The sequence below is a fragment of the Pseudanabaena mucicola FACHB-723 genome, from assembly GCF_014696385.1.
Classification (GTDB): Bacteria; Cyanobacteriota; Cyanobacteriia; order Pseudanabaenales; family Pseudanabaenaceae; genus Pseudanabaena.
The window spans coordinates 230,687-288,357 of record NZ_JACJQB010000001.1 but is presented as its reverse complement, the minus strand read 5'-3'; the positions used below and the strand labels follow the sequence as shown (position 1 = coordinate 288,357).

Here is a 57,671-nt window from a genome sequence, read left to right as displayed (position 1 = left end):
TTTGCAGCTACTAGCAGGGCGATGCTGCGAAGGTTTTTGGGATGCGGAGGCTGTACCTTTTTTATTGACTGCGATCGCAAATCTGACGGATATCCAAATTACTTAATTAGTAAAAAAACAAGGGTGCGAATATCGCACCCTATTTCTATTCCATCGATTTTCTGGCTAGGCTGACTGCTTTGACAAAGCTATAGACACCCACTGGCACACTGGCGATCAAAATTGCCCAAGTGGCGGCAAAGCCAAAGTCGGGTGCGCCATAGGATAGTTCGTAAATGCAGCCGACAAAAGCAATACCCGCAACGATGGAAATCAAGAGAATTAACTGGGCTTTTATATAATCGGGTGACATGATTGATGTTTTGAATAAATTTATTGTTCTTTCTGTAGCTATCGTCACTCGTCTTCTAGTTTTGGATTCTAGCAAGAATGACGATAGCTATAGAAAAGTATTAACCTAACTGATTTATTGTAAAGACTTTCTGCGTTTGGTTTACCTTTGCATATATATCAACTGATCTCTTTTTCCTAAAAGCGCCGCAATTGTAAAGATGTCAGTTAGGAGCCAACTCAACAATACCAACGCTACAGAAAGAGGCGTAATCACGAAGCTTACTTATATTCCTGTCTGAATCTCTGCAACGGCAGAAAATCACAACTTTTTTGTCACCCTGATCTTGTCATATCGTAAATCTGTGTATACTGTATACATAGATAAATGTACATTCTAAAATTTTAGAAAGTTTATTCACTCAGTTACTGAGTCTTAAGAGTTCTATGGTTATTCCTATTCCACAGCCCTTGCAGCCGATTGTGACATTTATCCATCCAGTATTGATGACTGTCACCTTTGCCACCGCCATTTATGCAGCCTACTTAGGACTGCAATATCGCAAGGCGCGGAGATCTGAAGGCGAAATCAAGAAAGCATTAATATCTAAGCGTTACAACCTTCAGCATTACAAAATCGGAGCAGTCTTTTTGGTGCTAATGGTCGGAGGTGCAATTGGAGGAATGGCAGTCACCTATAACAGCAGTGGCAAACTTGCAATCGGGGCACACTTATTTGCAGGCTTAGGGTTAGCATTTTTAGCCGCGACATCAGCTTCTCTCGCACCATTAATGCAACAGGGAAAAGAATGGGCAAGAGTTTCCCATATCTCAATTAACGCAATAATTATTGGAATTTTCTCGTGGCAAATGCTTACGGGTTTAAATATTGTGCAGCGAATTTTAGAACAAATGGCAAAAGCATCTTAATAGATTTTATGCACTCATAAAACAAGCTCAGGCTTACCAGTTTTAATGATGCTATATATAGTTGCCAATATTTCAGACATCATCAACAATAATGATTGTATTTTATTGATTTTTTAAAGATAAAAGTAATAAGTTAAATGCTTATTAATTTAGATATTATATGATTTTAAAAACTTATTCAAAAAATCGTTTTAAGCAAAGACAATCAAAAACAAAGTGTAATTAAAAATCAGAGTTAAAATGCATACTGTATAAGCATTATATAGTATGCATTTTTATTTTTTATGCTCAATTAAATATATATTTACTATCTATTTTAAAAGCTTTTCATGAAAAAATATTAAATAAATTTAAATAGATAAGCTGTTTAAATTCAATACTGTCAAAAAAAGTAACTTAGAATACTATTGTTTTGTAAGGATTCTGTTGTAATGAAGTTTATATGTCAAACTAATTTGTTGATTTAACAAGTAAACTAAGCAGCTTAATTAATCTTTTACTGATATTGCAACAATATTTGCTAGTGATATCAAATCTCTTGAGTAAAGTATTGATTACTATATTTAGATTGGATTTACTAATTAGTTTTGGCAATCAAAAACCAGAGTTGTAAAAGTATGCGTAGGAATAAGTTCGGCTGTATGTTCAAATCCCCTAGTTCTAAATTACTTACTAAAGTCAGTAGCCTTTGCTTAGCCCTAGTAATTATGCTGGGTGTCTTCTTAGGCAATCCAATCAATGCACAGGCAAATATCATCACCTCTAATTTTGATGGCTCTATTGCTGAGATGCGATCGCAAATTGATGGTAAAACGGTTCCCTTACTATTGGCTGATGCAGTGGTAGAAAATGAAGCCACCGCAGAAACTCCCGAAGCAAAAGCCGCCGCCAAACTCGAAGCAAAAAAAGCAAAAGCTGCCGCCAAACTCGAAGCCAAGAAGCTAAAGGAAGCTGCCGAGGCTGAAGCTGCTGAAGCGAAAGCTGCGGAAAAAGCTGCTAAAAAAGCTGCTAAACTCGAAGCAAAAAAAGCTAAGGAAGCCGCTAAACTCGAAGCCAAGAAAGCTAAGGAAGCGGAAAAAGCTGCTGTGATTGAAGAAGAGAAATTGTCAGAATCTCCAGAAGCAACACCTTCAGAGCCAGCCGCCGAAACAGCAGTAGAAACTGAAACTACTCCTTAGTCAGAAGTTAGAGAGATTTAGAGTTTGTCGTAGGCAAGATGAAAACTCAAAACCTTTACTGTGATTGTCTTTGGTTTTGCAAATGGGTATGCACTCATTTGCAAAACTCTATACCAATAAATAATCCATGATCTAATTCAAGGCAAGAAAATGACTTCGGCAATTCCGCGATCGCAATCTAAATTCAGCCTGAGTGCCTACCTAATTAGCGATAAACCAGCAGGATTCTTATTAAGTTGGGTGGCAGGATTTGTGGATACTTCTGCATTTATTATTCTATTTGGACTATTCACCGCCCATGTAACTGGAAACATTGCTTTAGCAGGTTCCTCCTTTGTTAGCGCAGACCCTGAGACAACGATCACCCGATTACTGATGTTACCAACATTTGTTGTAACTGTTGCTTTGACTTCTCTGCTTGCTCGTTATGCTCGTAGTCAAAAGTGGTGTGTATTTGGAGTGTTATTGACTGCTGAAGCGATCGCCTTAGCCATCTTTCTATCATTGGGAATGACCCTTTCGCCAGAATTGCTCTTTGATGTTCAAGAGGAGCTGATTCTACCCATTGGCATCTCTGGTGTAATTGCCATGGCAATTCAGAATGCTTTGATGAAAGAAGCGAAAGGAGTATTTAAAAGCTATATTCCCACGACAGTCATGACGGGAAATACCACCCAACTAACCATTGATGTAGTACAGTTTTTGAGTGCAAAGCTTGCCAAAAATCAGACTGAACTAACGCAAACTGAAGCTGAAGAATCCTTAGAACGCATCAGCAGGTTTGTACCCACGATCGTAGGTTTTGCCCTTGGTGGATTGTTAGCAGCTTACTTTGTTTTAGTCTCTGAGTCTTGGTGGAGTCTGTCTTTACCTTTGATAATCATCTCAGTTTTGGCGATCGCTGCCTACGTTGAACATGGTCAGAAATCTGTTGATTAAGCTTTTAAAGTTTTCAAATATTCAAGGAAAATCCAATGAAACAACGTTTACTATGCCTTTTTATCAGTGCTGTAATTTTTGTGGGGTTACTCACAGGTAATGCAGTGCAAGCAAAAATGATTCCTGCACCGATGACACTAATTGCGGCAACCGAGATATCAGAACCATCTGAAACTTCTGGAATAGTTACCACTGAATCCGCCGCAGCACCTACTGATAAAGCATCTGACCTTCTCAAACAATTAGAGACTGAAATCTTGCCACAAATTGAGAGTGTTTTAACTCCAGAACAGCAAGCCGAATTTGCAACTAAAGTTGCATCAGGGACTAGTTTTCGTAAAGCCTTTAAAGCCGTGACACTCACTCCAGCCCAAAAAAGCAAACTGAGTAATGTATTTAAAGCTATTCCTAAAAAAGATATCTTTGCTACACTTACACCTGCTCAAAAGAAGTCATTATTCTTAAAAAATAAGCAACTATTTATTCCGACTTCTGAAGAAATTGGCGCAAAAATCACTGCTGGTATGCAAATGGCAAAAGATAAGTCTCCCTTAGTCCCATCTGTAGAATCAATTGTCGAAAAAATCACTGCCAAAAGGAAAAATATTGAGATAGAGGAATAAAAATGGACAGTATTATGTCAGGTCGTTTTGAAGATTGGTTGCTTTTAGTAGCAGCAATTATTGTTGCAATGATCATATTTGCATCCTTAGAAAAGATTGCAAAATCTCTTCTCATACCATTAGCAGTTGTGGCGATCGCCTTAATCGTAGCAAAAGTTGGCTTTGGCATTACTCCCAACTATCTCTGGCATGAATCAATTCATATTTTACGGCGACTTAGCTCAAGATTTCTCTAAAGAAAAAAGAGGTGCAAAGCACCTCTTTTTTCTTTAGAGAAATCTTTTTAACACAAGAAGAGAAGGGATTTCTGATTTTGTAGTGATTCTAGCGGAATCATTCAGCTTTTTTGTATACAGTATACAGAGTCCACATTTCAAATCACGTAAGCAAGACATTATGGATGCAGAAAAGGCTCTCGCCCTAGATGATGAATATGACAACAACATCGCAGAGACTCCAGTAGTCAGTAAATCTGGACTAATTTACGGGCTTAATGATAAACCCCCTGTTATAGAAGCAATTTTTGTGGCTTTTCAGCATGTTCTGGCAGCCTTTGTTGGCATCATTACGCCGCCAATTATTATCTGTACTAGCTTGGGATTAGACGCAGCGAATACTAGCTATTTGATTAGTATGTCGCTCTTTGCCTCTGGAATTTGTACTTATATTCAATGTAAAAGAATTGGCCCTGTTGGCTCAGGTTTACTAAGTTTACAAGGAACCAGTTTTGCTTTCCTAGGACCGATTTTAGGTGTAGGAACTGTTGCGATCCAAAAAGGTAGTTCTCCAGAACAAGCTCTAGCTCTGATCTTTGGAGTTTGCTTGTTTGGGGCTTTTGTCGAAATTATTTTGAGTCAGTTTTTACATCTCTTAAATAAAATCATCACTCCCGTTGTTTCTGGAACGGTGGTAATGATTATTGGTTTAGGACTGATTAAAACTGGGATGATTAGCTTAGCTGGTGGTGCGGTCGCTTTAGCTAAAAAAGATGGTTCCTTTGGCAGCCTTCAAAACCTTGCTCTGGGTGCAACAGTTCTGCTAATCGTGGTGATTTTGACCCTTTCTAGTAACCGCTTTTTGAGAATGGGTGCGATCGCCATCGGGCTAGTAGTTGGCTTTATTATCTCTCTGTTCCTTGGTATTGTTAACTTTAGCTCACTAAGTCAACTTCCCTTCTTCAGAATTCCAATCCCTCTTCGTTATGGCATCAGTTTTGACTTTGGAGCCTTCTTGCCCTTCATTCTGCTCTATATTTTGACAGCGATCGAAACTGTTGGCGATTTAACAGCAACTTCAGCAGTGTCTGGAGAACCAGTCAAAGGTGGAGTATATATTCGTCGTATTAAGGGTGGAGTTCTGGGAGATGGAATTAATTCATTAATTGCTGCGGTTCTCAACACATTTCCTAACACTACCTTTAGCCAAAATAATGGTGTGATTCAGATGACGGGCGTAGGTAGTCGTTATGTTGGTTTTTTTGTAGCTGGCATTTTTGCAATCCTAGGGTTGTTACCTGTGATTGGTGGTGTATTTCAAGCTCTGCCACAGCCTGTTTTGGGGGGTGCAACTCTAGTTATGTTTGGTTCGATCGCTGTAGCGGGTTTAAATATCGTCGTATCCGCAGGACTGGATCGCCGTTCAATGATTATTGTTGCAGTATCCCTTGGTTTAGGCTTAGGAGTAGTATTTGTGCCTGATATTTTCGTAGGTAAACCACCGATTTTCAGTAACCTCTTTGGTTCTGCTATCTCTACAGGTGGTTTGACCGCTATTTTACTTAGTTGGCTATTGCCTCGTTTTGAGGATGAAGTTCTTGTAACCCAAGAAAATACTGCTTAGTTTTTCTCAATACCGCAATAAAAAAGCCTCGATTAGCGAGGCTTTTTTATTGCGGTATGAGTGCTAACGCCAAATTAAATATGATTACCATTAACCCCAAGCTAACAAAGACAATAATTGTACCGATTAAATTAGCTCTACGGGATATCGGTAGATAGGCTGGGCGCAACCAAAAACTTAACCGCTTTGATACAAAAGGCATTACTGCGAAGCTCAATATTGTGGAAGTAATTAGGTTGTTCACAATCATTGAGTTTGCTAATGACCAAGATTGCATCAGTTTTAAAATTGAAAAGGCGATCGCTTGGATCATCACCACAGGATACAGCCCTAAAACGACTGCTAAAATCTGCTTCCATCGCGAAGGACCTAATCCTTTATATTCTGAATTACCTGACTGCATTGAGAACCAGCCTTCTAAGCCAGTTGTAAAAGACTTAAATCGATAAGCAGAAAATACTTCTCGTCCAGATTCTAATAACTGTTTGCGCTCACTTGATTCCATCCATTCATTCAGATGCTCAGGCGAATCAAAATGTGTAATGTAATACCACTTGACAATTTGATCTTTACATCTAAGCGGTGGGGAGAGATCGCATCGTAAAAAGCCGTCATATTGCTTTGCAGATTCAACTAATTTGTTATGCCATCTTTTAAAAGCAAAATCTCTGCCTTTGGGGACAATATGTTCAGTGACCAGACTGGAGTAAAAAAGTTGATCTAAGGAATTACTTTTCATAGCTAATAACATTTATAAAATTCAATATAAAAAAAGGGGTGGGGGATCAAGGGGGAATAATAAGAATCTTAGATTGGATGAGAGTATTGTAGTGATTGACAAAAAAACAAATCATGATTGCCAAATAAACCATCTTGAAAGCGGCATTATCCGAGGAAAAAATCTGTTGAGATTTAAGTTGCTTTTGTGTAAGCACTGAGGCTTTGTAACTTGATATACAATGGTTAGAAATAACTATGTATACAGTATACATTTTGTGCAGGAATGAGTTAGTGTACGGTTTAAAAGCAATCATAATCGGTGCGGGTATTGGCGGTCTGACGGCAGGAATTGCGCTGCGACAGGCGGGCTATGAAGTAGAGATTTACGATCGCGTAAGAGACTTACGTCCTACGGGTGCAGGGATTTCGCTCTGGTCAAATGGAGTGAAAGTTCTCAATCGACTTGGGCTAGGGGACAAAATGGCAGCGATCGGCGGACAGATGAATCGGATGGAGTACCGCCATTTGTCGGGGAGCTTACTCAACGAAATTCCGCTTCAACCTTTAATCGATGAAGTCGGTCAACGCCCTTACCCTGTAGCAAGACGAGATTTACAAAATCTTCTCTTATCATCATTTGAGTCCCTCGGCGGCACAATAACTCTGGGTACTAAATGTATTGATTGCGTAGAAAGCGATCGCGATGTTAGTGCTAAGTTTGAAGATGGAAGCTCTGCCACAGGCGATGTATTAATTGCTGCTGACGGAGTGCGTTCCTTGTTGCGAAAATATGTTCTCAATAAAACAATTGAACCAACCTATCGGGGTTATGTGAATTGGAATGGATTAGTTCCAATTAGTGGAGATCTTGCACCTGCGGATATGTGGTCGATCTATGTGGGAGAACACAAACGCGCCTCATTGATGCCTGTTGCTGGCGATCGCTTTTATTTCTTTTTTGATGTGCCACTACCTACAGGCACAACCAATGATCGTACTAACTATCGTCATGAACTCAAGGAACATTTTCACAATTGGGCAAAGCCTGTGCAGCTATTAATCGATCGCCTCGATCCTGAGAATGTTGCAAGGGTGGAAATTCATGACGTAGGACCTATTGAAAAAATGGTCAAAGGTCGGGTGGCTCTGTTGGGTGATGCGGCTCATGCGACTTGTCCAGATTTAGGACAGGGAGGATGTCAAGCCCTCGAAGATGGCTTTGTCATCGCCAACTATCTATTATCAACTAATGTAAGTGTCACCGATGCCCTGATGCGTTACGAGAAAGAACGCAAGGTGAGAACTACAGAAATCGTAAATAAAGCGCGTAATCGTGCAGAAGCTATTCATGGCAAAGATCCTGAAGTTACCCAAAAGTGGTATGACCAACTCTCACAGGAAAGCCCCTCAGATGTCACCAGTGCGATCGCCAAAATTATTAGTGGAGGTCCATTACATTGAGTTATCCGATCAACACTCTCAATCAAATGAGTCAAGCAGAATTTACCGAAGCGCTCGGTTCGATCTTTGAACATACACCCGAAATAGCTGCCGAAGCATGGCGATCGTGTCCTTTTGCTGATGTCCAGAATTTACATCAAGTCATGGCAGCGATCGTGATGGCAATGAACGACGCGGAGAAATTAAAGTTAATTTGCGCTCATCCCGATCTGGGTAGTAAATTCAAAATGGCAGAAGCCTCAGTACAGGAGCAATCCACCGTCGGACTCGATCAACTCTCCGCTATAGAATACGATCGCTTTCAAAATCTTAATCAAGCCTACAAAGATAAGTTCTCATTCCCTTTTATCATCGCCGTTCGCAACCATACCAAAGATAGTATTCTCGCCGCTTTTGAGCAGAGACTTAAGAACAATTTAGAAGTAGAAAAAAATCAGGCGATCGCTGAAATTATCGAAATTGCCAGATGGCGGTTAGTTTTAGCAGTTAAAAATTAGTAGGGGCAATTCATGAATTGCCCCTACTAATTTTTAATTGAGTAGTGGTTCTATTAATCCTTTAAAAATCCTATGACCTACCCCAGAGACATGATTGGCTACGGGAGATTTACTCCTGATGCAAAATGGAAAGACAATGCTCGTGTGGCTGTCCAGTTTGTGATTAATTATGAAGAAGGCGGCGAAACTTGTATCCTACATGGAGACAGTGCCTCTGAAACTTTTTTGTCAGAAATTGTGGGCGCAGTTCCTTTTAATGGATTGCGTCACATGAATATGGAATCTTGCTATGAATATGGCAGTCGTGCAGGATTTTGGCGCTTATATCGGATGTTTTGCGATCGCAATATTCCTGTAACTATTTACGGTATTGCGATGGCACTCGCTCGTAATCCTGAAGCAGTTACCGCCATGCTAGAAGCCGATTGGGAAATCGCTAGTCATGGCTATCGTTGGATTGATTACAAATATTTTTCGCCCGAACAAGAGCGCGAACATCTGCAAAAGGCGATCGCTATTCATACAGAGATTACAGGAACACGCCCCCTCGGATGGTATACGGGGCGCACTAGCGAGCATACCCGCCGCTTAGTTGTAGAAGAAGGAGGTTTTCTCTACGATTCCGATAGCTATGCCGACGATCTTCCCTATTGGAACTATGAATATGGCAAGCCTCACCTAATTATTCCCTATACCCTCGACAACAACGATATGCGCTTTGCCACACCCCAAGGCTTTAATTCGGGCGATCAGTTTTTTGCCTATTTGCGTGATGCCTTTGATGTTCTCTACGACGAAGGCGACACTTCTCCCAAAATGATGAGTATTGGTTTGCATTGTCGGTTAGTGGGTAGAGCAGGACGAGCAGCAGCTTTGGCAAGATTTTTAGACTATATACAGAGTCGCGATCGCGTCTGGATTTGTCGCCGTATTGACATTGCTCGTCATTGGCACAAGCACCACAAACCAGCCTAACGCACAGCGACACAAAACCCTATCTCAAATAAAAAACAATGAAAGTTGATGTATATAAGCTTCCGCAAAATAGTCCTGATGATCTCACGTCTCTAGAGGCGGCGATCGCTTCAGGTAAAATTAATCCCCAGCACATTGTCGCGATTATGGGAAAGACCGAAGGAAATGGCTGTGTTAATGATTTTACGCGCGGCTTTGCGGTGCAAACTTTAAAGCACTACCTTGCAAATTTTGTAGGTCAGGACAAATCGGCAGAGATCGTCTATGTCATGTCTGGGGGGACTGAGGGAGCCTTAAGCCCCCATTTAACAATTTTTACAAGTCAAGCTTCATTGCCAGACACCCCAACTCGTATGGCTTTAACCCTAGGAGTGATTCATACCCGTGATTTTACTCCTGCGGAAATTGGTTCGTTAACGATGGTCAAAGAAGTCGCTCTAGCCGTGAATCAAGCGATCGCTACCGCAGGAATCGCTAAAGAGGATGTGCATTTTGTCCAGATTAAATGTCCCCTTGTCACCAGTCGCGATCGCTTGCTCGATGAAGATCGTGATGCGAAATCAGTGAGTAAATCGGTAAGCAGCTATCAGTCAATGGGTTACTCGCGCGGAGCCTCAGCGCTAGGCGTAGCGGTTGCCCTAGGTGAAGTTCAATTAGAAGATCTCACCGCCGCCGATATTTGCCAAAATTATGCTTTGTATTCCAGCGTTGCCTCCACATCCGCAGGGGTGGAGTTACGCAACTGCGAGATTTTGGTATTAGGGAATGCACCAACATCCACTAGCAATTTTGTGATTGGTCATAGTGTGATGCAACACGCTCTAGATGCTGAGGCAGTTACTAAAGCGATCGCCTCCACAGGTCAAACCAGCGATCGGGTCGTAAATATATTTGCCAAAGCTGAAGCTGACCCAACGGGACAGCTTTTAGGCAGAAGACATACGATGATGGATGACTCCGATATTAACCATACGCGCATGGCAAGGGCAGTGGTTGGGGCAGTAGTGGCTTCTATTGTCCAAGATCCGATGGTTTATGTATCGGGAGGTGCGGAACATCAAGGACCTTCTGGTGGTGGGGCAGTTGCGGCGATCGCTCGTCTAGACTAAAACGTATAGACTAAGAGAAAATGGCTCGCAAAGCGAGCCATTTTCTCTTAGTCTAGGCGCTTTTGTAAGCAGCCCAACCACCAAGATCGGAAATATCTTTCCAATTAAATTTTTCAATTAGCTCTTGGGGATAAAAGAAAGCTGTCAATACTTCGCCATCTTCCAAATAAACATCCGTAGGATACATATGAGGAGGCTCGTTACTAGCGAGGTATTCAAATTCATCGGCTTGCATCTCATAGACTTCTCCAGGAATAGAAATACCACCTGTTTCTACTTCGTAAATCGCAGGATGCCAACCGTCGCCAGCCGCATGAAGTCGATAGCGTGATTGGGTATTAGCAGTACGGATAAATTTTGCGCCTTGCAAATTGCCATGATCGGGCTGTCCCCGCAATGCCGAACCGCAGATAAATACTCGTCTTGTACCGTTAGATGTGGTCATAAGTAGCAATGTTAAAGTTATAAGCTAAGTTATTGTATACAGTATGCAATTATCAAATACAGTATACTATGACTGGAAAACTCTCAACCCATGTTCTCGATACAGTAAACGGATCGCCTGCAAGAAATATGCAGATTGAGTTATGGGTAATTGACAATCACGAAATAAAGACCCTACTCAAAACTCTACAGACCAATCAAGATGGTAGAACCGATCAACCATTACTAAGTGGTGCAGAGATGCAGTCAGGTATTTATGAAATTTGGTTTAATGTGAGTGACTATTTTGCAAGTCTAGAAGTATCGCAAACCCAACCTCCTTTCTTAACTCGCGTTCCTATTCGCTTTGGGATTGCTGATGTTAATGCTAACTACCATGTTCCCTTACTGGTATCACCTTGGGCTTATAGCACCTATCGCGGAAGCTAGAAAGAGGAACCTCGCTTTGCGGTGTTAATTTACACGGTGCTAAGCATTGCGGCAAGTTTGCGACGCATGAGTAAGCCAGGACGATCGGTCATCATATGCTGCTCAAATTTGGCATCTAACGGCACATCGTAATCAGTTGACTCCAAAATCGCCTTATCCTCTAAGGTAACTTGTCGATCAAAGGCGATCGCATCTGCCGCTTTGGTTTGTTCTTCAGTATCATTTCGCATACAGAACTGTACAATTTGCGAAGACTTATCATCAATCGGAGTCGCTGTATTAACGACAATATGGACTAAGCCATTGGGATAATTAATCCGTAATTTGCAAGTGAAGGGCATAAACCAATCCATTTCTAGCTTGCGATGGGTGATATAGCTATCCATTTTCAAATTCTTTTGCTGAGACTCAGGATTAACTACACCCAGAGTTGCCGTCGCTCTCAGACCATAATCAGTTTCCGTAATTTCTAACTCTTCAGGAATGGGATGCTCTGCACTACCAAAAGTAGTCGTATGCACAAAGGTGGGATGGGCGAGATCCATTTCATTTTCCATGACCCGCAATCCCGCACAGTTCCAGATCTCATAGAACTCGGGAATCAATCGAAACTCTGGATCGCTCGCTTCAGGAAGTTCTGGAATTTTGTTAATCGGATCTTCTAAACATACCCAAACATAACCATAGCGCTCTTCGCAAGCATAGGTGTTAATGCGATAGTTTTTGGGAATTGGCGCATCAGTGGATATTTGAGGAACACGCAAACAGCTACCACTGCCATCATATTGCCAACCATGATAGGCACATTCTAGTAATCCATCTGTCACTTTACCGAGGGAGAGCTTAGCCGAACGATGACAACAGCGATCGGGCGCAGCAGCAGGTTTACCTTCTGCCGCTAACCACACCACAATTTTTTGTCCCAGTAGTTGAAAGCTTTGGGGCTTGTCTTCGGCAAGTAAAGACATGGGTAAAACGGGATACCAAAAGCGTTTGAATAATGGCTGACTAGTGACTAGCATTTGTATACTGTATACACAACTACAGGTATTTAAGTGGGTTGAAGTCAAACATTCTGTGTTTGTAAATACAGAAAGCGATCGCAATTTTCCAGTTTAATCGCAGTAATTTGGATACTGTATACGGTATCCAAATTACTGCGAATTTTTGTTCGTCGCTTAATTAATTTGGTTTGAGGAGTTATGTCAAAGGCTTTCAATAGTTCATTTTCATGTCTAGCGATGTTTGTCGCACTGTCTACTTTGTACGAGGCTCCTGCCAAGGCTGTACCTCAAGCGTCTGATAACTTATCCAAAGAGTTGTCAGCTAATTTATCGATAGAAAATCTATCTGCAAATACCTCCCCAGAGGCTACTACATCGATTAGTAATTTAATCGAGCGCCAAGAGCAAGCTGTCAATCTTCAACTAAGTTTATCCACAGATTTGCCAGTCAGTAATTTAGAAGTAAATAAACTGACCGAAACTACCGATGTTTCTCAAGTAACATCAGTTTCTCAGCTATCCGATGTGCGTCCAACGGATTGGGCTTTTACAGCACTGCAATCTTTAGTAGAGCGTTATGGATGTATTGCGGGTTATCCAGACGGTACTTTTAAAGGTGGTAAAGCTTTAGCAAGATATGAGTTTGCGGCTGGGTTAAATGCTTGTTTGGATAAGATCAATGAAATTATTTCCGCAGGGCTAGCCGATAAAGTCTCTCAGGAAGATCTTGCCACTTTGCAGAAGTTGCAGGAAGAATTTGCGGCTGAATTAGCAACCTTGCGTGGTCGGGTGGATTCCCTTGATGCAAAGACGGCTCAGCTCGAAGCACAGCAATTCTCCCCAACCACAAAGCTAAGTGGGCTTGCATTCTTTAACATCTCTGGAGCTACTGCTGGTGGTGATGTGATTGCTGAGCGCAATGCCGCAGGCAGCATATTTGCAACACCACGTCCTGCTGGAAGCACAGTCTCAAATAAGTTTGTCACTCGAAAGCCTAATGTAACCTTTAGTTATTACTTGTTTTTGACACTCACGACATCATTTACGGGTAAAGATGCTTTGGTGACTCAACTTGTGACAGGCAATGGCAACTCTCCTGCTAACAACTTTGTATCGGCTGGCTATACCAATACTTGGGGAACACCATTTCTAGATCAAACAGGTGTACCAACGGCTAATATCTTTAATATTCGGGAGTTGTTTTATAGCTTCCCTGCTGCCGATAATGTCAATATCGCGATTGGGCCGCGCCTAAACTTCTATCGCTATTTTGATGGGAACCGTTTCACTAATTTCTTAACGGGGGCAACTAGCTTTAACTCCAATGGAAGTACGTTGTCAAATGCTGTCGATCGTGGATCAGGAGCAGTTGTCTCATGGACAATCAATCCACAATTTAGGCTTACTGCGGCTTATCTTGGCGAAAATACAGAATTTCTTACTGCCCCTAACAATAATACCTCCAGCAATCCCGAACAAGGACTATTTGGTGGAACTAATACTCTAAGTGCTGAGTTAGTCTATTCACCAAGTCGTGATGCTAACATTCGGTTCTTGTATACCCGCTCTAATATTAAAGCTAATGGAGGTCGCATTAGTGGCGCAACCGCTGAGCCTTTACCCTATGGTGTTGCTGATGATGGTCAGGGTGGTGCAATTAACAATGCCACCGCAGATACGTTTATCTTGAACTTTGATTGGTTGATCACTAAAGGACTGGGGATTTTTGGTCGCTACTCATACGGTAGTACAAACATTTCACCGCTTAATCCTGCGGTTCAAGGCGGTAGCGTTAATGTTAATGCATTCCAATTTGGAGTAGCCTTGCCTGATTTATTTAAGGAAGGTGCATTAGGAGTTCTTTCCTTTGTTGTACCTCACAGCTATAGCAGTGGTCGGAATTTCCTCGCTTCTGGTGGTGGCGATGGTGCAACTCAGTATGACCTAGAGATGTCTTACTACTATCCAATCAGTAAGAACATTGCGATCGTTCCAGCCTTCTACGCAATTTTTAATCCCAATAGTTTCTCGACCAATCCCACTGTATTTGTCGGCAATCTCCGCACTCAGTTTAGTTTCTAGGTAGTTCAATAACCTTAAAATTCAGAGGGTGAGTCGCCTACCAAGTGGGCAACTCACCCTCTGACCTGCTGATGTAATTCAACGTGTTTTTTGGTCATGCTTGACGAAGCTCTTCGTCTTATAATAAAGGTATTGTAGCTAGGCTAGCAAGCAGTATGAACAACACTTCAGTTGTCCAACATCGTGGCAATATTTTAATCGTGGACGACTTGCCTGATAACCTGAGATTGCTCAAAGATGCACTGAATGAACAGGGGTATAAAGTGCGTAGTGCAACCACAGGGGCAATGGCACTGCGAGCCGCTCAGTCGCCAGCAACGGAACTAATCTTGCTCGATATTAAATTGCCTGATATGGATGGGTATGAAGTCTGTCAGCAATTAAAATCTGACGAGCGCACGGCAAACATACCAATTATTTTTTTGAGCGCTCTTAATGAGACTTTGAATAAGGTGCAAGGGCTATCGGCAGGAGGAGTGGATTACATTGCCAAGCCATTTCAGATCGAAGAAGTATTGGCGCGTGTAGAAACTCATCTCACCATCCGTCGATTGCAAAAAAGTCTCCAAGAACAAAACTTGCAACTCCTCAAAGAGATAGAAGAAAATCAACGGCTCAAAGATATCTTCTTTGCTGAAAAGGAATTAGCACAGGTGACCTTAAAATCCATCGGCGATGCGGTCATTACCACTGATGCTGAGGGAAATATTCGATATTTTAATCCTGTTGCTGAGAAACTAACAGGATGGCTAGCCGAAGAAGCAGAAGGTCTTCCTCTGTATGATATTTTTAAGATAATTAATGAATTAACGCGAGAACCAGCCCCCAATCCAATTACCAAAGCTTTGCAAAAAAGGGAAATTGTCGGTTTGGCAAACCATACGATTCTCATCTCGCGTGATGGTACTGAGTATGCGATCGAGGATTCTGCCGCTCCAATTCGCGATCGCAAAGATCAGGTTATCGGTGCAGTCATTGTCTTTCATGATGTTACCGAATCACGTTATCTTGCCAAGCAACTCTCTTGGGAAGCGAGTCACGATGCTCTGACAGGCTTAATTAACCGTCGTGGATTTGAAAATATCTTAGTTGAAGCAATCACTTCTGTACAAAAGACAAAGCAGCAACATGCGCTTTGTTATTTGGATTTAGATCAATTTAAAGTTGTTAATGATACTGTCGGTCACATGGCAGGTGATGAATTACTGCGTCAAATCACTGGTCTGATCCATAAAAGAGTGCGTGCTAATGATACATTAGGGCGTTTAGGTGGTGATGAATTCGGGCTTTTGCTAACTCAATGTCCACTCACCCAAGCCGAGCATATTGCCGAAACTATCAAAGATCTAGTTCATGATTTTCGATTTGCTTGGAATAACAAAACCTTTATCATCGGTGTCAGCATTGGCGTTGTTGCTATTGATGAAAATAGTCAAGACTTGATGGAAGTGCTAGGTGCGGCTGATGCGGCTTGTTATGCCGCCAAAGATAAAGGTCGGAATTGTGTCCATATCTATCGTATAGATGATAGTGATCTGATTAGACAACGTGGCGAGAGGCAGGTGATGTCCAAAATTAGCCGCGCTTTAGAAACTAATCACTTCTGTCTCTACTACCAAAAGATTGTACCAATCGGTTCCAAATCATCAACAGAACACTATGAAGTGTTGATCAGGATGTTAGATGAAAAGGGTGAAATAATACCACCCAATTCATTTATTCCCTCTGCCGAACGTTATGGATTAATTACCGATATAGATCGCTGGGTCATCACAACTTTCTTCTCGAATTATCAACACCTGTTGGGAAATCAGCTTCTTCCCGATGGCTGGTGTACGATCAACCTATCTGGTACTAGCATTGCGAATAATCAGTTTCTCAATTTCTTAATTGAACAATTTCCGATCTACAATATCCCTCCCCAAAATATTTGTTTTGAAATTACGGAAACTGCGGCAATCTCTAACTTTGAGCAAGCTCGATATTTCATTAGTGAACTTAAAAAATTTGGTTGTCGCTTTGCTCTGGATGACTTTGGCAGCGGATTGAGTTCGTTTGGCTATCTCATGAATTTACCCGTTGATTATCTCAAAATTGATGGCTCTTTTGTCCGTAATATCAAACATAATCATGTTGCTAAGGCAATTGTAGAGAGCTTTAATCGTATTGCCCATGCGATGAATCTAGAAACAATCGCTGAATATGTTGAAGATATCGGCATCTTAGAAGAACTGCGAGAAATTGGCGTAGATTACGCCCAAGGTTATGCGATCGCACGTCCTGCCCCTATTAAATTTGACTATTAAGACTAAAAAATCATGACGCTCGCTACACAAGCGCAGTCGCCTCTGGGTTTAGCTTTAATAGGATTTACGCAGAAGAACGCATCATAAGGGCAATTCATGAATTGCCCTTACGCTAGAATCGCTGTTTCCAGTCTTTTTGCGTAAGTCCTATTGTTATAAGATTCTTATCATTTTTTAAGTGTCTCATTATAACTAGACTTAAAATTTAAGGGTCTATATCGCTGGAGATACAGGCAATACAAACCCACGCAACAAATTGCGATCGCTATACAGCGCTTTGCGCTTAATTAAAACCCAGAAATATTTTTGAAAGCGGCGCTTCGCGCCGCTTTCAAAAATATTTCTGTACTACTCAAAGCCTCAATAGGCTGTAATTATCAAATTATTCAGTGGATGAACTTCAATGGAAGACGCCCAAGACATACAGCTCACCAAATGCCTCACAGGTATTCAAGGACTCGATGAAATTACCGATGGCGGACTGCCCCAAGGTAGACCGACCTTAATCTGTGGTGGTGCGGGTTGTGGCAAAACTTTATTTGGTGTGGAGTTTTTGGTGCGCGGAGCAACACAATATGGCGAGAATGGGGTTTTAGTTACCTTCGAAGAAACCGCACCAGAAATCGCCAAGAATGTCGCCTCTTTAGGCTGGAATTTACGCAAGTTAATTGCTGAAGATAAAATCTTTATCGATCATGTGCATATTGAAGCTAGCGAAATCGAAGAAACAGGAGAATATGACCTCGAAGCCCTCTTTCTACGTTTGGGCTATGCGATTAAAAAAATTGGTGCAAAACGGGTACTTCTCGACACAATTGAAGTTTTGTTTGCAGGCTTAGACAATAGCAATATTGTGCGGGCTGAGTTGCGGCGTTTGTTTCATTGGTTAAAGGATCAAGGTGTTACGGCTGTAGTTACAGGGGAACGTGGCGAAAGAACGCTAACCCGTCAAGGTTTAGAAGAATATGTGTCCGACTGTGTGATCAAATTAGATCAAAAAACCTTTGGAGAAATTGCCACGAGAACCATTCAAATTATTAAATATCGCGGCTCTCGCCATAGTAATAATGAATATCCTTTTTTAATCGAAGAAGATGGCATTTCTGTCTTACCGATCACTTCCCTCAACCTCAATCATCAGGTATCTAACGAGCGCATCTCGACGGGGATTGCCCAACTCGATGAGATGTTTGGTGGTGAGGGTTACTATCGCGGCAGCAGTATTCTGATCACAGGTAGGGCAGGTACGGGCAAAACTACACTGGCAGGTCATTTTGCTCGGGCAACCTGTGCGCGAGGCGAACGGTGCTTATATCTGGCAACCGAAGAATCACCGCAACAAATTCTTCGCAATTTAAACTCGATTAGTCTGGACTTAAATCCATACGTGGAGCAGGGATTATTAAAGTTTGATGCGGTACGTCCTAGCAATTACAACCTAGAAATGCGCCTGTTTAAAATCCATAAATGGATCAAGGAGTTTCAGCCAAGGGCGATCGTTATCGATCCGATGAGCAATCTCATTATGAGTGGAAGTGTAATGCAAACCAAGAGCTTCTTTATGCGTTTGATTGATTACTTAAAGAGTAAACAAATCACGATTTTCTTGACCAATTTAACGTCTGGTGAGATCGACCTCGATCAAGAAAGAACTGAAGTCGGGGTTTCTTCGCTGATGGATACTTGGATAGAGTTACAAACCATCAAAGTCAATGGTGAACGTAATCGGATTCTCTATGCACTCAAGTCTCGCGGGATGTCCCATTCTAACCAAGTCCGCGAATTTATAGTTAACAGTGACGGTGTGAACTTGGTGGATGTTTATTTGGGTGAGGGTAAAGTTTTGACAGGTACAGAAAGAGTCAATCAGGAATTGGCAGAAAAATCTCTTGCTAAAAAACGCCAGCAGAATTTTGAACTCAAAAAACGTGATTTCGATCGTGAGAAACAACTGCTCCAAGCACAAATTAATGCCTTGCAAATGCAGTTAGACAGTCGGGATCAAGAATTTGCGTTACTTTTAGAAGAGGAAGAAGATAGTCAAAATGAAGCCGTAGCAAATCGCGCTTTTATGGAAAAGTTGCGTCACATTAGTCCTTGAAGATCAACTCTTAACTAATTTCTAGGCAAAACTATGACAGATCAACTATCAAAAGATCATGTTAATTCTCCTAAAACAAAGAATTGGCAATTACGGCTCTATGTGGCGGGACAAACTGCTAAATCTCTGGTAGCTTTTGCAAACTTGAAGAATATTTGTGAAGAATATTTGCATGGTCAGTACAGCATCGAGATTATCGATCTCAGTAAACAACCTCATTTAGCGATCGAGGACAGCATTGTCGCCTTACCAACCCTAGTGAGAAAATTGCCCGAACCAATTAAAAAAATTATTGGTGATTTATCAAATACAGAGAAAGTATTAGTTGGATTGCAGATCTTTCCCCTGACAAATGAATAGTAGAGCAGGAGTTAGATAGTTATTCTAATAGGTAATTCTAGCAAATAGCTCTAGTAAGTAAAATCAATTCAAGGTAAGAATAATGATCGATCCAGAAGACTTAGAACTAACGACTACGGAGCTTTTTGAGGATTCCCTATCTAATTTAAAAGCTCAGCAATACATTCTGCGTCTTTATATCGCAGGGACAACGCTCCAATCGGTGACAGCGTTGCAAAATATTAAAAAAATTTGTGAAGAAAATCTCCAAGGACGCTATGAATTAGAAGTTATCGATATATACCAACAGGCTGAAGCCCTAATATCTGAAAATATTGTCGCAGTTCCTACTTTAATTAAAGAATTACCATTGCCTTTACAAAGGATGATTGGCAATTTATCGAATACAGAAAAGGTGTTAATTGGTTTAGATATTTTGCCAAAAGGGAGTTTAGGTATTACTGGAGAGGAAGATAATGGAAAACTCTCAAGCTTATCTTGAATCACTGCGTCAGGAAGTCGATAGCTTACGACAACAATTGACGGATACAAAAGAACGTTTAGCTGAGACGGAAGAGACGTTACAGGCAATTCGTTCGGGGGAAGTTGATGCGGTAGTAGTATCTACATCGCAAGGGGCACAAGTATTTACGCTACAAGGAGCGGATTATGTTTATCAGTGTTTAGTAGAACAAATGGGGGAGGGGGCGGCTACGGTTTCTAAAGAAGGATTGATTTTGTATTGCAATAAACAACTTGCAGGATTATTAAATCGTCCTCTCCAAAATTTGATTGGCTCGCAATTAGAAAATTTTATATCACCTCAAGATCGCAAAGCTTTTGGATTAATGTTGCAACAAAGTCAACAAGAAGCAACGCTAACAATAGAATTATCTTTGATAGGTGCTGTAGAAACTATAGATATAGATAGAAGGAAGATAGCTCTAGATGTAGATGTAGATAGAAGAAAGATAGCCAAAAATAAAGAAATACCCGTTAAGGTGTCGCTAAAGCAATTTAATCTCGATCAGCTTGTCATTAATAGTATTGTGGTTACGGATATTACCGAATCTAAGGTGAGGGAGGCGGAGAAACTTAACCAAATTCTGAAGCGAGCGATCGCTACAGTTACTAGTTATCGATTTTATCCCAATCGCACTTGGGTGTTTTATTATTGGTCTGATGGTTGCGAAGTTCTTTTGGGATATACCGCAAAAGAATTGATGGCAGATCAACATCTTTGGGCAAGTCTAGTTGATCCTGAAGACTTGGAAACGCTTATCGACCAAACCCTTACCGCCTGTCAGCAAAATAAAAGTAGTAATAATCTTGAATATCGCTTCTATGACAAAAATGGCGGCCAGCATTGGCTGGCGGCTTCTCAATCTATTAAATGGGATAAAACAAATGAATATTGGGATATAAATACGGTTTTAACTGATATTACCCAGCGCAAACAGGCAGAAATGGCTGTACAGGAGGAGAAGGAAAAATTAAGTCTATTTATCAAATATGCGCCTGTGAGTGTGGCGATGTTCGATCGCCAGATGTTTTATATTGAGGTCAGCCAGAAGTGGCTCGATCTGTATCAACTTGGCTCTAGGGAAGATGTCATGGGGCGATCGCACTATGAGGTTTTGCCAAATCTTTCTGAGGCTTGGAAACAAATCCATCAAGAATGCTTAGCAGGAGCAACCAGAAAATGCGAGCAAGATTCTTTTATTTTTCCCGATGGCTCAGAGCAGATATTAAAATGGGAAGTGCTGCCTTGGATTCAGATGACGGGAGAAGTGGGTGGAATTTTGATGTTTGTGGAAGATATTACAGAAACCAAGAGATTAGAAGAACAGTTTTATCATGCTCAACGATTAGAGAGTTTAGGAACCTTAGCCAGTGGCATCGCCCATGATTTCAATAACATTCTGACCCCAATTTTGGGCATTACGCAACTATTGCCTCTCAAAATTCCTAACCTTGATGAAAGTGTAGCCAATTTATTAGCAATCCTCTCTAACAGTGCGCGACGTGGCGCGGAGTTAGTCAAGCAAATTTTATTGTTTAGTCGCAACACTGAGGGGGAATATGCAATATTGTCGCTACATTCTCTGCTTCTAGAGTTGATTGGAATTATGAAACAGACTTTTCCGAAATCCATTGAGATCATCACAGATATCTCCACTCAAACTCTCTGGAATATCTCGGCTGATGCGACTCAAATCCACCAAGTATTTATGAATCTGATGATCAATGCTAGGGACGCGATGCCCGATGGCGGCGCATTGACAATTTGTGCAGAAAATCTGCGATTAGAGGATGATGATGTACCGATAAGCTTAGCTGCCAAAGCAGGGGAATATGTGGTGGTGAAGGTGACTGATACAGGTATAGGGATTCCCGCAGAGTTATTAACGCGCATTTTTGATCCATTTTTTACCACCAAAGAAGTCGGCAAAGGCACGGGTCTAGGGCTATCGACGGTGATGGGAATTGTCAAACATCATGGTGGCTTTGTTACCGTGGAGAGTGAAGTGGGCAAGGGTGCAGAATTTAAGGTGGTCTTACCCGCGATCGCAGGGGAAGTGAGTACGCCTAGCATCGAAGCATCCAGCCCTAGAGGTAATGGAGAGTTGATCTTGATTGTGGATGATGAACTGGAAATTCGAGAAGTAATTAAGGCCGCCTTGGAGAGCCATAACTACCGCACAATTTTGGCTAGTGATGGTATTGGTGCGATCGCTCTGTATGGGAAATATCAACAGGAAGTCAGCGCAGTGATCATGGATATCATGATGCCGAACCTCGATGGCATGACGACGATACACACCTTACAAAACCTAAATCCTCTAGTTAAAGTCATTGCTATTAGCGGACTGATTGACAACCGCAAACTCGCTCTAGAGGCGAAGGCAACCACATTTTTGCTAAAGCCTTTCAGCATTGAGCAGTTATTACAAACATTGGCAAAAATCCTATCACCTAATCAATTCAAGCAAGTCGATCAAAATCAAAGCGATCGTCTCCTGTCCACAGAGAGAAATCCACCTCCCATAACAAAATTAGAAGTATTTAAAGAAGCGATCGCAGTGATGCCTCCTGAATGGTTACAACAAATGCATGAGGCCGCTTATTACTGCGATGATGAAGTAATGCTGGAATTAATTAACCAAATGCCACCTTCACAACAGGCGATCGCTCAAGCATTAAAAGGTTTAGTCTTAGATTTTAAAACAGACATTATCATAGAGCTAACGCAGCGAGAAAGCTCCCTGCTTAATCACGTATCCTAATTACTTCTCTCTAAATTTAACCTGTGCCGCTTGATATCAATCGTTTACAACAAGCCTTGAGTATTGAGGCAGATCGGGGCTTTTCTAATTTACAGGGAAAGCAATTTTTGTTCGCAGATTTTTTGAATGTCAGCTTGAGCGCCGATTTGCCTGAGAACTGGGAAATGAGCGATCGTCTACAAGCACAAACCCTCGCTAATCAGTATGCCCGATATCAAGATTTACCATTGGGTCGTCGCCAACATTTGATCGCCGAGACAAGGCGATTGCTCTATGAGGTTCGCCGCCGTGAGATTGCGGACACCAATACTGCGCCAAAGCAAAAACGACCAAAAACTGAAGCAATTGTTGCAACTGAGCCAAAATCCACTAAAAAAATCACCCCCGATACCGAATTAAAGGATTTAGAAGGTATTGGCTCCTTGATGGCAACAAGGTTCCGATTACTAGAGCTGTATACCGTGCGAGATGTCCTGAGCTACTATCCTCGCGATCATATTGACTATGCACGCCAAATTCCTATTCGCAATCTCAAGGGTGGCGATACCGTCACCGTAATCGGTACGGTCAAGAAATTTGGCTGTTTTACTAGTCCCAAAAATCCTAACCTCACAATTGTCGAAATTATCCTCCGTGACCATACGGGACAAATTAAGTTGAGTCGATTTTGGACAGGTAAGCGCTATGCCAATCGGGGTTGGCAAGAAATTCAAAAAAGACTCTATCCGCAGGGCTGCACGATCGCTGCCTCAGGCGTGGTTAAAGAAAGCAAGTACGGCATGACCTTAGAAAACTATGAAGTGGAGGTGCTAGAACATACCCAAGATACAATTCAGTCGAAAACGGTGGGGCGGGTTGTGCCTGTTTATCCACTTACTGAGGGGATTACGCCCGAAGCAATTCGTCGTCTTGTTGCTCAATGTTTACCCGCTGTTTCGCAAATTTCTGATCCGATGCCTGAGCGCTTTCTACGGGATTACGGCATGATCAAGCTTGCCGATGCGATCGCACAGGTGCATTATCCAGATTCGAGTGAAACCCTAGAGCAAGCGGTAATTCGCCTCACCTTTGATAAATATTTTTATCGCCGTCTTGTGTCTCTATATCGGCGGCAACAACAAAAAGCGATACATTTTGTACCAAAGAGTCATGCGATCGCAGAATTAGAAAAACTACTTCCCTTTGAATTAACCAAAGCCCAAAAGCGTGTAGTTGCCGAAATTCGCGCCGATCTGCAAGGTCAAACGCCGATGAATCGTCTTGTCCAAGGTGATGTTGGCTCAGGGAAAACAATTGTGGCTGTTTATGCATTGCTAACTGCGATCGAAGCGGGCTATCAAACTGCACTCATGGCTCCTACGGAGGTACTTACTGAGCAGCATTATCGTAAAATCGTAGAATGGTTCATGCAGCTTAATTTACCAGTGGAAATTTTGACGGGTTCCACAAGAACTGCTAAGCGGCGCGAAATCTTACGGCAATTGGAAACAGGAGAATTACCGTTAATTATTGGAACCCATGCTCTCATTCAAGATGGTGTAAACTTTGCCCGATTAGGTCTTGCGGTCATTGATGAGCAACATCGTTTTGGTCGTGATCAGCGATCGCGTTTATTGCAAAAGGGCACAGATCCCCATGTGTTGATCATGACTGCCACACCAATTCCTCGCACCCTCTATTTAACTAATTCAGAAATCGAAGTTAGCATCATTGATGAACTTCCTCCAGGTCGTAAACCCATTCAAACCGTTATTCTCAAACCTTCTCAACGTAAAGATGCCTATGAATTGATTCGTCGCGAGATTGCCCAAGGTCGTCAGGTTTATATTGTCTTTCCTCTTGTCGAAGAATCAGAAAAGATGGAAGATATTAAAGCCGCAACTCAAGAACGAGAACATCTCCAAAATGTAGTTTTTCCTCACTTCCAAATTGGCTTACTACATGGACAAATGAGTTCTGCGGAAAAAGATGAAGCAATCAATGTTTTTCGACGTGGAGAAACTCAGATTTTAGTCGCGACAACAGTAATTGAAGTCGGTGTTGATATTCCCAACGCATCGGTGATGCTAATCGAACATGCCGATCGCTTCGGACTAGCCCAACTGCATCAACTGCGTGGTCGGGTCGGGCGCGGAGCAGCGCAGTCTTACTGTTTACTGATGAGTAGTTCTAAATCCCAAACATCACAGGAACGCCTACAGGTTTTAGAACAATCGCAAGATGGTTTTTTTATTGCCGAACGTGACTTCCAAATGCGTGGCAAGGGCAAGGATGAAGGCACTGAACAATCAGGTCATGCTGGCTTCTCCATTGAGGATCGATTGCCCGACGAGGCTGCTCGTCAAGAAATCTTTCAAATTGCCCGTGAAGCTGCCGAAAGAATTATCAAAAAAGATCCTACATTAGAGAATTTCCCTGCCTTAAAAGCTGAATTTGAGATGCATTATCAACGATTGCAAGGCGGCGCAATTTTTACATAAGCAATCCAGAGAAATTTTGGAAAGCGCCGCTTAGCAGCGCTTTCCAAAATTTCTCTGGGGTTTTATTACCTTATAATTAGTGCAAATAAAACTATAGTTGCGTTATGCCATCGTTGCACAAATGGTTTCAACCAAAACGGCTAGCCATTTTTGAAGCTTGTTTGATTGGCTTGGTGTCGGGAATAGCTGCTGTCTTACTAAAGCAGAGTATTGGCTGGATTGGTGGGTGGAGAATTCAAATTTCTAATGACTTACCCGCATGGTTTGCCTTACCGATTATTGGTTTAACAGGGGGATTTCTCTCAGGTTTTTTAATTGAGCAATTTGCATCTGAGGCATCGGGTAGTGGGATTCCCCAAGTCAAGGCAGCCCTTGGTTATGTCCCCATTGCCCTAAATCTGCGCGTTGCCGTTGTCAAAATTGCGAGTACAATCTTAGCTCTGGGTTCAGGACTAGCACTGGGACGACAGGGCCCGACGGTACAAATTGGTGCGGCAATTGCAGGACAGGTGAGCCAATGGATTCCCACATCGCCTGAATATCAGAGGCAGTTAATTGCCGCAGGAGCCGCCGCAGGACTTGCCGCAGGGTTTAACGCACCAATTGCAGGGGTACTATTTGTAATTGAAGAACTTCTCCACGATGTATCTAGCTTGACTTTGGGAACGGCAATACTCGCATCCTTTATTGGTGGTGTGGTGTCGATGATGTTGTCGGGACAGAGCTTTACTCAGCCTATTCCTTCAATTCAATTTTCAGCCCAAGAAATCCCTTTTTTATTACTGCTAGGACTTCTAGTTGGTTGGTTTGCCGCTCTTTTTAATCACAGTGTCATTGCTGTTATCCAATGGAATCGCAATTTTTTTAAAATTGGTTTGGCATGGCGAATTGCGATCGCAGGTTGTGTGTCAGGAATTGCGATCGCAATGTTGCCCAGTGATTTTCGTGACAGCACGGGCTTGCAGTTATTTCTGGCAATGGGACAATCCGATTGGCAAGTTACCGCAGGAACTTTTGTCGTGCGATTTTTGCTTACCTTGATTGCCTGTAGCGCGGAAACTTCTGGGGGATTATTTGTACCGAGCTTGATCTTAGGAGCCGCCCTTGGTTCATTAGTAGGAAATTTAGAATATTCAATATTAGGAATGGGTACACTTTCAACCTATGCCCTATCAGGGATGGGTGCTTTTTTTGGGGCAGTTGCGAAAGTTCCCATTACCGCTTTTGTGATCGTCTTTGAACTCACCAAAGATTTTAATATCATCTTGCCATTGATGATTACTAGCGTCGTTGCCTATCTCTGCACTGAAAAGTATGCTCCAGGTTCTTTGTACACTAATTTATTGGAACTGAAAGGGATTCATCTACAGGCCGAAACCGTCACCGATTCCTTATGGGATGGACTAAGAGCCAGTGATGTGATGCAGCGACAGGTGGAAAACCTCAATAGTGAAATCAGCATCAATGAAGCCATGCAAGCATTTGCACGATCACGACACCGTGGCTTTCCCGTAGTTACCGATGACCATCTAGTTGGTATCATCACGCAAATGGATTTGGTCAAAGCCCAAGAGAATAACGCTGCGGGCGATATCCCAATTAGCCAAATCATGACCCACAAGCCCATTACCGTCAGTCCTGAAGAAAGCCTCACCCAAGTTCTCTATCTCCTTTCCTATTACAAACTTTCACGCTTGCCCGTCGTTGATCGCACTAAATTAATTGGCATTATTACCCGTAGCGATATTTTACGCGCTCAGGCAAAACGCTTGCGGGGAGTCAGTTCGCAAACACCAAAACCATCCTATCTGGTCTACCAACAACGTGGTACGGCTACGGGGCAAGGTCGTCTTTTATTGCCGATTAGCAATCCTCAAACCTCACCATACTTAATTGAAATTGCTCTTGCGATCGCAGATAAAAATAATTATGAACTCGAATGTCTGCATATTATCTCTGTACCAACGCATCTATCTCCGTCCAAGACTACCGTTGATCTCAATCCCAGCCTCGAATTATTTCAGCAGGCGGTTGATATTGCCAAAAGAAGGAAAGTTCCCATCCATACTCAAGTGCGCGTCGCCCATGACGCAGGTCAAGCAATTTTAGAGGTGGCTAGCGATCGCCGTATTAATTTACTACTCATCGGCTGGCATGGCAGACCAAAGTCCCCTGATCGCATATTTGGGGATACCGTGGATACCGTAGCAAAGCAAGCCAATTGCGATGTAATGCTCGTCAAATTTAGCGATCGCATTCAGAAAGTTAACCCCTTTAGCCAAGAATTTAAAAGACCAAATATTTCCTTTAATCGTTGGCTAATACCGATTTCAGGTGGACCAAATACCGCCAACGCCTTGTTATTACTGCCCGCCCTGATGTCACTTTCAGCATATCCAGAAGTGTGTCTCTGTCAAATCTTTTCACCTGACCATGAAAAACAAACGGTGAATCAACTAGAAATATATGCTGATCAACTATACAAATCCCTGCATTTTTCAGTTGGGAAAATTCCTGTTTGCTCAAAATCCATTGCCGATGCAATCCTTGATCTTGCCAATCAGGAGCGTAGTGATGTGATTATGCTCGGTGCTAGCCGCGAAGGGATTTTGCAACAGATGATGCATGGCAATATTCCCGAAGCTATCGCCCGTAACAGTAATCGCACTATCATTATCTTCCGTAAAGCAAATTGAGTACATATTCATATTGTCAAATTCTGATTTGTCGGCTATATTAGCTTTCAGTTTGAAAAAACTATTGGTGTCAAGCCAAATCACACTTGATAATAAACATTTAGACAACAGGAGGTGATGCCCATGCAATCAGATAGTAGTAACGGTAAACGTATGGGTCTTCAGGTTTCCGAGCTGTGCGCTGGGGCTGTTCTGTAAGGCAAATTAGTTCATTATCTCTAGTTATCTAGTCTAATTTACTAGTAAACCTGAGATCCTTCCAGCAGTTGACTGTGACCTAAAGATCCTAAAGTATTCCGACACAAAAAGACCTAGCCATTGGCTAGGTCTTTTTGTGTTTTTGTATATTTGTATAGTCAAAACCTAGTTTTTTAAAATGCTTTGCTAGACCTATTGACAAAAGATTGACAATAAAAAACTTGGTTCCTATGAATGGGGTTTGCGGCTATTGTGCAAATAAATTGTAATACTCAAATTCATGTCTATTCTCTACAAACACCGATTGTATCAAGAACAAGATAGATATACCTTGGTCACCGCATTACATTCAGACAAATTTTAAAACTTAACTCTCGTGAGGAGTAAGATAATGAAAAAAGTGGCTTCAAATCTATTTGGTGGCTTAGGTTTATTCGGATTAATTAGTATCTCTGCAAACGCGGCTGTGGCTGAAACAGCAACCAGTGTTTCTAATCTCAGCAAAGATCCAATTAACAATGTCGTTGCTCAAAATGTAACTTCTGTATCTCAACTCAGCGATGTGCGTCCTACCGATTGGGCTTTCACCGCTTTACAATCCTTGGTAGAGCGTTACGGTTGTATCGCTGGTTACCCCGACAGCACCTTCCGTGGCAACCAAGCCACCAGCCGCTACGAATTTGCTGCTGGCTTGAATGCTTGCTTGGATAAAATCAATGAAATCATCTCGGCTGGTCTTGCTGATAAGGTATCCCAAGAAGACCTCGCTACTTTGCAAAAACTTCAAGAAGAGTTTGCTGCCGAACTAGCTACCCTTCGTGGTCGTGTTGATGCCCTTGACGCTAAGGTTGCCAAGCTCGAAGCGCAGCAATTTTCTACCACCACAAAACTACGTGGTGAAGCGATTTTTGGACTTGCGGCTGCGTCTGATGGGGTTACGACCCCTGCTGTACCTAGTTTTCTTCCCACTGGAGCTGATAAAACCAATCTAGTTTTTAATTATCGTGTTCGCTTGAATCTTGACACTAGTTTTACTGGTAAAGATCTTTTGAGAACCCGTTTACAAGCATCTAACACCAATACTGGTGGAAGATTTGACACGGCTTTGGGCGTTAATGATGCGAGTCGTCTATCCTTTGAAAGCGGTACAGTCAATAACAATTTTGAAATTAATCGTCTCTACTACAAGTTCCCAATTGGCGATAGTTTCATGGCTTATATTGCCCCAATTGGTCAAGTAGAAGATGTGATCAATCCTCTTAACCCTCTTGAAAGCGATAGTCAAGCAACAATTTCTCGCTTTGGCAGATTTAATCCCGCAATCCGTATCGCTTCTGGTGGCAGTCCAGCCGTAGCAGGTTTTGATTGGAAACTGTCTGGCAAGGTTAATTTCCAAGGTGCTTACAGTGCTTCTAATGCTGGATTGGCAACTGGTCTAGGTGGTGTAACTGGTGGAGATACTAAATTTATTGGTCAGTTTGTCTTCAAGCCAACCGACAATCTCACTTTGGGTACTACCTATGCCAATGCTTTTACTTCCTTAGGTAGTCTTGGTGCAGGTTTAAATGCCAGTTCCACTCCCGGTTTGACCAATTCTATTTTTAACAGCAATACTGTTGTTGGCAGCTTGATTTGGGATATCACCAAGCAATACACCTTCAATGTTTGGGGATCTTGGTCATTTATTGATGGTAGAAATACGGCTCTGAATACTGCTGTTTCTACAACTAATACTAGTTGGTTAGCCTCTGTTTCTGGTGAAGATCTGTTTAAGGAAGGTGATTTAGCAGCGATTAGTTTTGGTCAGCCTCTATTTACTACCAGTGCTAGTGGCGCAATTCCTGCTAATTTTATAAGCTTGACAAGTCCTAACACACCTTATCAACTTGAAACCTTCTATCGCTTCCCTGTTACAAAGAATATCAGTATCACTCCGGGTGTGTTCTTTGTGTTTAATCAAGGCAGCGATGCCCGTAATGGCACAGCAACTGTTGGTGTAATCCGCACTACTTTATCCTTCTAAATCTTAAAGATCCCCAAAGATTTTCTGTAAAAACAAAAAAGTGAGTTGCGGCGCTTTGCGCCGCAACTCACTTTTTTGTTTTTGATTTATCCTAGCTAGCTCTTGCTCTGAAAATAACGAGCAAATGCCCACTTTGTATAAAAATAATCCGTGAACCTACTCTATAAACATTCTTACAACAGTTTACGCTGTTTTAAAAAGAGCTAAAATATTCAAGTATTGGGGAAATTTTTTCCATACTCTATATAAATTTGTGCCTAAGCAAGATCTAAATCTTGTTTGGAGATAGTCTTTTGGGGATATATCAACGCAAATTGACTTGCCAATTTCACACAATTGCATAATGAATATTGCTGATCAAAACTGTTTAATGTCACAGGCTGACTATGCCAAAAAATTACGCCCATTAATTCCAGTAGAAGCTTTTGCTCCAGCTCCTCAAAAGGTCTGGATTTTATTGATAAATATTATCATTTTAGTTTTGGGCTGGGGGATTGCGTCTTATTTAGATCGGTGGAACTGGCAATACCTTTGGCTCTATATTCCCATTGCGATCGCAATGGGAAATAGTGTTATTGTGCTGCTGTTTAGCACCCATGGCTTATTGCATAGCTCCACAATTACCACACCTTGGTTGCGCCGATTTCTGAGCCTATTGGGATTGACAATGCTATGGATGCCGCCAACTCTATGGAAAGCAGTTCATAATCGTGAACACCATAGTAAGACTAATTCAGAGCAAGATCCCGATCGCAATTATTTATCGCAACAACCCAACAACTGGGGAAAATGGATTCAAAATGCTTTCGTACCGTCATCAGAAGTAAATCCTATTCTTTTAACAATTGGTATGAGTCATGCATGGGGGGTACATACATTTCGCAATTTGACATCATTAATATTTTTTAATAATCGTTTCGCTAAATATCCAGTGTTTGCTTTTAGCGTTAGTGAAAAGGAAAGAAAAGAAATTATTGTAGAGCTATTGGTGATGATCGGTTTACATATCGCAATTCTTGCAATTCTCGACTTCTCACCACTCAAGATTCTATTAGGATACCTATTACCAATTTGGATTGGACATGCGGGTTTAATGTTTTACATTTACACTAATCACTTACTTTGTCGTATGACTGAAGTAAATGATCCTTTGGTGAATAGTCTTTCTATTCGTGTGCCGAAAATATTTGATATTCTACATCTTAACTTTTCATATCATACGGAGCATCATATTTTCCCCGGAATGAATCCTAGCTACTATCCTATGGTGCAAGAGTTGCTGTTAACTCATTATCCAGAGCGATTTAATTTGATGGATGCGAGTCAAGCATGGAAGTTACTTTTACAAACACCACGTCATTACCTTGATCAAACTACGTTTACCAATTGGTCAGGCACAAAAGTAGTTTCTTGTCCTAATCTAAATCAATCTAAATAATTTGAATTTCTGCGCTATGCGGGATTTGAATTTAAGTAGTTCAGCATAAATAACCTTAAAACCCAGAAGCGTGATTCGCCCGCAAAGAGGGCGAATCACGCTTCTGGGTTTTAATAAAGATATTGTGAGTGTGAAGGCATCACAGAAAGAAGGGGCAATTCATGAATTGCCCCTTCTTTTTTGTGCTCTTATTGCGGTTCTAAACGAATTAACTGCCCATTACTTTCGTCAGTCAGAATATAAATCAATCCATCTTTTCCTGTTCTAACATCACGAACCCTTTGACCGATCGCAATCGATTCTTGTGTGCTGGCTTTGCCATTTTCAAACTTGATACGGACGACATCTCTCGATACTAAGCCGCCTGCAAAAATATTGCCCTGCCAATTAGGGAAGCGATCGCCTTGATATACTGTTAAACCCGATGGCGCAGTTGAGGGAGTCCAGATTAATTTAGGTTCGGGAATGTCGGGGCGAGATTTCTGATCGGACACAGCACCACCAATATACTCCTGACTATAGGTGACTATGGGCCAGCCATAATTTTTACCCGCTTCTACTAAGTTCAGTTCATCACCACCGCGAGCGCCATGCTCGGTTGCCCAGATTTGACCAGACTGGTTATCGGCATATAATCCTTGGATATTGCGATGTCCATAGCTCCAGACTGCGGGATCGGCATTAGCAGACTTCACAAAGGGATTGTCAGCAGGGATCGAGCCATCATCGTTGATACGGACAATTTTGCCGAGACGACTATCTAATTTCTGAGCTTGGTTACGGATCAGTTCGCCATTGAGTTGTAATGGTGGATTGCCACCATCACCGATCGCAATTAGCATCGTCTCATCGGGTAGCCATGCGATTCGCGCCCCAAAATGTTGATTACCTGATTTGCTAGGGCTTACTTCAAAAATTACCTGTGGATCGGTGAGCGCTTTGCCATCAAACTTGGCTCTGAAAACACTGGTGCGATTTGATTGCAAGTCGCCAGCCGCGTAGGTAAAGTAAACAAGTTTATTTTCGGTAAAGCGAGGATGTAGGGCAATATCGAGCAGACCTCCTTGCCCCGAGACAAATAAGTTAGGAATATTTGCGATCGCAATTTCTTCTAAAGCTCCATTCCGCCAAATTTTGACCTTACCACCACGCTCCGTGATCAAAATTGAGCTATCGGGTAGCCACGCCATTCCCCAAGGACGATCCAAGCCACTGGCTAGCGTAACTTTCTGAAACTTAGTTGCAGCTTGCGCCACTGGAGTAGATGACTGTGTCATCGCCACATCTGGAGAAGCATTGGGCGCTGAATTTGCCTTTGTTTCTGTGGTAGAACAGCTACCAATAGCTACTGCGATCGCAATCGCCACCATACTCGCTAAACCATGGGAAATATTCATACGTAGCCACAATTTATGCAATTTACTTTAAATGTAGTGCGGAACTACCTAGGAGTAATATCTCTGATCGTGACTGTGAAGCCATCCCCCAACTTAACGACAATAACCCGATAACGAATATTTGGATCGGCAGGGTGGGGAACTTCTTCATCTAAAGGTATCCCTGTTTCCACGACATTGACGAGGCGATCAAATAACTGAGGGTTGACTTTCCCTAAAAATCGTCGTAGCACTAACCTACCAACTAAATCTTCGCGACTTCGATCAAAAAGTCTGGCAACCACAGGGTTTAACACAAGGCAACGAAAATCTAAAATATCCCCCGTAATTGTATCTCTGACTGCTTGCATAGCGGCGATGCCATCGGTGATGCTATTCAATACACTGGTCAACATTGCCCGTGATTGATACAGCATTTCTTCGGTTTCTTTATGTCTTGCGATTTCATCTTGTAAAAGCTGCTTTTGACGCTGAATCGTGAGTTGGTTTTCGAGACGCACCACCACTTCTTCAGTGTTAAAAGGCTTACAAATATAGTCAACGCCACCTGACCAAAAGGCTTTTACCTTATCAAACACATCATCTAAAGAACTAATAAAGACGATCGGAATATCCTTTAAATCATGATCATCCTTCATGGCTTGACATACTTGATAACCATCCATATCTGGCATTCTAATATCTAAAAGAATTAGATCTGGTTTCTTCACTTTTGCTGTTTTAATTGCCATGCGGCCACTAGTCACACTACGCACACTATAGCCCAAGGAAAATAGTAGGTCGGTTAGTAGTTGCAGATTTTCAGGGGTATCATCTACCAGCAATATATTGCCAGTTATTTCAGATGGAAGGATGTAACTCATGTATTCATTTAGCAGTTATTCAATGCAATCAAAAAATCTATAGCTCCAATTCATTAACTAGAGGTTCGGTCAAATCAAGTAATTTTTCAAATTGGAAACTACGGACTATATTAGTTAGATATTCCTTTAAAACTGACTCTTTGTCTGGAATCACCCCGATGAGATCAAGTACACTATTTGAGTCAGCCTCAAGTGATGCTTTATATAATCTCATAATCCAGTCATCTGGCATCGCTTTTAAGTTTTCGGGGACTAGAATATTTTGATTATTTAAATGTCGATAAAGTTCCTGTTCATGGACAGAGACTTCTTCATATAAGTATTTCACACCAAGGTGTTTTTCCATAACTTCAAAAATTGTCTCAGTTCTGAAGGGTTTACGAATAAAATCATCGCATCCTGTCGAGAGGACAATCGCCTTTTCTTCTTCTAAAACACTTGCCGTCAGCGCAATAATTGCGGTCGCATTACCTTTAATTGTTGATTTGATATATTTAGTTGCCTCATAGCCATCCATCACAGGCATTCGCATGTCCATCCAGATCAAATGAGGCTCCCATTCCTCCCAAATTGCGATCGCTTCTTTTCCATTACTTGCTTCGCGTACATCAAACCCAATCGGTGTAAGAAGACTAGTCAATAATTTGGTGTTAATCGGTTTATCATCAACAGCCAAAATGCGGTAGGTAGGTTGATCGGGCGCTAATGCCACAGTTCGCTTGAGCTTACTAGAATCTGTAATAGTTACTTCATTACCCAACTGAGCATGAATATCAAATTGAAAAGTTGTACCCTTACCCAGTTCGCTCGTAACGGCGATATCTCCGCCCATCAATTTCACAAATTGCTGGCTAATTGCTAAACCCAAGCCTGTACCTTCTTGATGATCTCGACCTGCTTGAGCCTGTGTAAATGATACAAATAGCTCAGCCAAATCTTCGGATGCAATGCCTACCCCCGTATCCCGTACTGTAAAATTTAAAACGCAATCTTGGGAATCAAGTTTATCCAGATTGACCTGCAAATAAATTTCGCCTGCTTTGGTAAATTTAATCGCATTTCCCAATAAATTAATCAGAATTTGCCGCAACTTCACCTCATCAGTATGTATATAACGGGGAATATTGCGATCGCAGTTAACAATCAAATTGAGATCTGCATTAACTGCCTGTAAGTGCAGCATATCTTCCACATCATCCAGCAACTTATGCAGATCAAAATCCTTTGGATTCAGTTTGGTTTTCCCCGCCTCGATCTTAGATAGATCGAGAATATTATTAATCAAGGTCAGCAGGTAATCGCCACTACGATTGATGATACTGGCATTTTCAACATGCTCTGGCGGCAAAGTCTTATTCCGCATCATTAACTGGGAAAAGCCAATTACTGCATTCAGGGGTGACCGCAGTTCATGGCTCATATTGGCAATAAATGTACTTTTGGCTTGGTTAGCCGCTTCTGCCTTGGCGGCAAGCTCTAGAGCCTTTGCCTCACTCTGCCGCAAATCACTGGTGCGGTCTAGCACTTTTTGCTCTAGTTCGACATTTGCCCTTTGCAGTTTCAAGTTTACTTTTCGATTTTCAGCAACGATCGCCAAGATCGCCAGAGTTGTGATGGAAATCACCCCCATAAAGATTTGTAATAGTAAGAGCGAATCTCCAGCCGTGATCGCTTTATAAAATACACCGTATCTATTTGCAGTAGCGATCGAAGCTACCATCGATACAAACATAACCAGTAAAGTCGTCAGCCTATGACCAAAACGAAAAGCTGACCAAAGTAATGGTGGTAACAGTAGGTATTCAAGGGGGTAGGCTTCGTAAAAAGAAAGACAAGCCACGATCACAATGCTTACAAAAACAGCAATTACTTCAGAATTAAAATAAGAGGTGATTTCTTTTCTCTGCTCTGGGTAGAGCCATGCTAAAGCCAGGGAAGCAAAAACTAAAACACCAACCGAATCACCAATCCACCAAGGAAGTAAAAAGTTTGTAATAAAATTAGCACCTTCATATCTCCTCGTTAAGGTATAGATCCCAACTCCCGTTATGGTTTGGAGGATAGTTCCGCTAAACGTAGAAAAAATGGCAAATATAACTACATTGCGGACTTTAAGAAATGGATATCTGGTATGGGCAAACTTTAAAATCAGAGAAACTGTAATTAATGTACCGATTGTGGAACCAATACTTGCACCTAAAGCGGGTATCAAAACTTTCAGCCAGTTTCTGTGCAGGTTAAACAACAATATTCCGCAGAACATTCCCAACCAACGCGATCGCCCGAAAACTAACAATAAGCCCACATTTAAACCAGATCCGGGCCAAACAGGAGAGGGGCCAAAAGTTGAGAAAATGGTATTAGATGCAAACCAAGATGACACAAAGTAAACAACAGCAATGCACCCAGACTCAATCCACCATCGCAAATTATGCACTTCTATCCCTAGTTTTGACAGATTCCAATGGGTGCTATTAGATGTTTCTTGAGTGGACAATTGGTTGCTTTTCATTGACTATTTATTTTTTTTGTAAATCCTAGTCGTAAGAATTGACGAACTGTTCTGCCCTTCACAATCTCTTGCTAAATTCACTCTGCAAGTTCCAGCCAACACTTTGAAGATTAATTAATTGTTTTGGTCAGTTCCACTTTTAATGCGTGGCAGCCCCATAACATTTTAATACTCAAGCCACACCTAAAAGGTCAGAAAAGGTCGGATCAAGGTCTGTTGTTCACGCCCTCTCTGCAAGTTCCAGCCAACGCTCCGTAGACTGATCAATTGTTTCTGTTAGTTCCGCCAACCGAGCAGATAGCTTTTGCAACTCGCCATGACCAGTAGGAGGATCGTGATAAAGCTTTTTCTCGATTTGTGCCTTTTCCGATTCCAATTTGGGGATTTTCGCCTCTAGTTCTTCATACTCCCGTTTTTCTTTGTAGGAAAGTTGCGAATTTCTTTTGGTTTCAGGCTGTATTGTGGCAGGACTAGAACTGGATTTTTGTTCTTTAGTAGCAGATTTGAGAGCCTGCTCCTTAGCGTCACTCGATTCTTTTTCCGCCTCGTCTTTTTTGTATTCCAAGTACACCGAATAGTTACCGGGATACAAGCGCACTTCACCCTCTGGCTCAAAGGAGAAAACCATCTCCACAGTGCGATCGAGGAAATAGCGATCGTGGGAAACGACAATTACGCAGCCATTAAATTCTTCGAGATACTCTTCCAACACGGCGAGAGTCTGCACATCAAGATCATTAGTCGGTTCATCAAGGATCAAAACATTGGGAGCCGCCATCAAGACTTTGAGTAAGAATAAGCGGCGCTTTTCGCCTCCCGACAATTTATTGATCGGTGCATATTGTGTATTCCCTGGAAAGAGGAACCGCTCTAGCATTTGCGAAGCAGTAATGATACTGCCATCGGAGGTTTTGACCAATTCTGCAACATCTTTGAGATAGTCAATCACGCGCTGATTGCCATGCTCTGACAAATCATCAGAATGTTGATCGAAATAGCCAAAATGAATGGTTGTGCCGATCTCGACCGTACCCTCGTCAGGTTGCAATCGCCCTGTGACGATATTCATCAATGTGGACTTGCCCGCACCATTGCTGCCGATGATGCCGATGCGATCATCGGGCGTGAAGTTATAAGAGAAATCTTTAATTAAAACTCGATCGCCATAGGACTTACTAATGCAATCGAGTTCCACGACTTTTTTACCAATGCGTCGCCCCGCGGTGGTGATGTCCACCTTGGCATTGGCTTGTTTAAATTCGGTAGCTTGCAAGGCATGGGCGCGATCTATCCGCGCTTTTTGTTTGGTACTCCGCGCCTTTGGTCCCTTTTTGAGCCATTCTAGTTCGCGGCGCAATAGTCCCGCATGTTTCCGCTGGGTACTTAGTGCCGACTCTTCCGATTCTGCCTTTTTTTCTAAATAGTAAGAATAATTGCCCGCATAGGAATACAAATCACCACGATCAATTTCAATAATGCGATTGGTGACTCGATCCAAAAAATAGCGATCGTGGGTAATTAACAACAATGCGCCACGGTAGCGATTGAGATAGCTTTGTAACCATTCGACCGAGAGCGCATCTAAATGGTTAGTCGGCTCATCCATCAGCAACACATCGGGGGCAGATAATAACGCCGATGCGATCGCAATTCTTTTCCGATAACCACCTGACAGGCTGCCCACCTTGGCTTCGAGATCATCAATGCCCAACTTAGTTAACACAATTTTGGCATTAGTTTCTAAATCCCAAGCCCCAGTCTGATCCATCCGCTCAGAAACCCGCGACAACTGCTCCAGCAAGCGATCTTGATCGCCATGACCATGGGTTAACTTATCCGAAATTTCTTCATATTCCTTGACTAGCGACATCTGCTCACCACTATCGGCAAACACCTGCTCTAAGACTGTATGCTCAGGATTCATGTCAGGCTGCTGTGGCAAATAAATAATCTTGGCGCTAGAGTTTACCCAGAGTTCGCCACCATCACTATGCTCTAGTCCTGCGATCATCTTGAGCAAGGTAGACTTGCCCGATCCATTTGTACCGATCAGCCCCACCTTATCGCCTTCATCAAGGCTAAAGCTAGCATCCTTGAGGATTTCCTTGATACCAAAATCTTTGCGGAGTGATCGCAGTGTAAAAAGTGCCATGCCTAATTATTTTTGAGCTTTTTGAGCCTATGGTGAGCTTATATTTTAGTCTAGTGGCAGTCCACCAAGCACCGCCACAGAAAAGAATAGACCCCGCTTTGCAAAAACGCTAAATTTCAAAGCAAGGTTTTTACTTGAAAAATGGCAGAATGCATTGCGAGGTCTGGATACTGACAAAAAATGCCAGTTTTTTGTAATTCTATGACAATATCTACGAATCTAAAGTCAAGCAATTTTGCTGATGTAGATTTGATTTTTTGTCGATAGAGTGTTGCGATGTCTCGGATAATTCCTCTATAGCGTGGATTGCTAACTAACGTTTGGCAATACCCGCTATTTTTATTTTGACAGAAAAAAGCAAAGATATACATTTTTTATCTACACATTTGCCATTAGATCTGTCGGATTGAGCAGGGATCGCTTAATTTCGCGATGAATAAACTGCACCATTAGGCATCGTTGCACCGTGCAAGTTAACATTTGTGAGTTTTACCATAACTTTTTCGCCATAACCCACCTTAGCTCCCGTCAAATTTGCTCCACTTAAATCTGCTCCACTCAGATCTGCCCCGATCAAATTTGCGCCCCGTAGATCCGCATCCCGCAAATTAGCTTGAAATAAATTAGCTCGAAATAAATTTGCGCCTTGGAGGTTTGCACCTTGCAGATTGATGCGGTGCAAAAAAGCATCCGTTAAGTTAGCGTTGCTGAGGTTGGCATAGCTTAAATTGCGTCCCTCTAAATACTTTTCCCGCAAATCTGCACCCCTTAAGTCGGCTCCTGTGAGATCCGTTTTCGGTGTTTTTGGTGGAGTTTCGGCGGGTTGCTGAGACTTGCTGTAGGTATCTGATGGTGTTGCTTGACTCGCTTGCGCCGACTGCGATGACTTGTAAGCCTGATAGGCTTGCGATGCTTGAGACTGATATTGCGATTGGTAAGACCGATGACGCTCTGAAGATCGCTCTGATGTCTGTTGTGAACTTTGCTGCGAAGCCTGTTGTTGCGCCTGCGTATTTTGATAGGCGCTTTGGTAACGACTTTGATAGCGCGTCTGGTGCTGGTGATATTGCCGATTTTGATGAGCAGTTTGGTGAGCAGTTTGATAAGAACTTTGATAGGTATGCGTATATTTGGTATGGGTGTGTGACGCTTTCTGCTCAGCCGCTTTCCGCAGGCTATCCCTTGCATGATTGATTTCTTTCAGTTTTTCTTGGGCATGGAGTTGCTGATGTACATTCTCTCTAGGAATGCGATCGGGATGCCATTGGAGCGCTAGGATTTTATAAGCTTTATTGACTTCTTCTAAAGTCGCGCTAGGTGTCAAGCCTAAAAGTTTGTAGCATTGATCGAGTTCCATAGTTTGTCGATTCCACAGCGACAGAGATTTGTAGTTTACGCCGCCAATAGATCCCAAGTGTATCAAAACAAGCAGGTTATCACTTGTCAACCAAAAAATTTATAATTGCTTGATTAATTGTAGTTTCACCATGCATATCCAGCTTTTGGACATCATCTAAACTGGGTTGTTGGAGTGGAGCCGTCAAAAATGACCAATCCCCTGCATAAAAGTCTTGCGGATCAATTACCAGATGCTCAGCATATTTTTTCACCCCATTGATCAGGGTTTCTGCTTCTAAAAAGCCCTGACGGGTAAGACATACCACAGGCACACCGATCCGCAAAGCCTCGGATAACGTGCCATAACCGGGTTTAGTCACAATGCGATCGCAAACTACCATCACATCTACAGGACGAATGCGATCGCAATTAGCTTTAATGAGATTCGGTAAGTCAGGTGCATCTCGATCAAAGGTGATAAATTGCCAATCAGCAAAATTTTCGAGATTTTGATAGGGAATTGCCTGTAAACTTAGTCCCCCAAAGGTAAGCAGCGCTGTAGGGCGATCACTATCTAACTTAAATTTCTCGCGCAGATATGCCGCCGTATGCTTAGGTTTTGCACCAGTTAGCCCCACATCTTCAATATGGGAAAATGAACTCATTGATTCGGCAAAGGGCAACCGAAACAAGCGATCGCAATAACTGTAGGTTTCTGATAGATGATCCGCCAATTGGTGAAACTTGCCGCCCCAATCGCGATAAATAAAATCCCATCCGAAATTGCCTGCCATCCAGCAGGGAATCTTGGCAGCCTTCGCAATTTCCACCACCATCGGCGGAATATCTCCAAAAATTAAATCAACCTTATGCTCGGCTAAAAACTTCACCTCAGCCGCAATCAAATCCGCCTGCTGTTCCCAAACCCTTTGCCATGCAGCAAAAGTTGCCTCGCGATCGACCTGCAAACTATCAAGCTGAATTACGCCCACATCAAACACACGGGGATGATAAATAAAATCCCCGTCAATATATTCCTCCAATAACCAACGGGGAGCCGTCGTCGCAATGATCAGTTTAATCTCAGGGGCTAGACGTTGCAGCTCAGAAAGGACGGCTGCCGTGCGCGTAGCATGACCAAAACCATGATTGGTAATTGCAGCATATAAAGTAGGCATAGCTTTCCTAGGTTTTATCGTGGTTCATTCACAGGGTTTTGCAAAACTGGCAGAGGTGAACTCACGCTAACCTGCTCAGCCACAGGTAGAAGATTTGTTGTGGCAATATCTCCTATTTCCTGTTGGTCGTCAATAGGAGCTTGATGCTCCTTACCAGATCCACGCATACTGACAAGATAAATACTACTCAGAGTCAAAATTACACCGAGCCACTGCACCAAGGTCAGGTTTTCGCCTAAAAATAAACTGCTGAACATCAATGCAAATACGGGGGTCGAAAAAGTCAAAGCGCTCAAGGTCGTCAAACTGCCAGAAGATGCAAACAAGAAAAATAATCCATAGGCGATCGCACTGCCCATAATCGCCATATATGCCATGCCTAGCCATCCCCAAGTCGACAGGTGTTGCCATTGCTGCTGCTCGATCTGCTGTGAAAACAGCAGTAGGGGCAAGCCACCAATAATCATGTGCCATCCAGTCGCCATCACAGGATCGGCATAGCGCACCACAGGACGAATCAAAATTGTCCCCACCGCCATCGACAATGATGCGCCGAGCATAAACCATTCACCAAGGGTAAACACCCCAGCCTTGATCACCGTCCCCACATCTCCCGCCAGCAAGGCTGTCATTAGTTCCGTAGGTAAACCGATTAGCCCAATCCCAATGATGCCCACTAATAGACCAAGGGTTGCGGCAATGCCAATCCGCTCTTTGTATAAAACGGCGGCTAGCACAGCCACAGCAAGGGGTTGTGAATCAATCAGCAACGAGCCTAGCCCTGCATTGGTACGCACCAAACCCTGAGCCAAAAAGCCCTGAAACATCGTGCCATCAACCAACGCAAATAGGCTAATCCATAGCCATGCTTGCCAACTCTTGGGTTGCTCTCTGCCAAAATAAGCTCCACCAACTACCAAGAGGATACCTGCGGGAATGAGTCGCACCGCCGCCATAAACATTGGACTTGTCTCTGGCAATAGGGCTTTCATCACCACCATAGCTGTCCCCCAGAGGAAAAATGGCGCAATGATTAACGGAGACTGGCGAGTTAGCCCCAAACTGATCGCTGGCTTAGATGAATCCATAGTTTAGATGTGCGGTTAGACTGGCAGGGTTTGATTGCAAGAATGCTAAGAAGTATTAACAATATTATCGTGATCAAAACCAAGATTGGGTTTCAGATCTAGTAGATACTCTCTTCCCAGTCAAGAAATCACGGTGCGCGGCTTTGTCGCGCACCGTGATTTCTTGGTTTTATAGGTCTATTTCTTCGGTGAGAATGGAGTAGGTAGCTAGTTTTGTTTTTTATTTTTATTGGCAAGAGTGAAGAGATATATCATGACATTTCCAAAAAAACTTGAACTTTTGTGAAGTGCTTACCCTGTATGCGTTACACTATTGCAACAACAGGTTGCGATCCTGAAATGCTTTACCAGTCAAGGGTTTTGGGGATTCAGATAAGAATCAAGCCAATAAGTAATTAAAAAAAACTGCTCAAAACCATACAAAATAAACGTTGTGTATATACACAAGTGGCAAGTTGCTATTAGAATGAACAATCACAAGTCATAGTCAGTCAAGGTTTCGTCGAAAGCGATCACATGGCTTTGACTTTGATTTTAATTTGACATTTAACTCATCCATATATAAGGGGAAACCTATGAATAAAGGTGAACTAGTTGATGCTATTGCTAAAAAAGCTGCCGAAAAGGGCTTGTCAGTAAACAAAAAAACTGCTGATGAAGTTCTTTCTGCCACCCTTGAAGTAATCATCGATACTGTTGCTAGCGGCGAAAAAGTAACTTTGGTAGGCTTCGGCTCCTTTGAAGCTCGCGATCGCAAAGCCAGAGAAGGTCGTAACCCTAAGACTGGCGAAAAGATGGAAATCCCCGCCACCAAAGTACCTGCATTCTCTGCTGGCAAGTCTTTCAAAGAGCAAGTTAGCCCTCCTTCCGACTAATTTGCTTTGTAAAAAAGAGGCGGCGCAATGCGCCGCCTCTTTTTTGTACTCGCGCTTTACGCTCAAGCCTAAAGCAAAGACCAGTGGCGCACGCTGTGCGCCACTGGTCTTTGAGCCTAGCTACTTAGAAATTATTTATGTAAGCGCAGCCGCACCACCAACAACTTCGAGAATTTCTTGGGTAATCGCAGCTTGACGAGCTTTGTTGTATTGCAAAGTTAAAACCTTGATGAGGTCTCCAGCATTTTCACTAGCGTTGTTCATAGCTGTCATCCGTGCAGCTAGTTCACTAGCTACAGATTCTTGCAAGGCACGCAGAATTTGATTGCTGAGGTAGAGAGGCAATAAAGCATCCAAAATTTGCTCAGGCTCTTGCTCAAAAATCAATTCTTTGGGCAGTTCCTTAACCGTGATTTCCATCTTTTCGCGCTCAACTTGGAATTTACCACCACGAGTAATCAGGCGGAAAATTTCGTCGTCTTGAGGTTCTAGACCTTGAGGCTCAAGGGGCAGCAAGGTTTGGATTACAGGACGTGAGCTAATTAGAGATACAAAACGGGTATAAATCAATTCAACACGATCGATCACGCCAGCCAAAAATGCTGAGGTAATTTCGTCTTCAATTTTGTTTGCTTCAGATGCGTTGGGAATTTGATTAAGGTTCGTAAAAGTCGCGGCGATCGGTTGATCACGACGCGCGAAATACTGAGCCGCTTTACGACCGACCAGAATAAAGGTGTAATTAATACCTTGTTCCTTTAGTTCTTTGGCACGGGCTTCAGCGCGGCGGATAATATTTGAGTTATAGCCACCACAAAGACCACGATCGCCTGAAATTACCAGAAGACCAACAGTTTTTACAGGACGCTTATCTAGTAGAGGCAAGCTGACATCCTCGAAGGTGATGCGCTGCTGAAGACGATAGAGAACTTGAGCGAGGCGATCAGCAAAAGGACGGGTTGCCAAAACTTGCTGCTGAGCGCGTCTGACCTTTGCGGCGGCGACAAGACGCATTGCTTCAGTTATCTTGCGAGTATTCTTAACAGTGCCGATGCGATCGCGGATAGATTTGAGGTTAGCCATGAAACTAAATTGCTACTTGCTATTGAATACTATGGAAAATTTGATATATCACAGAAGACACTTACAGTATCCTAAGTAAGTATCTTAATAAAAAACTGCGCCTTCAAACCGCAAACTAATGTATATCCTTGAAATTGATTAGCATAGTAATAAATCTGCTGACGTAGATCTATTGTCAAAAATCTGCAAAATAACCTTTTAATCCTTTGCTATGATCGCCTCCTCCCCTTCCTTTAACCCAATTTTTACAACAAATAGCCAAATATCTGATATTACTGAGTCCTCGGACGATCTGATTGAAATTGCGGGGCGTAAGTTCCGATCGCGTTTAATGACTGGCTCAGGGAAATATACTAACTTCGATGTGATGCGTCAGGCCCTCATCGCTAGTGGTTGTGAAATTGTTACTGTGGCAGTGCGACGTGTGCAAACCAATGCCGCAGGACATGAAGGGTTAGCTGAAGCGATTGACTGGAGCAAATATTGGCTGTTGCCCAATACTGCGGGATGTCAGACTGCTGATGAAGCGGTGCGTGTGGCAAGATTGGGACGTGAGATGGCAAAAATTTTGGGTCAAGAAGATAATAATTTTGTGAAGCTGGAAGTAATTCCCGATCTCAAATATTTGTTGCCTGATCCGCTTGGGACTTGCAAGGCGGCGGAACAATTGGTTAAAGAAGGTTTTGCGGTACTACCCTATATCAATGCTGATCCACGTTTGGCGAAAACCCTTGAAGAAATTGGTTGCGTAACGGTGATGCCTCTCGGTTCGCCAATTGGTTCGGGGCAAGGCATTAATAATGCTGCCAACATCAAAATCATTATTGAAGAGTCTAAAGTCCCTGTTGTCGTTGATGCAGGTATTGGCGTGCCTAGTGAAGCGGCGGCGGCGATGGAATTTGGTGCAGATGCTTTGTTAATTAATACCGCGATTGCCTGTGCAAATAATCCTGTGGCGATGGGGCGAGCCATGGGAATGGCGACTGAGGCGGGGCGGGCAGCATATTTATCGGGTCGAATTCCTGTTAAAGCCTATGCTAGTGCCAGTTCCCCATTAACGGGGCTTGTCAGCTAAGCCCAATCTCAAACACGATCAACTAAAACAAGGCGGCGTTTTGCGCTGCTTTGTCTAGTAAGTTGGTTGCAACTTGAACTGATAGGGAACGCGAGAAGAAGTACCCTTGGGCAAAGTCGCAGTCCCACGCTTGTAGTTGCACTATTTGTTCTGGCAGCTCAATGCCCTCGGCAATGATTTTGATATTCATGGCATGACCAAGGGCAATGATTGCTTTGACAATGGCGATATTGCGATCGCGATCGGATTCTTCGCCATGGATTTGGCTGATGAATGATCGATCAATTTTGATCGTATTGACAGGAAATTTTTGGAGATAGCTCAGCGAAGAGTAACCTGTGCCAAAGTCATCCAGACTTAAATGGATATTTCTAGCTCGCAATTCTTGGAAGACTTTAACGGCAATTTCCGTATTTTCAATTAATAAAGTCTCTGTGATTTCTAGATTTAAGCAACTTGTGGCAAGTCCAGATTTTTGCAATACGGCATCGATCGTATCCACAATATTCGGATCTCTAAGTTGCTTGCCCGATAGATTTATGTTGATTGTCAAGTCAAGGGACGGAAACTGGTCTTGCCATAGTTTTAACTGATAGCAAGCGTTGTGTAATACCCACTTACCTAAATCAACAATGAGACCAGTATTTTCAGCAACAGGGATAAATTCTCCTGCGGTGAGTAAGCCTCTGATGGGATGTTGCCAACGCACTAAGGCTTCAAATCCTTTTAATTGCATGGTCTTCAAGCAAACGATTGGCTCGTAATAGACCAAAAATTCTCGGCGCTCGATTGCTTGCCTCAATTCACTTTCTAGTTGTAATCGGCTCACAACAAGGTCATACATAGAGCGATTAAAGACTGCATGACAATCCCGACCCTTTTCTTTGGCTCTATATAAAGCGATGTCGGCATCTCGCAATAGATCATTAGCCTGTTCATAGGCATGGGAACCAATCACGATGCCAATACTGGCACTAGCTAAAATTGTGTGCGTACCGATCGCAATTTCCGATCGCAGTTGGGCATGAATCCGATCAGAGACATTAATGGCTTCTTGAAGATTAGCAATGTCATCAAGCAAAATCGTAAACTCGTCGCCGCCAAGTCTTGCCACGGTGTCAAAGGATCTCACCGATTTTTCAAGGATCTTGGCAACCTCTACTAATAGGAGATCGCCAACCAGATGCCCCAAACTGTCATTGATCACTTTAAATTGATCTAAGTCAATGAAGAGGATCGCAAACAGATGATTAGTAACTCGTTTTGATTTTTTGAGTACCATTTCTAGGCGATCTAGAAATAAGACGCGATTGGGTAAGCCTGTCAAACTATCGTGAAAGGCTTGATGAATTAGTTGCTCTTCAGTAAATTTACGGTCAGTAATATCTTGTCCAATGCCAACAATACTTTGCAGTTCATCTAGATCGTTGAAAATTGGCGCGGCACGTTCAAACAACCATCGGATTTCGCCATTGGGTTGGACAATCCGATATTCCATACTCCATCCCACATGAGCATGTTCCTTGGCGGTTGCGATCGCAATTTTGCGATCCTCTATATAAATCGCATCAAAAAAGGATTTGGGGTCTGCATAAATACTGGTACAGGTACGCCCTGAAATCGCCTCATAGGCAGGATTGATATAGATAAACTCTGAGAAATCAGGCTTTACCATCCAAAATATTTCTTGGATATTTTCTGCCATTTGGCGAAACTTTTCTTCGCTCTCTCGCAATGCTGTTTCTGACTGTTTGCGCTCAGTTATGTCTTCGGCAAAGCATAGTAAGTATTGCGGCTGTTGCTCACAGTCATAGAGAGGTACCTTGACTGTATGCAAAATTCTTCTGCCTAAACTATGGCTATCTACAGGTTCTTCAGGAATATCCTCGATCGACTGGTTGGCAAAAGCATCTAGATCTTTTTGATGAAAAAAGTCAGCCTGTTTTTTGGGAAACTGATCATAGACCGTTGTACCAATTGCCTCTTCTGCGGATAAACCAAACAGCGCTTCACTAGTCCGATTCCAGAGCAACATTTGCCCAAAAGTTTCTGGTTTGCCATCCTTGACAAAGACAGCCACAGGCAAATGATCAATTGTGCTTTGGAGAAAATTGCGAGTCCTCTCTAGCTCTGCGTTGAGAGCAATATAGCGTTTTTCACTCTCTCCCAATGCGATCGCAGTTTGCTTGAGCTGTGTAATATCGACAAAAGTAACCACGATGTGCTTAATTTCGCCTTGCAAATCAAACTCAGGATAGGCATTGATGATCGCCCAGACCATATCATCGATATCAGAGCGATACAAACCCATTTCATAGTTTTGGAGAGGTTGTTTTTCTCGCAATATTTTATTAACAGGAAAGTCGTCTAGCCCCATCAAGCGACCATCACCATGGTAGAAATGCCAATCTGGATCGGTAACATACTTGCCCGCTAGTTCCGATTGAATTAGTCCTAATATTTTGGCTGCGGATTTATTGGCAAATAAAATCTTGGTGTCAGGAGCATGAACCACGATCGCTGTATGCAAGTTTTCGACAATATTTTGCGCTAGATCGGCAATTAACTTCCCACCTAGATCAAAAGCTGAGTTTGTGCTAACAAATTCTGATAACTGCTCTCTTAATCGGCAATTTTCCGCTTTTAACTCAATGATATTCGACTGTAAAATTTCTAACTCATTCATGATTTAGATTTTTAGGTGGGTATTATTTTGCCTACACCTCAAAGTTTTTACTCCCCCTCCCAAATTTTACAGCACCGATCTAATATCAAGCTTTTCTAAGCTTTAAACTTCTGTCGAGCTTTGGCAAATATTCTTTGCGATCGCAATTTCATAATTTGCCAATAGCTCAAGTCCGCAATATCCCCTCGATAGATTTGCTTGTAATCAAAAAACTCATTTAGTTCTTCCAAAATTACTTGCAGTCGCGCAATGATATTTTCAGCACGATATTCATCCAATACATTAGTTGATAAGGTCAGTTTTTGAGAGCTATGCAGTGCTTGTAAGATCCTTTGCGTATCAAACCCTTGGGAGTAACCTGCAATTTTGTAACAGTTAAAGGCAGGATCGAGATAGTCCGACAGGCCATGATTAACACTCGAAAACACTTGACAACCGCAGGCAAGTGCCTCCATCGGTTGCAGCCCAAACCCTTCGGTCACTCCCTGCACTGCCCAATATTCCGCCGATTCGTACAAATAAACCTTTGCCGAATTAAATAAAGTTTCTAAATCATCGACATAGCGATCGACTACTTCCACGCGACATTGTTTTTGCAAGGCAGGAATTAATTGCTGCATCAAATAGTGCGAAGATTTTCTTGCTTGCACCAATACATCAATATTGCGATCGCGATGTTGATTATGAAATTTACCAGAAATTTCATTGGGGAGATAGTAAATCAAAGAATGGGGGGAACGCTGTCCCCAGTAGCCCATGGTGTTGCGGCTAACCGTAATAATTGGCACACTGGCAGGTAACCGAAACCCATATTCGGCGCTATGGGCATGGTAAATCACATTAAACCTTTTTAGTTTGGGAACAAGTTTTGGCACATCAAAACCCCAACTAACCACAAAAATTACATCCTGCAATTGCTGTGCAGCATCCTCAGCTTGCAATAGATCCTTGAGCCACAGATGATTTTTTTCTCGTTGCCGATAGGTCACTATTTCCGCAGAGACAACAGTTTTTGCTAGTTCCATAGTTTTTATTTCTGCCCACAAGCCCCCACAGGCAAATTTATTTGTAGTTCCCGGCAGCAAAAAGTATAGTCTTCTCATTTGTTAGGCTCAAATATCAGGCGCAAACCTTTGTCAAATAAGTTTAGGTCAAAAGCGATAACCGTAAAAAAAACCGTAAAAAAGTGGCTTTGGCAATTTATGCCGCTTTGGATCGTTGCTACGGCACTCAGTTATTCCATCGGTGGCTTTATTAGTGGCTTTGTCACCGATTACATTGCAGGTGATCTGGGGGTATGGAGCAGTTTTGCCGTGATGAGTATGACAATGGGGATGGCACAGTGGCTCGTGATCAGAAAACAGCTCAGAAAACAACTCGATGGGATGGGATGGCTATGGGCAACGTTGATCGGTGGCACTGTGGGGGGACGGATCAGTATGATGGCAAGTTTTCAGCTAGCCATAACCTATGGCGATGCTATTGATCTGGTGGCGATATATGCCTGTTTACGAGGCATGTCTACAGGCTTAGCACAGTGGTTTCTACTCAAGAAAAGATTTAACCACGCCGAATGGTGGATCCTCGCTACTACCGTGAGTTGGTATGCCAGTGTCATGCTCGGCAGACTATTGATTAGGGATCTCGGCTATTTTTTAACCCTAACCATCGGTGCAGTTTACGGATTGTTAACTGGAATCATGTTTTTGCTGCTTTTGTCTGACTAATTAATACATTTTTGCATAACTTAATGTTTGGATAACGAGTCCGATTTTTTCGGTAAACTCGCTTTTTTAAGCGCATATTTCTTGAAGACGATGAATGCGTCAAACAATTAATAGATATAGATTGCAACTTGCGATCGCAAATTTATGCGGGGATCACACCAACTCAAATCCAAATCCAATAATCAGCAAATTAACAGATATATGATTGAAGCGGATTAGATGTAGTTCATTCTATCTACTTCTCAAGGATGATTTATGATCCCCACTAATATCGTAGGTTAAAGAGCGGTTGTTGTTTTTAAGTGTATTCACCCCATATCCAAGCTATACATGCTTAAAAATTGATTCACCATTTAAATAAAGTTCTTTTTTATGAATTTGCAATCAATGGTCTTTCGGAAAAGCCTATTTGCAAATACTAAAACTACAAGCATCTATATTATTAAATCAACGAAAATATATGCCTAACTCATCCGTACTCTGGGTTATATCCCTCAGTACAATTCTTTCTAGTGCTTCATTACCAATAGACTTAACTACAGTTATTGCTCAGCTTGATATCTCTAAAGCTCTAGTCGCACAGCAAGAAAATCCGACTAAAGACAAACAATTATCCAATCAAAATAAGCCTAAACACATCATTGATTTTAAGGCTAATTCAATGAATGAATGGATGGTTATGGTAAATAATCAGCCTACTTTTGTAGTTAAAGATTTACCTAACGCCATGATTACCGCAACCAAGTTATCAGTAATCATGAATGCTCCAGATTTTGATCCTGATTACCTAGAGCCAATAGTTATAAATAATGAATACATTGGCAAATATAAAGATGCAATCCTGTTCAAAGTTGCTAAAGGTGAGGTGGCAAATGCTTCACTCAATCTCACCCAATGGATCAATAATCTGCGAGTGTCCACAGGGGCTGAGCCATTAACTTTGGTCGAAGCGCAACAACAAATGTATCGGTTGGCATACACAGGCGAGGAGATTAATGGGATTGCCTCTTGGTATGGTCCCTATTTCCAAGGTAGACAAACCGCTTCAGGGGAACAGTTTGAACAGCAGGATTTTACCGCCGCGCACCCTAGTTTGCCCTTTGATACTTACCTCAAGGTGACCAATCAAAGTAATGGCAAGTCAGTTGTCGTCAGAATTAATGATCGTGGACCATATTTTGGCGATCGCAATTTAGACTTGTCCCATGCCGCTGCGATCGCATTAAATAGTGATGAAGTAGGAGTTGTCCCAATTACTGCCGCAGTTTTAGTCTCTGCCAATAACGAAAGTTTCTATTAAGTAACTTGTGACGTACGCTGCTTGTGCGCTAAACGAAAAAAGCGGCACTATGTGCCGCTTTTTAGTAGAGGTATTACCGTTAGCGTAAATTTTCAGTACGTGTGCCGATATCGAGAAACTGAATCAGCTTGACAGGGTCAGCATTGAACATAAAAGCCCTAGCATCAGGGGCAATTTTGTAACCTTCCTTCTCCGCCGCTTTTTGGGCAGAGTAAGGCAATGGACTCGATATTTCAAACATCAACTTTGCATAGGGATCACTTAATACCTCCACCGTACTTGGGAAAGATACGGGTTGTGTATATTCTGCGGACAGATGAATGTTGTAGAGCAACACCGCACCGTCTGAGGTAGTCAACTTTTTGAGAGCCGTTGCTTCTTCGGTAGGGTCGCCATCAGTAGACTCACCATCAGTAATGTTAATAATCGTTGGTGGATAACTATTGGGATGCTTTTCAATCCATTCCTCTAGCAAAATTCGCGCCATCGCAAAGACACTACACATAGCTGTGCCACCATTGGCAACAGGCTTAAACCAAATGGGAAAGTCATTATAAACTTCAACCAACCCACCCATACCATCGGGAAGCCTTTGAGCGCGTTTTTCTAACTCAGTCGGATTTTCATAAATCTTGCCAATGGGTGCGATCGCACTTTCCCCAGTGATTGCCGTTAGTGCCGAAGCAACTTCACTGTTATAACCAATTACACCTACATCAAAATAGTCATAGATCTCATTACCCTTAACGCAACGTTGCCCCAATGAATCCAGCAGTCGATTGACAGCATCGGCAACTGCCTTTGCCTTTTGAATTGGCTCATTGGTTTTGTGTAAACTTTCATTAACGCCTCTGCTTGTCCCTTTACTAGCACTATTACTAGCAAAAGCATCAGCCATCGATCCTGACTGATCGATGAGAAATAAGAAACAACTGGGCTGACGGCGGCTGATCTCTGCTGAGTAAGGCATATAAACTTACCCGATTCCTTATGTAGTATGTCTCAAGAATGACCTAAGTCTAGCAAAGTTAATCCGCTAAATCTGCCTAGTTTGATCATGAGAACACATGATCAAACCCCTCGGTTTGCCGATAAACTGTGATATTGGCCTTGTTCTACCTCCCACCTTCAAAGCAATTGATGAAACCTTAGCGATAGTGACTTAAATGAGCATAAATTTGACCTGTAAACTCAGCGATCGCAATCTGGATAGCAATCAAGGCAATAGTCAGAGGCAAATTGCGATCGCAGTGTCAGCAAATACTGCAACTGATGGGAATAATGCCCCTCTCAATCTTTGTCTAGTCCTAGACCATAGCGGCTCGATGGGTGGTCAACCCCTAGAGACAGTCAAACAAGCCGCCTGTGACCTCATCGATCAGATGTACCCCGAAGATCGGATTAGTGTGATTGGCTTTGATCACAAAGCCCATGTGGTTGTCGAAAATCAATCAATTGATCGCAGCGAAGTCATCAAAAACAAGATTAAATCGCTAAAAGCGTCTGGGGGCACATGTATTGACGACGGCATTAAGCTAGGTTTACAAGAAAGCTCTAAAGGCAAAGATGGTAGAATTAGTCAAATTTTTTTGCTGACCGATGGCGAAAATGAGCATGGCAATAATGACCGTTGCTTTCAGTTCTCGCGCCTCGCCACGGAGTACAACATGACTTTGCACAGCCTCGGCTTTGGGGATAGCTGGAATCAAGATGTACTAGAACAAATTGCCGATGCTGGTGGCGGCGCAATGGCGTATATTCCTTCACCCTCGGCTGCAGGCGCGGAATTTCAGAAACTATTAAAACGGGTACAGGCAGTCGGTCTAACTAATGCCTATTTGATTTTGCAACTTGCCCCCCATGTCAGGCTAGCGGAACTAAAGCCGATCGCACAGGTTGCCCCCGATACGATCGAGTTAAACTATCAGGCCGAAGGCGATGCAATCATTGTGCGAATCGGTGACTTGATGACCGATGTGGAGAGAGTCATTCTATGCAATCTCTACATAAATCCCCAAGGTTTTACCGCCACTAGCCCCAGTGCCATGCTGCCAATCTTGACCGCCCAAGTCCGCTATGACATCCCTGCACTTGGGCAAATCAATGTCCTGTCTGACGCAGAAACCATCACTGCCAATCTGGTACAGGACTTTACACCACAAGTCGATCCTGTTGTACAGACTCACTTATTAGCCCTTGCTAAATATCGTCAGACACAGCTTGCTGAACAGAAACTCCAAGCAGGAGATCGCGCTGGGGCTGCGACAATGTTACAATCTGCTGCGAAAACTGCTCTGCAAATGGGGGATCGTCATGGCTCAACAATCCTGCAAGACAATGCCACTCGTTTGCAAACAGGTACAACCCTGAGCGAATCCGATCGCAAAAAAACTCGAATTGCCTCCAAAACTGTACTACAAACCCCTAACAATTCTTGATTTCTTCCAGATTCATGTTTAGTGATATTAAATATCACTGAATCACCTCTGAGTCAGATTTGATAAACTGCTAGTCTAAGTCGCTCCTATGATCACCTGTCCTAATTGCGCCCATTCAAATCCCGTTGGAGCCGTAAACTGCGAGTCCTGTTTTACGCCATTACCGACTGTGCAACATATACAATGTCCAAATTGCCATTCGTCTGTATTGTCAGATGCCAAATTTTGTGGACATTGCGGGTTTAACCTCAGCGAAGCAACTATTGTTAATCCGAGTATCACTCCTCCGATTCCCTCGACAAACCTTGCCCCATCCACCGAAGTTCTTGTCCCTCACCCCATTACTAGCCCTATGACCAATTCTTTCCCTGATCAAAGTAATAGTGACGATACTTCTATTCCTGACTTCGAGGAAAATATTGTCTCTGAAATCCCTAATATTGCTGTCGTTGCCACAGAGAGTCCTTCACCGACAGAACAAGCAAGCGCACCCGCCAATGCCGCACTCAAAACCCAACTACAGCAATTTTCGGCATCTTTACTGCATGTCCAAACTAATCTAACACTCGAAATTCCGCCCCATTTACCAGTTGTCCATATCGGCAAACCTAATGCAGTAATTCCACCTGATATTGATGTATCTGGATTTCCCGATTCCGATATTGTTTCACGCATTCATGCCGATATTCGAGTGGAAGCTGGTTCATTCTTTTTTGAAGATACAGGCAGTTCTAACGGTACTTACATCAACAACTTGCCACTTCCCGCAGGTAATCGCCATAAATTGCGTGCAGGCGATCGTATTTCCCTTGGCAAAGGTGACAAGGTTAGCTTTATATTTCAATTCAACCCTTAGCCATATAACTCCCCAAAAACAGAGAGTTGCGGTGTTTTGCACCGCAACTCTCTGTTTTTGGAGTTTGTCTTAACTAAAAACTTCACGTTGCCGCCGCACGGAAACACTTCTCACTAGCTATTTTTGGCGCAAAACTTAGCCTAGAGTGAAAAAAATCAAAACCCAAGAATCGAGTGGCGGCGCGTAGCGCCGCCACTCGATTCTTGGGTTTATGTCCTAAGCAAAATTTTTTTGCTATATAATTAAAACCCAGAGCTAAAACCTGTGGCGCACGCTGCGCGTGCGCCACAGGTTTTAGAGTTTTATATTTAATTGCGCCTAGCTACTTATAAACTTAGGGAAAGTTGTTAAAAAACGTCTTTAGGTTTGCCTACACTTGATCATAAGTATTAAAATAAGTTACAGCTATCAAAAAATTGTTAACTAGTTCAGCAATCTTGGGTTTTTCAATTACATGAGTAAAGTTTACGATTGGTTTAACGATCGCCTTGAAGTGGGGGCGATCGCAGAGGACGTTACTAGCAAGTACGTTCCCCCTCACGTCAATATTTTTTACTGTCTAGGTGGCATCACCCTCACTTGCTTCCTAATTCAGTTCGCGACAGGATTCGCGATGACCTTTTACTACAAGCCATCCGTAACAGAAGCCTTTGAATCAGTACGCTACATCATGACCGATGTTAACTTCGGTTGGTTGATTCGCTCGGTTCACCGTTGGTCAGCCAGCATGATGGTATTGATGATGATCTTGCACGTTTTCCGCGTGTATCTAACTGGTGGTTTCAAAAAACCTCGCGAATTGACTTGGATCACTGGCGTAATTTTGGCGGTGATCACCGTTACCTTCGGCGTAACTGGTTACTCCCTACCTTGGGATCAAGTGGGCTACTGGGCAGTAAAAATCGTATCTGGCGTACCCGATGCAATTCCTGTCGTTGGTGGAACCCTAGTTGAGCTATTGCGTGGTGGTCAAAGCGTTGGCCAAGCAACCCTTACCCGTTTCTACAGCTTGCACACCTTTGTATTGCCTTGGTTGATTGCTGTATTTATGCTTGCTCACTTCTTGATGATTCGTAAGCAAGGTATTTCTGGTCCTTTGTAAGGTTTCTTATCGTAGTCACCAGTTTTAGGATTTTCCTATTAGATAATTTTAGAAAACCATAACGCAATAATAAATAGAGCAATAACATGGCAAAGACTGAGAAGCTCCCCGATTTAAATGATCCAATTTTGCGTGCAAAGTTGGAAAAGAACATGGGTCACAACTACTATGGCGAACCAGCTTGGCCGAATGACCTGCTATACATGTTCCCCGTTGTAATCACTGGCACAATCGCCTTGATTACTGGTTTGGCTGTACTTGATCCAACTATTGTTGGTGAACCTGCAAACCCTTTTGCAACTCCTTTGGAAATTTTGCCAGAGTGGTTCTTGTATCCTGCATTCCAAATTTTGCGGATTGTTCCTAACAAGCTTTTGGGTGTACTGCTTCAAAGTTTGATTCCCGTTGGCTTGATCCTCATTCCTTTCATTGAGAATGTAAACAAGTTCCAAAATCCTTTCCGTCGTCCCGTCGCGATGGCAGTATTTTTGTTTGGTACTGCTTTTACCCTCTATTTGGGTATTGGCTCCGCCTTGCCAATTGACAAGTCATTGACCTTGGGCTTGTTCTAAGCGCTATCAAAAAAAGAGGTGGTGTGCTTTGCACACCACCTCTTTTTTTTGGATATGACATCAGACGATACAATCATTTAAGTATTAGCGTTTATTGGGTAATTGCAAAAGAAATCGATGGCAGTAATTATTGATGGCAAGGCTCTCGCGAAAAAAATGCAAAGTGCGATCGCAGCAGAAGTCGCACAACTCCAAGCAAAGTATGGTCGTCCTCCGGGGCTAGCAGTGCTGATGGTTGGCGACAATCCCGCTAGTGCTGCCTATGTCAAAAACAAAGAAACAGCCTGTCTACGGGCGGGGATTACCTCCTTTGGCAAACATTTTCCTGCAAGCGTTACCCAATCAGAATTAGAGCAAGTTATTGATCAACTAAATGCCGATGATCGTGTGGATGGCATTTTGATTCAATTGCCACTACCTGAAAATCTTGATGCGATCGCATTATTAAATCGTTTAGCTCCCGAAAAAGATGCTGATGGTTTACACCCGAATAATCTTGGTAAATTGGTGCGCGGCGAAGATGGCTTACGCAGTTGCACCCCCGCAGGAGTGATGGAGTTACTCGCCGAAGCCAAAATTGACATCGCAGGCAAAAATGCGGTGGTGATTGGTCGTAGCATCCTTGTCGGTAAACCTGTGGCGCTCATGTTGCTAGAAAAAAATGCCACCGTGACCATTGTGCATTCACGCACCAAAAATTTGGCAGAGATTACAAGCAAGGCTGACATCTTAATCGCAGCGATCGGTAGACCTGAAATGATTACTGCCGATATGGTCAAACCTGATGCAGTGGTAATTGATGTGGGAATTAACCGTGTCACTGATGATGCAGGTAAATCTCGGTTGGTAGGGGATGTGGACTATGCGGGTGTAAGTGCCGTTGCTTCGCATATCACCCCTGTTCCCGGTGGTGTGGGACCAATGACTGTGACGATGCTATTACACAATACTGTGTGTAGCTATCGCCGCAAATTTATACAATAAAGCCTAAAGCACTGTAGTATATACATTCTGGTACGTTTTTAAATACATTCCTAAATACATTTCCAAACCCTCAACTCCTGACACCAGATCATTGTCAAACCCATTGTCAAGTCATGCGTCCAACATCGTCCCAATCAGTAGCTTTCAATTTAGATAAGTATTTACGCGATCGCAAACAAGAGGTAGAAGCGGCCCTTGATGCCTCCATCGCCGTTACCTATCCCGAAAAAATTTATGAATCTATGCGTTACTCACTTATGGCTGGGGGGAAGCGCTTACGTCCGATTCTCTGTCTTGCAGCCTGTGAATTGCTAGGAGGAGAAATTGCGAGCGCGATGCCCACTGCCTGTGCGATGGAAATGGTACATACCATGTCCCTCATCCATGATGATTTGCCCGCCATGGACAATGATGACTTTCGTAGAGGTAGACCCACCAATCACAAGGTTTATGGCGATGACATTGCGATTTTAGCGGGGGACGCATTGCTCGCCTATGCCTTTGAATATATTGCAGAACAGACTCAAGGTGTACCTGCAGAAAGGATTTTAAAAGCGATCGCCAATCTTGGTCATGCTGTGGCAGCAACGGGGCTAGTCGGTGGTCAGGTGGTTGATCTCGAATGTGAAGGTAAGCAAGATGTAACTGCCGAAACCCTCACATTTATCCATATCCATAAGACCGCTGCTCTGTTGGAGTCCTGTGTGATCTGTGGGGCATTACTTGCTGGTGCAAATGATACTGACATCAATCGGCTCTCCACCTATGCTAATAACATTGGTTTAGCCTTCCAAATTATCGATGATATCCTCGATATTACAGCGACTTCTGAGCAACTTGGTAAGACCGCAGGCAAAGATTTAACTGCCCAAAAAGTTACTTATCCTAGCCTGTGGGGAATTGAAGCTTCTCAGCAAAAGGCTCAGGAACTAGTGGAGCAAGCTAAGGCTCAACTGGTTAGCTATGGTGATGCAGCTTTGCCATTGATGGCTTTGGCGGATTACATTACTGCTCGCA

At 42.7% G+C, this 57,671-nt stretch carries 46 protein-coding genes and 1 pseudogene (2 of these 47 running past the window's edge); 32 read left to right on the top strand and 15 right to left on the bottom strand.

Annotated features, from left to right (window positions below; translation table 11 throughout):
* A protein-coding gene (locus H6F41_RS01240; RefSeq protein ID WP_190401638.1) for a DUF1818 family protein crosses the window boundary here: on the top strand, positions 1-106 show its end. Its footprint begins 290 nt before the window's first position; 106 of the gene's 396 nt are visible here — the last part of the coding sequence; the start codon falls outside the window, past its left edge; its stop codon occupies positions 104-106.
* A gap of 39 nt (positions 107-145) precedes the next feature.
* Here H6F41_RS01240 and H6F41_RS01235 read toward each other — a convergent pair whose 3' ends face one another.
* On the bottom strand, positions 146-352 hold the full coding sequence (locus tag H6F41_RS01235; RefSeq protein WP_190401637.1) for a hypothetical protein: 207 nt from the start codon (positions 350-352) through the stop codon (positions 146-148).
* 425 nt (positions 353-777) lie between these two features.
* Between H6F41_RS01235 and H6F41_RS01230 the strand changes: the two genes are divergently transcribed.
* The 6 genes from H6F41_RS01230 (at position 778) to H6F41_RS01205 (ending at position 5,839) form a co-directional block, all read left to right on the top strand.
* The gene (locus tag H6F41_RS01230; RefSeq protein WP_190401636.1) at positions 778-1,260 is read left to right on the top strand and encodes a DUF4079 domain-containing protein; all 483 of its coding nucleotides are present in this window, start codon (positions 778-780) and stop codon (positions 1,258-1,260) included.
* A gap of 641 nt (positions 1,261-1,901) precedes the next feature.
* Positions 1,902-2,438, top strand: a complete 537-nt coding sequence (locus tag H6F41_RS18715) for a hypothetical protein (protein WP_199288605.1) — start codon at positions 1,902-1,904, stop codon at positions 2,436-2,438.
* Between the two features lie 150 nt (positions 2,439-2,588).
* Positions 2,589-3,377 carry a YoaK family protein gene (locus H6F41_RS01220; RefSeq protein WP_190401635.1) on the top strand — a complete coding sequence of 263 codons (789 nt, stop codon included), beginning with the start codon at positions 2,589-2,591 and terminating at the stop codon, positions 3,375-3,377.
* 35 nt (positions 3,378-3,412) lie between these two features.
* On the top strand, positions 3,413-4,000 hold the full coding sequence (locus H6F41_RS01215; protein WP_190401634.1) for a hypothetical protein: 588 nt from the start codon (positions 3,413-3,415) through the stop codon (positions 3,998-4,000).
* Between the two features lie 2 nt (positions 4,001-4,002).
* A complete protein-coding gene (locus H6F41_RS01210) occupies positions 4,003-4,236 on the top strand; it encodes a hypothetical protein (protein ID WP_190401633.1) in 234 nt (77 codons plus the stop codon).
* A 157-nt stretch (positions 4,237-4,393) separates the two neighbouring features.
* The gene (locus tag H6F41_RS01205) at positions 4,394-5,839 is read left to right on the top strand and encodes a uracil-xanthine permease family protein (RefSeq protein ID WP_408962527.1); all 1,446 of its coding nucleotides are present in this window, start codon (positions 4,394-4,396) and stop codon (positions 5,837-5,839) included.
* Between the two features lie 46 nt (positions 5,840-5,885).
* Here the strand turns inward: H6F41_RS01205 and H6F41_RS01200 are convergent, their stop codons facing one another.
* A complete protein-coding gene (locus H6F41_RS01200; protein WP_190401631.1) occupies positions 5,886-6,578 on the bottom strand; it encodes a hypothetical protein in 693 nt (230 codons plus the stop codon).
* A gap of 272 nt (positions 6,579-6,850) precedes the next feature.
* Here H6F41_RS01200 and hpxO point away from each other — a divergent pair, with 272 nt between their 5' ends.
* The 4 genes from hpxO to atzD all read left to right on the top strand — a co-directional run bounded on the left by hpxO (position 6,851) and on the right by atzD (position 10,601).
* Complete coding sequence (gene hpxO / locus H6F41_RS01195) at positions 6,851-8,020, top strand: FAD-dependent urate hydroxylase HpxO (protein ID WP_190401717.1); 1,170 nt, start codon at positions 6,851-6,853, stop codon at positions 8,018-8,020.
* Positions 8,017-8,517 (top strand): 2-oxo-4-hydroxy-4-carboxy-5-ureidoimidazoline decarboxylase, encoded by a 501-nt coding sequence (uraD, locus tag H6F41_RS01190; protein ID WP_242022864.1) that lies wholly within the window; start codon positions 8,017-8,019, stop codon positions 8,515-8,517. The genes hpxO and uraD overlap by 4 nt, the downstream gene beginning before the upstream one ends.
* Before the next feature lie 72 nt (positions 8,518-8,589).
* On the top strand, positions 8,590-9,492 hold the full coding sequence (gene puuE / locus H6F41_RS01185) for an allantoinase PuuE (RefSeq protein ID WP_190401630.1): 903 nt from the start codon (positions 8,590-8,592) through the stop codon (positions 9,490-9,492).
* Between the two features lie 38 nt (positions 9,493-9,530).
* Positions 9,531-10,601, top strand: coding sequence for a cyanuric acid amidohydrolase (gene atzD, locus H6F41_RS01180; protein WP_190401629.1), 1,071 nt, complete (start codon positions 9,531-9,533; stop codon positions 10,599-10,601).
* Between the two features lie 52 nt (positions 10,602-10,653).
* Here the strand turns inward: atzD and H6F41_RS01175 are convergent, their stop codons facing one another.
* A complete protein-coding gene (locus H6F41_RS01175) occupies positions 10,654-11,046 on the bottom strand; it encodes an allophanate hydrolase-related protein (protein WP_190401628.1) in 393 nt (130 codons plus the stop codon).
* 68 nt (positions 11,047-11,114) lie between these two features.
* On the opposite strand from H6F41_RS01175, the gene uraH reads away from it, so the two are divergent.
* On the top strand, positions 11,115-11,474 hold the full coding sequence (uraH, locus tag H6F41_RS01170) for a hydroxyisourate hydrolase (protein ID WP_190401627.1): 360 nt from the start codon (positions 11,115-11,117) through the stop codon (positions 11,472-11,474).
* A gap of 29 nt (positions 11,475-11,503) precedes the next feature.
* On the opposite strand, the gene H6F41_RS01165 is transcribed toward uraH, so the two are convergent.
* Positions 11,504-12,496, bottom strand: coding sequence for an aromatic ring-hydroxylating dioxygenase subunit alpha (locus tag H6F41_RS01165; RefSeq protein WP_190401626.1), 993 nt, complete (start codon positions 12,494-12,496; stop codon positions 11,504-11,506).
* 180 nt (positions 12,497-12,676) lie between these two features.
* Between H6F41_RS01165 and H6F41_RS01160 the strand changes: the two genes are divergently transcribed.
* The 10 genes from H6F41_RS01160 (at position 12,677) to H6F41_RS01115 (ending at position 31,428) form a co-directional block, all read left to right on the top strand.
* Positions 12,677-14,560, top strand: coding sequence for an iron uptake porin (locus tag H6F41_RS01160; protein WP_242022863.1), 1,884 nt, complete (start codon positions 12,677-12,679; stop codon positions 14,558-14,560).
* 155 nt (positions 14,561-14,715) lie between these two features.
* Entirely contained in the window at positions 14,716-16,866 is a 2,151-nt protein-coding gene (locus H6F41_RS01155; protein ID WP_190401625.1) for an EAL domain-containing protein, read from the top strand.
* A gap of 403 nt (positions 16,867-17,269) precedes the next feature.
* Positions 17,270-18,967 carry a circadian clock protein KaiC gene (kaiC, locus tag H6F41_RS01150; protein ID WP_190401624.1) on the top strand — a complete coding sequence of 566 codons (1,698 nt, stop codon included), beginning with the start codon at positions 17,270-17,272 and terminating at the stop codon, positions 18,965-18,967.
* Between the two features lie 33 nt (positions 18,968-19,000).
* Complete coding sequence (locus tag H6F41_RS01145) at positions 19,001-19,327, top strand: circadian clock KaiB family protein (protein WP_190401623.1); 327 nt, start codon at positions 19,001-19,003, stop codon at positions 19,325-19,327.
* Positions 19,328-19,409: 82 nt separating this feature from the next.
* Positions 19,410-19,808 (top strand): circadian clock KaiB family protein, encoded by a 399-nt coding sequence (locus H6F41_RS01140; protein WP_190401622.1) that lies wholly within the window; start codon positions 19,410-19,412, stop codon positions 19,806-19,808.
* Positions 19,783-22,593, top strand: a complete 2,811-nt coding sequence (locus H6F41_RS01135) for a PAS domain S-box protein (RefSeq protein ID WP_190401621.1) — start codon at positions 19,783-19,785, stop codon at positions 22,591-22,593. The genes H6F41_RS01140 and H6F41_RS01135 overlap by 26 nt, the downstream gene beginning before the upstream one ends.
* A gap of 23 nt (positions 22,594-22,616) precedes the next feature.
* Positions 22,617-25,073, top strand: coding sequence for an ATP-dependent DNA helicase RecG (gene recG, locus H6F41_RS01130; protein ID WP_190401620.1), 2,457 nt, complete (start codon positions 22,617-22,619; stop codon positions 25,071-25,073).
* Positions 25,074-25,177: 104 nt separating this feature from the next.
* Positions 25,178-27,769: a chloride channel protein gene (locus H6F41_RS01125; protein ID WP_190401619.1), complete on the top strand. Its 2,592-nt coding sequence runs from the start codon at positions 25,178-25,180 to the stop codon at positions 27,767-27,769.
* A gap of 589 nt (positions 27,770-28,358) precedes the next feature.
* A complete protein-coding gene (locus H6F41_RS01120; RefSeq protein WP_190401618.1) occupies positions 28,359-29,990 on the top strand; it encodes an iron uptake porin in 1,632 nt (543 codons plus the stop codon).
* Between the two features lie 343 nt (positions 29,991-30,333).
* On the top strand, positions 30,334-31,428 hold the full coding sequence (locus H6F41_RS01115; protein ID WP_190401617.1) for a fatty acid desaturase family protein: 1,095 nt from the start codon (positions 30,334-30,336) through the stop codon (positions 31,426-31,428).
* A 188-nt stretch (positions 31,429-31,616) separates the two neighbouring features.
* Here H6F41_RS01115 and H6F41_RS01110 read toward each other — a convergent pair whose 3' ends face one another.
* From H6F41_RS01110 to H6F41_RS01080, 7 genes are all read right to left on the bottom strand, one after another.
* Positions 31,617-32,825 carry a PQQ-dependent sugar dehydrogenase gene (locus H6F41_RS01110; protein ID WP_190401616.1) on the bottom strand — a complete coding sequence of 403 codons (1,209 nt, stop codon included), beginning with the start codon at positions 32,823-32,825 and terminating at the stop codon, positions 31,617-31,619.
* 44 nt (positions 32,826-32,869) lie between these two features.
* Positions 32,870-33,688 (bottom strand): response regulator, encoded by an 819-nt coding sequence (locus tag H6F41_RS01105; RefSeq protein WP_190401615.1) that lies wholly within the window; start codon positions 33,686-33,688, stop codon positions 32,870-32,872.
* A 37-nt stretch (positions 33,689-33,725) separates the two neighbouring features.
* Positions 33,726-36,200: a hybrid sensor histidine kinase/response regulator gene (locus H6F41_RS01100; RefSeq protein WP_190401614.1), complete on the bottom strand. Its 2,475-nt coding sequence runs from the start codon at positions 36,198-36,200 to the stop codon at positions 33,726-33,728.
* A gap of 220 nt (positions 36,201-36,420) precedes the next feature.
* A complete protein-coding gene (locus H6F41_RS01095; RefSeq protein WP_190401613.1) occupies positions 36,421-38,352 on the bottom strand; it encodes an ABC-F family ATP-binding cassette domain-containing protein in 1,932 nt (643 codons plus the stop codon).
* A gap of 421 nt (positions 38,353-38,773) precedes the next feature.
* Positions 38,774-39,709: a pentapeptide repeat-containing protein gene (locus H6F41_RS01090; protein ID WP_190401612.1), complete on the bottom strand. Its 936-nt coding sequence runs from the start codon at positions 39,707-39,709 to the stop codon at positions 38,774-38,776.
* A gap of 79 nt (positions 39,710-39,788) precedes the next feature.
* Positions 39,789-40,868 (bottom strand): glycosyltransferase family protein, encoded by a 1,080-nt coding sequence (locus H6F41_RS01085; protein WP_190401611.1) that lies wholly within the window; start codon positions 40,866-40,868, stop codon positions 39,789-39,791.
* A gap of 14 nt (positions 40,869-40,882) precedes the next feature.
* Positions 40,883-41,956, bottom strand: coding sequence for a DMT family transporter (locus tag H6F41_RS01080; RefSeq protein ID WP_190401610.1), 1,074 nt, complete (start codon positions 41,954-41,956; stop codon positions 40,883-40,885).
* A 575-nt stretch (positions 41,957-42,531) separates the two neighbouring features.
* Between H6F41_RS01080 and H6F41_RS01075 the strand changes: the two genes are divergently transcribed.
* Positions 42,532-42,831, top strand: a complete 300-nt coding sequence (locus tag H6F41_RS01075; protein WP_190401609.1) for an HU family DNA-binding protein — start codon at positions 42,532-42,534, stop codon at positions 42,829-42,831.
* A 135-nt stretch (positions 42,832-42,966) separates the two neighbouring features.
* On the opposite strand, the gene H6F41_RS01070 is transcribed toward H6F41_RS01075, so the two are convergent.
* Positions 42,967-43,914, bottom strand: coding sequence for a F0F1 ATP synthase subunit gamma (locus tag H6F41_RS01070; protein ID WP_190401608.1), 948 nt, complete (start codon positions 43,912-43,914; stop codon positions 42,967-42,969).
* 274 nt (positions 43,915-44,188) lie between these two features.
* On the opposite strand from H6F41_RS01070, the pseudogene H6F41_RS01065 reads away from it, so the two are divergent.
* Positions 44,189-44,989 (top strand): annotated as a pseudogene (locus H6F41_RS01065) (thiazole synthase); the annotation flags it as partial.
* Positions 44,990-45,011: 22 nt separating this feature from the next.
* Here the strand turns inward: H6F41_RS01065 and H6F41_RS01060 are convergent.
* Complete coding sequence (locus H6F41_RS01060; RefSeq protein ID WP_190401607.1) at positions 45,012-47,675, bottom strand: sensor domain-containing protein; 2,664 nt, start codon at positions 47,673-47,675, stop codon at positions 45,012-45,014.
* 95 nt (positions 47,676-47,770) lie between these two features.
* Complete coding sequence (locus H6F41_RS01055; protein ID WP_190401606.1) at positions 47,771-48,778, bottom strand: glycosyltransferase; 1,008 nt, start codon at positions 48,776-48,778, stop codon at positions 47,771-47,773.
* A gap of 99 nt (positions 48,779-48,877) precedes the next feature.
* Here H6F41_RS01055 and H6F41_RS01050 point away from each other — a divergent pair, with 99 nt between their 5' ends.
* Both H6F41_RS01050 and H6F41_RS18860 read left to right on the top strand, forming a co-directional pair.
* Positions 48,878-49,402 carry a hypothetical protein gene (locus H6F41_RS01050; protein ID WP_190401605.1) on the top strand — a complete coding sequence of 175 codons (525 nt, stop codon included), beginning with the start codon at positions 48,878-48,880 and terminating at the stop codon, positions 49,400-49,402.
* A 460-nt stretch (positions 49,403-49,862) separates the two neighbouring features.
* Positions 49,863-50,702 (top strand): septal ring lytic transglycosylase RlpA family protein, encoded by an 840-nt coding sequence (locus tag H6F41_RS18860; RefSeq protein WP_190401604.1) that lies wholly within the window; start codon positions 49,863-49,865, stop codon positions 50,700-50,702.
* Between the two features lie 79 nt (positions 50,703-50,781).
* Here H6F41_RS18860 and H6F41_RS01040 read toward each other — a convergent pair whose 3' ends face one another.
* Positions 50,782-51,672, bottom strand: a complete 891-nt coding sequence (locus H6F41_RS01040) for a vWA domain-containing protein (protein ID WP_190401603.1) — start codon at positions 51,670-51,672, stop codon at positions 50,782-50,784.
* 196 nt (positions 51,673-51,868) lie between these two features.
* Here H6F41_RS01040 and H6F41_RS01035 point away from each other — a divergent pair, with 196 nt between their 5' ends.
* From H6F41_RS01035 to crtE, 6 genes are all read left to right on the top strand, one after another.
* Positions 51,869-53,140: a vWA domain-containing protein gene (locus H6F41_RS01035; protein ID WP_190401602.1), complete on the top strand. Its 1,272-nt coding sequence runs from the start codon at positions 51,869-51,871 to the stop codon at positions 53,138-53,140.
* 88 nt (positions 53,141-53,228) lie between these two features.
* Positions 53,229-53,996 carry an FHA domain-containing protein gene (locus tag H6F41_RS01030; RefSeq protein WP_190401601.1) on the top strand — a complete coding sequence of 256 codons (768 nt, stop codon included), beginning with the start codon at positions 53,229-53,231 and terminating at the stop codon, positions 53,994-53,996.
* Between the two features lie 454 nt (positions 53,997-54,450).
* Positions 54,451-55,098, top strand: coding sequence for a cytochrome b6 (petB, locus tag H6F41_RS01025; RefSeq protein ID WP_190401600.1), 648 nt, complete (start codon positions 54,451-54,453; stop codon positions 55,096-55,098).
* Between the two features lie 86 nt (positions 55,099-55,184).
* Positions 55,185-55,670 carry a cytochrome b6-f complex subunit IV gene (gene petD / locus H6F41_RS01020; protein ID WP_190401599.1) on the top strand — a complete coding sequence of 162 codons (486 nt, stop codon included), beginning with the start codon at positions 55,185-55,187 and terminating at the stop codon, positions 55,668-55,670.
* 117 nt (positions 55,671-55,787) lie between these two features.
* Entirely contained in the window at positions 55,788-56,654 is an 867-nt protein-coding gene (gene folD, locus H6F41_RS01015) for a bifunctional methylenetetrahydrofolate dehydrogenase/methenyltetrahydrofolate cyclohydrolase FolD (RefSeq protein ID WP_190401598.1), read from the top strand.
* Positions 56,655-56,767: 113 nt separating this feature from the next.
* On the top strand, positions 56,768-57,671 hold the 5' portion of the coding sequence (crtE, locus tag H6F41_RS01010; RefSeq protein ID WP_190401597.1) for a geranylgeranyl diphosphate synthase CrtE. Its footprint extends 8 nt past the window's final position; the window shows 904 of its 912 coding nt (coding positions 1-904); its start codon is at positions 56,768-56,770; the stop codon falls past the right edge of the window.

What these genes read in the sequence shown, in the direction of transcription:
- H6F41_RS01235 (WP_190401637.1), bottom strand. Translation starts at nt 352, where the DNA reads ATGTCACCCGATTATATAAAAGCCCAGTTAATTCTCTTGATTTCCATC.
- H6F41_RS01230 (WP_190401636.1), top strand. Translation starts at nt 778, where the DNA reads ATGGTTATTCCTATTCCACAGCCCTTGCAGCCGATTGTGACATTTATC.
- H6F41_RS18715 (WP_199288605.1), top strand. Translation starts at nt 1,902, where the DNA reads ATGTTCAAATCCCCTAGTTCTAAATTACTTACTAAAGTCAGTAGCCTT.
- H6F41_RS01220 (WP_190401635.1), top strand. Translation starts at nt 2,589, where the DNA reads ATGACTTCGGCAATTCCGCGATCGCAATCTAAATTCAGCCTGAGTGCC.
- H6F41_RS01215 (WP_190401634.1), top strand. Translation starts at nt 3,413, where the DNA reads ATGAAACAACGTTTACTATGCCTTTTTATCAGTGCTGTAATTTTTGTG.
- H6F41_RS01210 (WP_190401633.1), top strand. Translation starts at nt 4,003, where the DNA reads ATGGACAGTATTATGTCAGGTCGTTTTGAAGATTGGTTGCTTTTAGTA.
- H6F41_RS01200 (WP_190401631.1), bottom strand. Translation starts at nt 6,578, where the DNA reads ATGAAAAGTAATTCCTTAGATCAACTTTTTTACTCCAGTCTGGTCACT.
- puuE (WP_190401630.1), top strand. Translation starts at nt 8,590, where the DNA reads ATGACCTACCCCAGAGACATGATTGGCTACGGGAGATTTACTCCTGAT.
- atzD (WP_190401629.1), top strand. Translation starts at nt 9,531, where the DNA reads ATGAAAGTTGATGTATATAAGCTTCCGCAAAATAGTCCTGATGATCTC.
- H6F41_RS01175 (WP_190401628.1), bottom strand. Translation starts at nt 11,046, where the DNA reads ATGACCACATCTAACGGTACAAGACGAGTATTTATCTGCGGTTCGGCA.
- uraH (WP_190401627.1), top strand. Translation starts at nt 11,115, where the DNA reads ATGACTGGAAAACTCTCAACCCATGTTCTCGATACAGTAAACGGATCG.
- H6F41_RS01165 (WP_190401626.1), bottom strand. Translation starts at nt 12,496, where the DNA reads ATGCTAGTCACTAGTCAGCCATTATTCAAACGCTTTTGGTATCCCGTT.
- H6F41_RS01160 (WP_242022863.1), top strand. Translation starts at nt 12,677, where the DNA reads ATGTCAAAGGCTTTCAATAGTTCATTTTCATGTCTAGCGATGTTTGTC.
- H6F41_RS01155 (WP_190401625.1), top strand. Translation starts at nt 14,716, where the DNA reads ATGAACAACACTTCAGTTGTCCAACATCGTGGCAATATTTTAATCGTG.
- kaiC (WP_190401624.1), top strand. Translation starts at nt 17,270, where the DNA reads ATGGAAGACGCCCAAGACATACAGCTCACCAAATGCCTCACAGGTATT.
- H6F41_RS01145 (WP_190401623.1), top strand. Translation starts at nt 19,001, where the DNA reads ATGACAGATCAACTATCAAAAGATCATGTTAATTCTCCTAAAACAAAG.
- H6F41_RS01140 (WP_190401622.1), top strand. Translation starts at nt 19,410, where the DNA reads ATGATCGATCCAGAAGACTTAGAACTAACGACTACGGAGCTTTTTGAG.
- H6F41_RS01135 (WP_190401621.1), top strand. Translation starts at nt 19,783, where the DNA reads ATGGAAAACTCTCAAGCTTATCTTGAATCACTGCGTCAGGAAGTCGAT.
- H6F41_RS01125 (WP_190401619.1), top strand. Translation starts at nt 25,178, where the DNA reads ATGCCATCGTTGCACAAATGGTTTCAACCAAAACGGCTAGCCATTTTT.
- H6F41_RS01120 (WP_190401618.1), top strand. Translation starts at nt 28,359, where the DNA reads ATGAAAAAAGTGGCTTCAAATCTATTTGGTGGCTTAGGTTTATTCGGA.
- H6F41_RS01115 (WP_190401617.1), top strand. Translation starts at nt 30,334, where the DNA reads ATGAATATTGCTGATCAAAACTGTTTAATGTCACAGGCTGACTATGCC.
- H6F41_RS01110 (WP_190401616.1), bottom strand. Translation starts at nt 32,825, where the DNA reads ATGAATATTTCCCATGGTTTAGCGAGTATGGTGGCGATTGCGATCGCA.
- H6F41_RS01105 (WP_190401615.1), bottom strand. Translation starts at nt 33,688, where the DNA reads ATGAGTTACATCCTTCCATCTGAAATAACTGGCAATATATTGCTGGTA.
- H6F41_RS01100 (WP_190401614.1), bottom strand. Translation starts at nt 36,200, where the DNA reads ATGAAAAGCAACCAATTGTCCACTCAAGAAACATCTAATAGCACCCAT.
- H6F41_RS01095 (WP_190401613.1), bottom strand. Translation starts at nt 38,352, where the DNA reads ATGGCACTTTTTACACTGCGATCACTCCGCAAAGATTTTGGTATCAAG.
- H6F41_RS01090 (WP_190401612.1), bottom strand. Translation starts at nt 39,709, where the DNA reads ATGGAACTCGATCAATGCTACAAACTTTTAGGCTTGACACCTAGCGCG.
- H6F41_RS01085 (WP_190401611.1), bottom strand. Translation starts at nt 40,868, where the DNA reads ATGCCTACTTTATATGCTGCAATTACCAATCATGGTTTTGGTCATGCT.
- H6F41_RS01080 (WP_190401610.1), bottom strand. Translation starts at nt 41,956, where the DNA reads ATGGATTCATCTAAGCCAGCGATCAGTTTGGGGCTAACTCGCCAGTCT.
- H6F41_RS01075 (WP_190401609.1), top strand. Translation starts at nt 42,532, where the DNA reads ATGAATAAAGGTGAACTAGTTGATGCTATTGCTAAAAAAGCTGCCGAA.
- H6F41_RS01070 (WP_190401608.1), bottom strand. Translation starts at nt 43,914, where the DNA reads ATGGCTAACCTCAAATCTATCCGCGATCGCATCGGCACTGTTAAGAAT.
- H6F41_RS01060 (WP_190401607.1), bottom strand. Translation starts at nt 47,675, where the DNA reads ATGAATGAGTTAGAAATTTTACAGTCGAATATCATTGAGTTAAAAGCG.
- H6F41_RS01055 (WP_190401606.1), bottom strand. Translation starts at nt 48,778, where the DNA reads ATGAGAAGACTATACTTTTTGCTGCCGGGAACTACAAATAAATTTGCC.
- H6F41_RS01050 (WP_190401605.1), top strand. Translation starts at nt 48,878, where the DNA reads ATGCCGCTTTGGATCGTTGCTACGGCACTCAGTTATTCCATCGGTGGC.
- H6F41_RS18860 (WP_190401604.1), top strand. Translation starts at nt 49,863, where the DNA reads ATGCCTAACTCATCCGTACTCTGGGTTATATCCCTCAGTACAATTCTT.
- H6F41_RS01040 (WP_190401603.1), bottom strand. Translation starts at nt 51,672, where the DNA reads ATGCCTTACTCAGCAGAGATCAGCCGCCGTCAGCCCAGTTGTTTCTTA.
- H6F41_RS01035 (WP_190401602.1), top strand. Translation starts at nt 51,869, where the DNA reads ATGAGCATAAATTTGACCTGTAAACTCAGCGATCGCAATCTGGATAGC.
- H6F41_RS01030 (WP_190401601.1), top strand. Translation starts at nt 53,229, where the DNA reads ATGATCACCTGTCCTAATTGCGCCCATTCAAATCCCGTTGGAGCCGTA.
- petB (WP_190401600.1), top strand. Translation starts at nt 54,451, where the DNA reads ATGAGTAAAGTTTACGATTGGTTTAACGATCGCCTTGAAGTGGGGGCG.
- petD (WP_190401599.1), top strand. Translation starts at nt 55,185, where the DNA reads ATGGCAAAGACTGAGAAGCTCCCCGATTTAAATGATCCAATTTTGCGT.
- folD (WP_190401598.1), top strand. Translation starts at nt 55,788, where the DNA reads ATGGCAGTAATTATTGATGGCAAGGCTCTCGCGAAAAAAATGCAAAGT.